Origin of the sequence: Deinococcus yavapaiensis KR-236 (assembly GCF_003217515.1) — a bacterium.
Taxonomy (GTDB): Bacteria; Deinococcota; Deinococci; order Deinococcales; family Deinococcaceae; genus Deinococcus_A; species Deinococcus_A yavapaiensis.
Window position 1 is genome coordinate 56,250 of the sequence record NZ_QJSX01000012.1, and the last position, 56,811, is coordinate 113,060.

General features: G+C 67.0%; 53 protein-coding genes (2 of these 53 running past the window's edge). 28 read left to right on the forward strand and 25 right to left on the reverse strand.

All coding sequences use genetic code 11. From position 1 onward, the window contains the following. Positions 1–482 carry the 5' portion of a vWA domain-containing protein gene (locus DES52_RS14930; RefSeq protein ID WP_110887624.1) on the reverse strand. Its footprint begins 187 nt before the window's first position, so 482 of the gene's 669 nt are visible here — the first part of the coding sequence; the start codon lies at positions 480–482; the stop codon falls past the left edge of the window. Between the two features lie 167 nt (positions 483–649). Here DES52_RS14930 and DES52_RS14935 point away from each other — a divergent pair, with 167 nt between their 5' ends. The 3 genes from DES52_RS14935 to DES52_RS14945 are packed head-to-tail and all read left to right on the forward strand — an operon-like array spanning position 650 to position 2,049. Beyond that, complete coding sequence (locus tag DES52_RS14935) at positions 650–1,453, forward strand: SHOCT-like domain-containing protein (RefSeq protein WP_110887625.1); 804 nt, start codon at positions 650–652, stop codon at positions 1,451–1,453. Then, positions 1,450–1,851, forward strand: a complete 402-nt coding sequence (locus DES52_RS14940; RefSeq protein WP_110887626.1) for a DUF2089 domain-containing protein — start codon at positions 1,450–1,452, stop codon at positions 1,849–1,851. The genes DES52_RS14935 and DES52_RS14940 overlap by 4 nt, the downstream gene beginning before the upstream one ends. An 18-nt stretch (positions 1,852–1,869) precedes the next feature. Further along, a complete protein-coding gene (locus DES52_RS14945) occupies positions 1,870–2,049 on the forward strand; it encodes a hypothetical protein (protein ID WP_110887627.1) in 180 nt (59 codons plus the stop codon). A gap of 50 nt (positions 2,050–2,099) precedes the next feature. Here DES52_RS14945 and DES52_RS14950 read toward each other — a convergent pair whose 3' ends face one another. Together DES52_RS14950 and DES52_RS14955 are read right to left on the reverse strand one after the other, a co-directional pair. Then, the gene (locus DES52_RS14950) at positions 2,100–2,594 is read right to left on the reverse strand and encodes a hypothetical protein (protein WP_146237308.1); all 495 of its coding nucleotides are present in this window, start codon (positions 2,592–2,594) and stop codon (positions 2,100–2,102) included. A gap of 316 nt (positions 2,595–2,910) precedes the next feature. Further along, positions 2,911–3,366, reverse strand: a complete 456-nt coding sequence (locus DES52_RS14955) for a hypothetical protein (protein ID WP_110887629.1) — start codon at positions 3,364–3,366, stop codon at positions 2,911–2,913. A gap of 154 nt (positions 3,367–3,520) precedes the next feature. On the opposite strand from DES52_RS14955, the gene DES52_RS14960 reads away from it, so the two are divergent. From DES52_RS14960 to DES52_RS14975, 4 genes are all read left to right on the forward strand, one after another. Further along, on the forward strand, positions 3,521–4,063 hold the full coding sequence (locus DES52_RS14960; protein WP_110887630.1) for an MOSC domain-containing protein: 543 nt from the start codon (positions 3,521–3,523) through the stop codon (positions 4,061–4,063). A gap of 119 nt (positions 4,064–4,182) precedes the next feature. Continuing rightward, positions 4,183–5,364, forward strand: a complete 1,182-nt coding sequence (locus DES52_RS14965) for an aminotransferase class I/II-fold pyridoxal phosphate-dependent enzyme (protein WP_110887631.1) — start codon at positions 4,183–4,185, stop codon at positions 5,362–5,364. After that, positions 5,361–6,302 carry a glutathione S-transferase family protein gene (locus DES52_RS14970; RefSeq protein ID WP_110887632.1) on the forward strand — a complete coding sequence of 314 codons (942 nt, stop codon included), beginning with the start codon at positions 5,361–5,363 and terminating at the stop codon, positions 6,300–6,302. Before DES52_RS14965 ends, DES52_RS14970 begins: the two co-directional genes overlap by 4 nt. After that, positions 6,299–7,039 carry a GNAT family N-acetyltransferase gene (locus DES52_RS14975; protein WP_110887633.1) on the forward strand — a complete coding sequence of 247 codons (741 nt, stop codon included), beginning with the start codon at positions 6,299–6,301 and terminating at the stop codon, positions 7,037–7,039. Before DES52_RS14970 ends, DES52_RS14975 begins: the two co-directional genes overlap by 4 nt. A 7-nt stretch (positions 7,040–7,046) precedes the next feature. Here DES52_RS14975 and DES52_RS14980 read toward each other — a convergent pair whose 3' ends face one another. Next, positions 7,047–7,637, reverse strand: coding sequence for a GNAT family N-acetyltransferase (locus DES52_RS14980; protein ID WP_245901039.1), 591 nt, complete (start codon positions 7,635–7,637; stop codon positions 7,047–7,049). Between the two features lie 157 nt (positions 7,638–7,794). Between DES52_RS14980 and DES52_RS14985 the strand changes: the two genes are divergently transcribed. After that, positions 7,795–9,000, forward strand: coding sequence for an aminotransferase-like domain-containing protein (locus tag DES52_RS14985; RefSeq protein ID WP_110887724.1), 1,206 nt, complete (start codon positions 7,795–7,797; stop codon positions 8,998–9,000). A gap of 137 nt (positions 9,001–9,137) precedes the next feature. Beyond that, positions 9,138–9,845 carry a class I SAM-dependent methyltransferase gene (locus DES52_RS14990; protein ID WP_110887634.1) on the forward strand — a complete coding sequence of 236 codons (708 nt, stop codon included), beginning with the start codon at positions 9,138–9,140 and terminating at the stop codon, positions 9,843–9,845. A gap of 5 nt (positions 9,846–9,850) precedes the next feature. On the opposite strand, the gene DES52_RS14995 is transcribed toward DES52_RS14990, so the two are convergent. The 6 genes from DES52_RS14995 to DES52_RS15020 all read right to left on the reverse strand — a co-directional run bounded on the left by DES52_RS14995 (position 9,851) and on the right by DES52_RS15020 (position 16,611). After that, on the reverse strand, positions 9,851–10,378 hold the full coding sequence (locus DES52_RS14995) for a GNAT family N-acetyltransferase (RefSeq protein ID WP_170131074.1): 528 nt from the start codon (positions 10,376–10,378) through the stop codon (positions 9,851–9,853). A gap of 14 nt (positions 10,379–10,392) precedes the next feature. Then, positions 10,393–11,409, reverse strand: coding sequence for a Gfo/Idh/MocA family protein (locus DES52_RS15000; protein WP_110887725.1), 1,017 nt, complete (start codon positions 11,407–11,409; stop codon positions 10,393–10,395). 214 nt (positions 11,410–11,623) lie between these two features. Beyond that, on the reverse strand, positions 11,624–12,556 hold the full coding sequence (locus DES52_RS15005) for a phosphodiester glycosidase family protein (RefSeq protein ID WP_110887636.1): 933 nt from the start codon (positions 12,554–12,556) through the stop codon (positions 11,624–11,626). A 182-nt stretch (positions 12,557–12,738) separates the two neighbouring features. Then, positions 12,739–13,839: a BON domain-containing protein gene (locus DES52_RS15010; RefSeq protein WP_110887637.1), complete on the reverse strand. Its 1,101-nt coding sequence runs from the start codon at positions 13,837–13,839 to the stop codon at positions 12,739–12,741. A gap of 175 nt (positions 13,840–14,014) precedes the next feature. Beyond that, complete coding sequence (locus tag DES52_RS15015; RefSeq protein WP_110887638.1) at positions 14,015–14,977, reverse strand: TIGR03885 family FMN-dependent LLM class oxidoreductase; 963 nt, start codon at positions 14,975–14,977, stop codon at positions 14,015–14,017. Beyond that, positions 14,974–16,611: an alpha-amylase family protein gene (locus DES52_RS15020; RefSeq protein ID WP_110887639.1), complete on the reverse strand. Its 1,638-nt coding sequence runs from the start codon at positions 16,609–16,611 to the stop codon at positions 14,974–14,976. Before DES52_RS15020 ends, DES52_RS15015 begins: the two co-directional genes overlap by 4 nt. A 125-nt stretch (positions 16,612–16,736) precedes the next feature. On the opposite strand from DES52_RS15020, the gene DES52_RS15025 reads away from it, so the two are divergent. Further along, on the forward strand, positions 16,737–16,985 hold the full coding sequence (locus DES52_RS15025) for a hypothetical protein (protein WP_146237309.1): 249 nt from the start codon (positions 16,737–16,739) through the stop codon (positions 16,983–16,985). A 67-nt stretch (positions 16,986–17,052) separates the two neighbouring features. Here the strand turns inward: DES52_RS15025 and DES52_RS15030 are convergent, their stop codons facing one another. Next, positions 17,053–17,844, reverse strand: a complete 792-nt coding sequence (locus tag DES52_RS15030) for a hypothetical protein (protein ID WP_110887641.1) — start codon at positions 17,842–17,844, stop codon at positions 17,053–17,055. A 427-nt stretch (positions 17,845–18,271) separates the two neighbouring features. On the opposite strand from DES52_RS15030, the gene DES52_RS23505 reads away from it, so the two are divergent. Then, positions 18,272–18,532, forward strand: coding sequence for a hypothetical protein (locus DES52_RS23505; protein ID WP_245901040.1), 261 nt, complete (start codon positions 18,272–18,274; stop codon positions 18,530–18,532). A 256-nt stretch (positions 18,533–18,788) separates the two neighbouring features. Here the strand turns inward: DES52_RS23505 and DES52_RS23010 are convergent, their stop codons facing one another. From DES52_RS23010 to DES52_RS22600, 3 genes are read right to left on the reverse strand one after another with little or no spacing between them, the layout of a single operon-like run. Further along, positions 18,789–19,511 (reverse strand): carboxypeptidase-like regulatory domain-containing protein, encoded by a 723-nt coding sequence (locus tag DES52_RS23010; RefSeq protein ID WP_170131075.1) that lies wholly within the window; start codon positions 19,509–19,511, stop codon positions 18,789–18,791. A 17-nt stretch (positions 19,512–19,528) separates the two neighbouring features. Next, positions 19,529–20,287: a carboxypeptidase-like regulatory domain-containing protein gene (locus DES52_RS15045; protein ID WP_110887642.1), complete on the reverse strand. Its 759-nt coding sequence runs from the start codon at positions 20,285–20,287 to the stop codon at positions 19,529–19,531. Between the two features lie 39 nt (positions 20,288–20,326). Further along, on the reverse strand, positions 20,327–20,518 hold the full coding sequence (locus tag DES52_RS22600) for a hypothetical protein (protein ID WP_146237310.1): 192 nt from the start codon (positions 20,516–20,518) through the stop codon (positions 20,327–20,329). A gap of 214 nt (positions 20,519–20,732) precedes the next feature. Between DES52_RS22600 and DES52_RS15055 the strand changes: the two genes are divergently transcribed. Together DES52_RS15055 and DES52_RS15060 are read left to right on the forward strand one after the other, a co-directional pair. Next, positions 20,733–21,968 (forward strand): hypothetical protein, encoded by a 1,236-nt coding sequence (locus DES52_RS15055; RefSeq protein ID WP_110887644.1) that lies wholly within the window; start codon positions 20,733–20,735, stop codon positions 21,966–21,968. A 47-nt stretch (positions 21,969–22,015) separates the two neighbouring features. After that, positions 22,016–22,873: a hypothetical protein gene (locus tag DES52_RS15060; protein ID WP_146237311.1), complete on the forward strand. Its 858-nt coding sequence runs from the start codon at positions 22,016–22,018 to the stop codon at positions 22,871–22,873. A 276-nt stretch (positions 22,874–23,149) separates the two neighbouring features. Here DES52_RS15060 and DES52_RS15065 read toward each other — a convergent pair whose 3' ends face one another. Next, positions 23,150–23,929, reverse strand: coding sequence for a carboxypeptidase-like regulatory domain-containing protein (locus DES52_RS15065; protein ID WP_170131076.1), 780 nt, complete (start codon positions 23,927–23,929; stop codon positions 23,150–23,152). Positions 23,930–24,065: 136 nt separating this feature from the next. Here DES52_RS15065 and DES52_RS15070 point away from each other — a divergent pair, with 136 nt between their 5' ends. From DES52_RS15070 to DES52_RS15100, 7 genes are all read left to right on the forward strand, one after another. Next, positions 24,066–26,174, forward strand: coding sequence for an ATP-binding protein (locus DES52_RS15070; RefSeq protein ID WP_110887647.1), 2,109 nt, complete (start codon positions 24,066–24,068; stop codon positions 26,172–26,174). Next, positions 26,171–29,530, forward strand: a complete 3,360-nt coding sequence (locus DES52_RS15075; protein WP_110887648.1) for an ATP-binding protein — start codon at positions 26,171–26,173, stop codon at positions 29,528–29,530. Before DES52_RS15070 ends, DES52_RS15075 begins: the two co-directional genes overlap by 4 nt. A 102-nt stretch (positions 29,531–29,632) precedes the next feature. Next, positions 29,633–30,931, forward strand: coding sequence for a family 4 glycosyl hydrolase (locus DES52_RS15080; protein ID WP_110887649.1), 1,299 nt, complete (start codon positions 29,633–29,635; stop codon positions 30,929–30,931). Then, on the forward strand, positions 30,928–31,623 hold the full coding sequence (locus DES52_RS15085) for a glucosamine-6-phosphate deaminase (protein ID WP_170131077.1): 696 nt from the start codon (positions 30,928–30,930) through the stop codon (positions 31,621–31,623). Before DES52_RS15080 ends, DES52_RS15085 begins: the two co-directional genes overlap by 4 nt. Beyond that, positions 31,616–32,596, forward strand: a complete 981-nt coding sequence (locus tag DES52_RS15090) for an N-acetylglucosamine kinase (RefSeq protein WP_170131078.1) — start codon at positions 31,616–31,618, stop codon at positions 32,594–32,596. The genes DES52_RS15085 and DES52_RS15090 overlap by 8 nt, the downstream gene beginning before the upstream one ends. Before the next feature lie 121 nt (positions 32,597–32,717). Further along, the gene (locus DES52_RS15095) at positions 32,718–33,506 is read left to right on the forward strand and encodes a carboxypeptidase-like regulatory domain-containing protein (protein WP_146237312.1); all 789 of its coding nucleotides are present in this window, start codon (positions 32,718–32,720) and stop codon (positions 33,504–33,506) included. A gap of 109 nt (positions 33,507–33,615) precedes the next feature. Beyond that, a complete protein-coding gene (locus DES52_RS15100; RefSeq protein ID WP_110887653.1) occupies positions 33,616–35,967 on the forward strand; it encodes an ATP-binding protein in 2,352 nt (783 codons plus the stop codon). A 23-nt stretch (positions 35,968–35,990) separates the two neighbouring features. On the opposite strand, the gene DES52_RS15105 is transcribed toward DES52_RS15100, so the two are convergent. Beyond that, positions 35,991–38,363 carry a LuxR C-terminal-related transcriptional regulator gene (locus tag DES52_RS15105; RefSeq protein WP_110887654.1) on the reverse strand — a complete coding sequence of 791 codons (2,373 nt, stop codon included), beginning with the start codon at positions 38,361–38,363 and terminating at the stop codon, positions 35,991–35,993. A 79-nt stretch (positions 38,364–38,442) separates the two neighbouring features. Continuing rightward, positions 38,443–41,100 (reverse strand): hypothetical protein, encoded by a 2,658-nt coding sequence (locus DES52_RS15110; RefSeq protein WP_170131079.1) that lies wholly within the window; start codon positions 41,098–41,100, stop codon positions 38,443–38,445. A 248-nt stretch (positions 41,101–41,348) separates the two neighbouring features. On the opposite strand from DES52_RS15110, the gene DES52_RS15120 reads away from it, so the two are divergent. The 4 genes from DES52_RS15120 (at position 41,349) to DES52_RS15135 (ending at position 43,099) form a co-directional block, all read left to right on the forward strand. Beyond that, positions 41,349–41,846 (forward strand): hypothetical protein, encoded by a 498-nt coding sequence (locus DES52_RS15120; RefSeq protein ID WP_110887656.1) that lies wholly within the window; start codon positions 41,349–41,351, stop codon positions 41,844–41,846. Between the two features lie 391 nt (positions 41,847–42,237). Beyond that, positions 42,238–42,435: a hypothetical protein gene (locus DES52_RS15125; RefSeq protein ID WP_110887657.1), complete on the forward strand. Its 198-nt coding sequence runs from the start codon at positions 42,238–42,240 to the stop codon at positions 42,433–42,435. Beyond that, on the forward strand, positions 42,432–42,644 hold the full coding sequence (locus DES52_RS15130; protein WP_110887658.1) for a hypothetical protein: 213 nt from the start codon (positions 42,432–42,434) through the stop codon (positions 42,642–42,644). Before DES52_RS15125 ends, DES52_RS15130 begins: the two co-directional genes overlap by 4 nt. After that, positions 42,641–43,099, forward strand: a complete 459-nt coding sequence (locus DES52_RS15135; RefSeq protein ID WP_110887659.1) for a hypothetical protein — start codon at positions 42,641–42,643, stop codon at positions 43,097–43,099. Before DES52_RS15130 ends, DES52_RS15135 begins: the two co-directional genes overlap by 4 nt. 84 nt (positions 43,100–43,183) lie before the next feature. On the opposite strand, the gene DES52_RS15140 is transcribed toward DES52_RS15135, so the two are convergent. Then, positions 43,184–44,872, reverse strand: coding sequence for a M14 family metallopeptidase (locus tag DES52_RS15140; protein WP_110887660.1), 1,689 nt, complete (start codon positions 44,870–44,872; stop codon positions 43,184–43,186). Between the two features lie 373 nt (positions 44,873–45,245). Here DES52_RS15140 and DES52_RS15145 point away from each other — a divergent pair, with 373 nt between their 5' ends. The 4 genes from DES52_RS15145 (at position 45,246) to nagZ (ending at position 50,721) form a co-directional block, all read left to right on the forward strand. Further along, the gene (locus DES52_RS15145) at positions 45,246–47,120 is read left to right on the forward strand and encodes a cupin domain-containing protein (protein ID WP_110887661.1); all 1,875 of its coding nucleotides are present in this window, start codon (positions 45,246–45,248) and stop codon (positions 47,118–47,120) included. Between the two features lie 125 nt (positions 47,121–47,245). Further along, on the forward strand, positions 47,246–48,106 hold the full coding sequence (locus DES52_RS15150) for a MurR/RpiR family transcriptional regulator (protein WP_245901042.1): 861 nt from the start codon (positions 47,246–47,248) through the stop codon (positions 48,104–48,106). 36 nt (positions 48,107–48,142) lie between these two features. Beyond that, positions 48,143–49,186, forward strand: coding sequence for an SIS domain-containing protein (locus tag DES52_RS15155; RefSeq protein ID WP_110887663.1), 1,044 nt, complete (start codon positions 48,143–48,145; stop codon positions 49,184–49,186). Continuing rightward, positions 49,183–50,721, forward strand: a complete 1,539-nt coding sequence (gene nagZ / locus DES52_RS15160) for a beta-N-acetylhexosaminidase (protein WP_110887664.1) — start codon at positions 49,183–49,185, stop codon at positions 50,719–50,721. The genes DES52_RS15155 and nagZ overlap by 4 nt, the downstream gene beginning before the upstream one ends. A 96-nt stretch (positions 50,722–50,817) precedes the next feature. Here the strand turns inward: nagZ and DES52_RS15165 are convergent, their stop codons facing one another. The 7 genes from DES52_RS15165 to DES52_RS15200 all read right to left on the reverse strand — a co-directional run. Continuing rightward, entirely contained in the window at positions 50,818–51,306 is a 489-nt protein-coding gene (locus DES52_RS15165) for an aminoacyl-tRNA deacylase (protein WP_211317935.1), read from the reverse strand. Then, the gene (locus DES52_RS15170) at positions 51,303–53,564 is read right to left on the reverse strand and encodes a xanthine dehydrogenase family protein molybdopterin-binding subunit (protein ID WP_110887665.1); all 2,262 of its coding nucleotides are present in this window, start codon (positions 53,562–53,564) and stop codon (positions 51,303–51,305) included. The genes DES52_RS15165 and DES52_RS15170 overlap by 4 nt, the downstream gene beginning before the upstream one ends. Positions 53,565–54,042: 478 nt before the next feature. After that, positions 54,043–54,372 (reverse strand): membrane protein insertion efficiency factor YidD, encoded by a 330-nt coding sequence (gene yidD, locus DES52_RS15180; protein ID WP_110887667.1) that lies wholly within the window; start codon positions 54,370–54,372, stop codon positions 54,043–54,045. Positions 54,373–54,376: 4 nt separating this feature from the next. Continuing rightward, positions 54,377–55,216, reverse strand: coding sequence for an SDR family NAD(P)-dependent oxidoreductase (locus DES52_RS15185; RefSeq protein WP_110887729.1), 840 nt, complete (start codon positions 55,214–55,216; stop codon positions 54,377–54,379). 102 nt (positions 55,217–55,318) lie between these two features. Further along, the gene (queC, locus tag DES52_RS15190) at positions 55,319–56,011 is read right to left on the reverse strand and encodes a 7-cyano-7-deazaguanine synthase QueC (protein ID WP_110887668.1); all 693 of its coding nucleotides are present in this window, start codon (positions 56,009–56,011) and stop codon (positions 55,319–55,321) included. A gap of 2 nt (positions 56,012–56,013) precedes the next feature. Next, the gene (locus DES52_RS15195) at positions 56,014–56,706 is read right to left on the reverse strand and encodes a 7-carboxy-7-deazaguanine synthase QueE (protein WP_110887669.1); all 693 of its coding nucleotides are present in this window, start codon (positions 56,704–56,706) and stop codon (positions 56,014–56,016) included. Beyond that, on the reverse strand, positions 56,703–56,811 hold the final stretch of the coding sequence (locus tag DES52_RS15200) for a 6-pyruvoyl trahydropterin synthase family protein (protein ID WP_110887670.1). 302 nt of this gene lie beyond the right edge of the window; only the last 109 of its 411 coding nucleotides appear in the window; its start codon lies off the right edge, out of view; the stop codon is at positions 56,703–56,705. Before DES52_RS15200 ends, DES52_RS15195 begins: the two co-directional genes overlap by 4 nt.

Consider the following 56,811-nt stretch of genomic DNA (forward strand, 5'->3'; position numbering starts at 1 on the left):
GCGAAGAACGCGAAGGCCCGCGCTTGCTCGCCGTCGTGCACGGCGCGCGCCGCGTCCTGCCACTTGTCGGTCGGCGCTCCGTCGGTCACGAGGAACACCCAAGGCCGGTAGTAGGCGATGCCGTTGCGGCGGTACATGTCCTTGCGAACGCGCAGCATGTCGAGTCCGCGCTCGATGGCGCTGCCCATCGGCGTGTCCCCCTCGGGCAGCAGCGTGAGCGACTCGAAGTCGGCGGCGCTCACGAAGTCGCTCACCGTTCGCACGGGGCCGAACGAGATCACGGCGAGCTCGCAGCGCTTCGCGGCGAGCGGGTCCGCGAGGAGGTCGTCTCGAAAGGCGCGCAGACCGAGGTTGAGCTCGCGCATCGGCTCGCCGCGCATCGAGCCGCTGTTGTCGAGCAGCAGCACGACGGGGCAGCGCGGCTCGGGGTTGTCGGCGAACTCCACTTCCGTGAAGTCGAAATGAGGTGCGTTCGAAGCCATAAAGATCCTCCCCTGCGTTCGTGTTGCATTCATGGTAGCAAAATATTGCAGGCAAGTTGATAAATATCACCAAAAGGGGATTGACTTGGCGATGCAGAATATTTACAGTGTCACCAAAAGAAGCGCCAAGCCTACTGGCACTTCTGCAAAGAATCAGGAGGAGCACGATGATGGACGAACGGAAACAGATCCTGGAACTCGTCGCGGAAGGCACGATCACGGTCGAGCAGGCCGACGAATTGCTCGCCGCGCTGCTCGAACCTCCCCGCCCTGTCGTCGCGCCGCCCGCTCCACCGGTCGCGCCCGTTCCGACGGTTCGCGTCCGACTTCGCGAAAGTCGTCCGGCCCGATCGGCCTTGCCCTCCGACTGGAGCACCCCGACGTTCGAGCAACTGCTCTTGATGGGCAAGTACGGCATCCGGCCGCAATTCCTCGTGGAAGCGCGCGAAGCCGGGCTGGGCAACCTCAGCTTCGAGCAGCTCGTCACGCTCGGGAAGTACGGCGTCAATGCTGCCTACGCCAAAGAGTTGCGAGAAGCGATGGGACAGGCGCTCACCTTCGAGCAATTCGTCACCCTGGCGAAGTACGGCGTGCGCCCCGAGATCCTACGCGCCTTGCGTGACGCCGGCCTCGAAGACTTGGACTTCGACACGGTCGTCGCGCTCGGCAAGTACGGCGTCAGTCCCCAGTTCATCCTGGAACTCGGCGACCTCGGCATGAACGACCTCACGCCCACTCAGCTCATCCAACTCGCCAAGTACGGCATCAGCCCGAAGTTCATTCGGGAAGCGCGCGAAGCCGGCTTCGACTTTCAACAAGGAATGTCTAGCGGAGCCGTCAATGCGGTAGAGCCGGAAGAACCCGAGGAACCCGAGGAACCCGAGGAACCCGAAGAGCCGGAAGAACCCGAGCAGCCCGAAGAGCCCGAAGAACCCGAGGAGCCCGAAGTGCGCGCCGGAGGCGAAGCATGACTCGCCGCCGCTACCCCGTCCTGACCCGCGACCCCATCACGGGCGGCGAGTTGATCGTCACGCGTCTCGAAGGTCCCGAAAGCGGCGTCGTCATCGAAGGCGAGTTCACCCTCGGCTGGATCGCGCGCCTCACGCCCGACCAGCTCGACTTCGTGGGCGTCCTCGTTCGCAACCGTGGCAACGTCCAGAAAGTCGCCGTGGAGCTCGGCGTGGCATATAACACTGCCCGAGCCCGTCTCGACGACATCGTCACCTCACTGGGAGGCGCGCCAGACGCCGAGCCGCCCGCACCTCCGCCGGCCCCGGGACCGTCGCGCATCGACGTCCTGCAACGCCTGCGCGACGGAGAAATCGACTTTCAAACGGCGATGCGCCTCATCGAGGAAGGTCGTCGTTGAGCGACGCGGGAGGCCCTTATGATTCCGGACGTTCAAGCACAACTCACGCACGCGCACCTCGAACGTCTGCGGGAGGAAGCCCGCGTTCACCACCTCCTGGGACGCCGCCGCTCGTGGCGACGCGTGATCGGTGTCGTTTTGATGCGCCTCGCCGTGAAAGTCGAACCTGACTTGGCGCCCGACGCTCGGCTCGTCTGAGCCAAAACGTGAAAGGCGTCCCCGCCGTGGGGACGCCTTTCACGTTCGCGTCACCTCTTCTTCAACACCGTGATGAGCGCTTGCAGTTGTTCGTTCGGGCGTCCCTCCTTGAAAGGATTGAACGGCGTGCCGTTTTGAATCGCCGCGAACAAGCCGTCGGGACGCTGGCCGTTCGCGCCGTTTTGACCGTTCGCCCCGGCCGGACGCTGACCTTGCGGATTTTGGCCGCACCCGTTCGCGGGACGCTGGCCCGTAGCGCCTTGCATGCGCTTGCGACGTTCCTCTTCGTATGCGAGGTCGGCGACTTTCGAGAGTTGCTTTTCAATGAGCATCTTCGTGGCGTCGGCGGGCTTGAGGTCCGTTCTCTTGGCGAAATCCTGCAACACCCGCAGCAACTTCGCCGCTTGCACTTTCGAGAAGGCGAGGCTCTTCGTCTTGTCGACGTCCGCGAGAAGGCGGCGCGTCGGGTCGTCCGAGGGTCGCGAGCAGGGTGCGCCGTGCCGCGTCGAAGGTGCCCGCCTCGACGGTGGGGATGGTGGTAGCATTCGCCGCGTTCACCTGCGCGCCGCGGGCGACCTGAAACGCGAGGTCCGCCGCGCCAACTCGGCGCGTCGGGAAGCGCCACGAGCGCCTCCGCCAGACCGAAGGTCGTTTGAGCGCTCACCGCGCCCGAAGCGAGCGCCAACAGGATCAAGAGGCGTCTCATGTCGGTCCGGGCGGCGTGAGATGACTTGGTCGGCACATGCAGAGGACCCCTTTCGAAGACGTCCCGAGCGCAAGAGCAGCAAGTGAAGAAATCGTGAACCTCAGGCGCACGAAAAAGCGCGACCACTGGGCGTGGTCGCGCCCCCTCGGAGAAGATCAGGAATCGCTTTCCGTCACGACGACGCTCGCGGCGAACTGCGTCGTCTCGCCCGTCGCCTTGTTCCGCAGCGTCACGACCACCGGATACACGCCGTTGGAAAGCGTGCCGTCCGTCGTGGCGAGCAGCGAAAGCGCCACGAGGTCGCCGTTCCAGCTCGCCATGTTCGTCGCCGTCGCGCTGTCGAGGCTCACGTCGAGTCCACTCGGCGCCGTGACGCTCACGAGTTCGAGTTGCGACGTGACGTCTTGTCCCGACGCGGCGTCCACGCCGACGTCTCCGCCACGCACGAACACGCCTGTGTACTCTCCGGAGGCGTCCGCGTTCACCTGCAAGTCGGTGTAGTAGAAGCCGTTGGCGTCGTACGTCTGCAGAAACGACGACTGAGCGAACGCGGCGGGAACGAGCGAGGTCGTGAGGGCGAGGGCCAGCAGGGTGCGATGCAACTTGTTCATGAAGTTCTCCTTGCGTCACGCCTTTTCGCGTGGACGAGCACAAGGTAAGCGGCGGCCGTAAAAAACCCGCCCAAAACGCGTAAGGATTCGGCAAATCCAAGTAAAAGATCGGTAAAAACAGGTAAAGAGCCTCGACGAATGGCACACTGGGAACATGAAGTCCACTGTCGAGGCCGTCCATGTCGGCGCGGCGCACACCTTCTCGAAAGAGCCTCGGGCGCTCGTCCGTCTCGTCGCGGGACTCGGCGTGGAGGGAGACGTGCACGCGGGCGAGACGGTGAAGCATCGCTCTCGAGTGCGGCAAGATCCCAGCCAACCGAACTTGCGGCAAGTGCACCTTCTGCACGCCGAGTTGCACGACGAACTGCGCGCACGCGGCTTCGACGTCCGCTCGGGCGATCTCGGCGAGAACGTCACGACGCGCGGCCTCGACGTGTTGAGCGTGCCGCGCGGCACACGCCTGCACCTCGGGCCGAACGCCGTCGTGGAGATCACGGGCTTGCGCAATCCCTGCCAGCAGATCGAGGACTTCCGAGCGGGTCTGCTCGCCGCCGTGCTGGACCGCGACGAGCACGGCGCCCTCGTGCGCAAGGCGGGCGTGATGGGCATCGTCGTGACGAGCGGCGACGTACGTCCCGGCGACGAAATCGAGGTGCGATTCCCACCTCGACCGTGGTCGGCTTTGGAACGCGTTTGACGCTCCGCCGACGCGACGAGAGGAAGCCCGACCGCCTCCGAGTGGCCCCTGGACGCGTATACTGCGAGCTCGCACCTCGGGCGCGTCGACGCCCGAGGGCACGCTTTCAGGAGGACCCGTTGCCCCGACTTCCAGCACCCCCCACGAGCGGCGAGTCGATTTTCGCCGAGACGACGAGGCGCGCGACCCAGCTCGGCGCCGTGAACCTCGGGCAGGGCTTCCCGGATTGGGAACCGCCCGAGGTCTTGCGAAGTGCTTTGCGAGACGTCCTCACGAGCGACGTGCACCAGTACGGTCCGCCGCCCGGCTTTCCCCGGTTGCGCGCGGTCATCGCGGCGTCCGTGAAGGACGCGCTCGGATTTTGTCCCGACCCCGACACGGAAGTCACGGTGACGGTCGGCGCGTCGGAAGCGCTGTACGAAGCGGCCGCCGCGCTCGTCGAACGCGGCGATGAAGCGATCGTGCTGGAGCCCGCGTACGACCTGTACGCCGAGGTGCTGAAACGCGCGGGCGCCCACGTGATCGGCGTGCCGCTGGAGGCGTCGCCGACCGGTTGGCGTCTCGACTCGGATCGCTTGCGGGCCGCCTGCACGCCGAGAACGAAGCTGATCGTCGTGAACACTCCGCACAACCCGACCGGAGCCGTCCTCACGCGCGAGGAGTTGAAGGGCCTCGCGCAAGTCGCGCTGGACTTCGACCTCTTCGTCGTGTCGGACGAGGTGTACGACCGACTCACCTTCGACCGTCCGCACGTGCCCGTCGCGTCCCTGCCCGGCATGCGCGAGCGGACGGTGACGGTCGGAGCGGCGAGCAAGACTTTTTCCGTGACGGGCTGGCGCGTCGGGTGGGCCATCGCGAGCCCCGAGGTCACGCGCCGTCTGCGCGCCGTCCACCAATTCGTGACCTTCGTGGCGCCGACGCCTTTTCAAGCGGCGATCGCCGTCGCGATGGAGGCGGCGCAAGAAAGCGGCTTCTACCGAGAGCTCGCGTCCTCCCTGCGAGCGAAGCGCGACGTCCTCTCGAACGCCTTGAAAGCGGCGGGCCTCTCGCCGACCTCCGCGCACGGCGGGTACTTCGTTCTCGCCGACACGACGACCGTCGCGCCGACCGCGACCGAAGCGGCCGAACGTCTCTTGAGCGAGGTCGGCGTGGCGGGCATTGCGCTGAGCGCGTTCTACCTGCCGACGTCAGGCGCGAGCGCGCCGAACGCGGTGCGCTTCGCGTTTTGCAAGCGCGACGAGGTGCTGGACGAAGCGGCGCGGCGCTTGGACGCGTGGCGCGAACACGGAGGTGCGAGATGACGGGTCCCACGGCAGCGGAAACGAGCGCGGACGGCGCATTCGTGCGACAACCATACCGATTTCGAGGGCGCTTCAGCCGCGACGGATCCACGGCGTTTCCCGCCGAGGCCGGACGGTACCGGCTCTACGTGTCGCTCGCCTGCCCGTGGGCGCACCGCGCGATCATCGTGCGAAACCTCCTCGGGCTGCAGAACGTGATCTCCATGGCGGTCGTGGACCCCGTGCGCGACGAGCGAGGTTGGGCTCTGCGCGACGGAAGCGGACACGAGCGTGACGGCGTGTGCGGCTTCGACTTCCTGTCCGAGGCGTACTTGCGCAGCGACGCCTCGTACGAGGGGCGCTACACCGTGCCGTGCATTTGGGACACGCGCACCGAGCGGCTCGTGACGAACAACTTTCCGGACATCACCATCGATTTCGAGACGGAGTTCGTGGACTTTCACGCGCCGCAAGCGCCCGAGTTATACCCGGCGCACCTCAAGTCCGAGATCGACGCTTTGAACGACGTGCTGTACCGCGACGTGAACGACGGCGTGTACAAGGCGGGCTTCGCGACGAGCCAAGCGAAGTACGAGGAGGCCGTGCACGCCCTGTTCGCGCGACTTGACGACCTCGACGCGCGACTCGCCTCGTCGCGTTACCTCGTCGGAGGACAACTCACGGAGTCCGACATTCGGCTGTTCACGACGCTCGTCCGCTTCGACGCGGTGTACGCCATCCACTTCAAGTGCAGTGTGCGGCGCCTCGTGGACTACGAGCACCTCTGGGCGTACGCCCGCGACTTGTACCAGCGGCCCGGCTTCCAAGAGACGGTCAACTTCGACCACATCAAGCGCCACTACTACCTCACGCACGAGAAGCTCAACCCCAGCCGCCTCGTTCCCGTCGGGCCCGCGGTAAATTGGAACGCGCCTCATCGCCGCGAGGCGTTGCCGTGACAAGGTGGGACGAGACGCTGGACGCCCTCGAAAATCCCTTCTGGCACGCCCTGAGCGGTCCGCAAGCGGCGTTCGGACACCTGAGGAAAGACGCCGCGCGTTACGAACGCAGCGTGGCCGTCTTCGCGGCGCTTCGCGACGACACCCCGGACGCCTGGAACGACCTGAGCGCCCTGTACGCGCCCGGCGAGGTCAGCGTGCTCTTCCGACCGACGACGCCCACCGTGCCGAGCAGTTGGTCCTTGATGCGCGAAGGAGAGCCGCTGCAACTCGTTCAACTCGAGCGGCGCGCGGCGCCGAGCCTTCCCGGCGGATGGACCGCGCGTCTCCTCACCGCCGACGACGCGCCCGCCATGCAAGACCTCGTGCGCGCCACGAAGCCCGGTCCGTTCGCCGAGAGAACGGTGGAACTCGGCGGGTACACGGGGGTGTGGAACGAGCGCGACGGTGAGCCGCACCTCGTCGCGATGGCGGGTCTGCGCGCCGCACTGCCGAGCGCGCGCGAAATCAGCGCGGTGTGCACGCATCCCGAGTACCGCCGACTGGGCCTCGCGCGCGCCCTCGTGGCACACCTCGCGAGCGAGTTGCACGCGCGAGACATCCTGCCCTTCTTGCACGTGGACCCGGACAACGAAGTCGCCTTGCGAACCTACGCGACCCTCGGATTCGTGGAGCGACGAAAGATTCGCGCGATCGTGCTGCGCCGCGCTCCCGACGAGGCGGCGCGCGAAGACTGACGTTCGCTCAGCGAAGGGCCGCGTCCACGCGTTCACGCAGCCCTTCGCGTACCGCCGGCCACTCCTCGGCGAGGATGCTGAACATCACCGAGTCTCGGGCGAACCCGTCGGGACGCACTTGGTAGCGGCGCAAAGTGCCTTCGCGCACCGCGCCGAGCTTCGCCATGGCGCGAAGGCTACGCTCGTTTCGGCTGTCGACCTTGAAGTGCACGCGGTTCGCGCCCAGCACCTCGAAGGCACGTTCGAGCAGCAGCAGCTTCGCCTCCGGATTGACGGTCGTGCCTCGAAAGGGCGTGGTCAGCATCGTCCCGATCTCCACCCAGCGGTCGGCGGGGCGAACTTCGCTGTACGAGATGCGGCCCGCGACGTCGCCGTCGTTCGTGACGACCGCCCAGTTCACGCGGTTCGGCACGGCGTTGAGGGCCCGCAAGTACCCGGCGACGCTTTCCACGGAGAGGTCGGCGGGCGCGCCACGCGAGAGGTAACGCGTCGTCTCCTCGTCGAGGTGGCGCAACAAGCGCGCGGCGTGCACTTCCGAAAGCGATTCGAGGCGCAGAGTACGGCCCTGCAAAGTCGGCGCGAGCAACCAATCGTTCACACGCCCACTTTAAAACGCGGGCAGAAGGCTCCTTGCTCCTTCCTGAAGGAGGCCGGGAAGGAAAGTCGAACAGACGTCCGTTCGCCACGAAGGTGGCGAGGCTGATAGGCTGGCAGCAGGCGTGTCGTCCGCCGAGGCGGCACGCGTGGAGACTTTCATGCATGACCTCATCGCCACGCGTATGCGTTCCGTCAAGCCGTCCTTCGTTCGAGAGATCCTCAAGGTCGCCAACCGTTCGGACATCATCTCCTTCGCCGGGGGCCTGCCCGCCCCGGAACTCTTCGACGTGGCGGGAATCGACGACGCCGCGCGCGAAGCGCTCGCGAGCGATCCGCGTGGCGCCTTGCAGTACGGCACGACCGAGGGCTTCGAAGGGCTGCGCGCCCAACTCGCTAACCTCACCAACGCGCGAGGCGCGAACGTCGACGTGGACGACATCGTCGTGACAGGGGGCTCGCAGCAAGGCATCGACCTCATCGCGCGCACCCTCTTCGATCCGGGAGACATCGTCCTCGTGGAGCAACCGACGTACCTCGCCGCGCTGCAAGTCTTCGAGCTCGCGCAAGCCGACGTGCAAGGCGTCGCGTCCGACGAGCACGGGCTGGACGTCGACGACCTCGAGGCGAAGCTGGACGCCCTGACCGCGGCGGGCCGACGCGTAAAGGCGCTGTACGTCGTGGCGACCTTCGCCAATCCCAGCGGCGTCACCTTGACGCCCGAACGTCGCCGACGCGTGCTGGAACTCGCCGTGCGGTACGGCTTCCTGGTGGTCGAGGACGACCCGTACAGCGACCTGCGCTTCTCGGGCGAAGCCGTCGCGCCGATTCTCGCGCAGCGCGACGAGGTCGAGGGCGCCCGCGAGCACGCCGTGTACCTCGCGAGCCTCAGCAAGATCGTCGCGCCGGGCCTTCGCATCGGGTGGATGGTCTTGCCCGAGTGGCTCAAGGGAGCCGTCGTGATCGTGAAGCAAGCGTCGGACTTGCACGCCAGCACCTTCGCGCAGCACACGGCGGCGCGGTACCTCGCGAGCGGCCGTCTGGAGGCACACCTCGGCGCGATTCGCGCGGCGTACGGCGACCGAGCGAACGCGATGATGGACAGCTTGGAGCGGCACTTCCCGTCCGGCGTCTTGTCGTTCGAGCGGCCCGACGGCGGCATGTTCTTGTGGGCGCGCCTCGCCGAGGGCGTGGACACGACCGCGATCGTGAACCGCGCGATCGAGAACGGCGTGGTGTTCGTGCCGGGCGCGTCCTTCTTCGTGGGCGGCACGTCGCGTCCCTTCATGCGGCTCTCGTACGTGACGTCGACGCACGAACGCATCGAGGAAGGCGTTCGTCGCCTCGCACGCACCATCCTGGACTGAGCTTCCCACGCGTGAAGGCGCTTCCCGATCGGGAAGCGCCTTCATCCACACCTCGCCGAAAGCCCGGCGACGCTCGCGAGGCGCGTCGTTCAGGGAGGCCAAGGCGCGCGACCGAACGGGCCGCTTACAATCACGTCGTGAGCAATACGCGTGAAGGTGGGCAAGCGTGGAGCGACGAGGTCGCTTCGCGCCCGGACGGCTACCGTCAGACGTGGACGCAGTGGATCGAGGGGCCCAACGCCCAGGGTCTGTTCGACGCGCTCGTTCTGCAGCGCGCGACCGGACGAACCGTGCTCGACTGCGGTTGCGGCGACGGCGTGTTCACGCTCGGCGTCGCGCGCGTCACGGCGCACGTCACCGCGCTCGACTTCTCGGGCGGGATGCTCGATCAGGCCCGCCGGGTCGTGCGGAACGCCGGGATGACGAACGTCGACTTCGTGCACGGGCACGCACGACGAGACGCCCCGCCGAAAGCCGAGCACTTCGACGTGGCGTACTCGCGGCGAGGCCCCAACATCACGCTCGTCGTTCCCAGGACCGTGAAGCGAGGAGGCGTCCTGCTCGGACTGCAACCGCTTCGGGACGCGGCCGGAGAAGAGCGTTACCGACTCGGCCTCGCCGAGTCACGGCTAGACGTCGTGCGCTTCGAAGCGTACGACGACGTGCTGTGCTTCCCGACCCTCGACGACTTCACGAGGTACCTGAGCCGCGTGCCCGGCATGCCCGATTTTCGCCGCGCCGAGCACGCCGAACTTCTCGGGGCGCACGCCGAACAGGCCCGCCGCCGCGACGGCACCTTCGGCGCGCCCGTGCACTACCTCTTGTGGGAAGCGCGCCGCCCGTGAACTCCTCAGCGAGAAAGCGCGCGCTCCATGCAAATCAACTTCAAGACGGGCAAGTCTTCGCGGCCGATGTCGATACGAACGCGACCGCGCGCTTCGTACCCCGCCGCCGCGTAGAAGCGCGCGAGGAACACGTTGTCCTCGTACGCGTCCAGCCGTAGCCACGCCGCGCCCCTCGCTCTCGCCTCCTCTTGAGCCGCCTGCAACAGTGCCTGCCCCCACCCTCGACCTTGCAACGCGGGCTCCACGGCGAGGCGATGCAAGTACAAGGCGGGAGCGGACGGTTCACGCCAAGGAACTTCGCCACCGAGCGCGGTGAGCGCGAACGTCCCGACGAGTTCGCCGTCGAGCAAGGCCACGAAGGCTTCACCCCTTTCCTGATCGCGTCGCACGAAGTCCAGCGGGTAAGGCGGCAACCAGTTGCGATGGCCTCGCGTTGCCAGGTGCAGACCGCACGCGCCAATCAAAGCTTCGATTCTCGGCACGTCGCTCGGTGAGGCCACGTGAACGGTGAGGGAGGTGGGCGAGTTCGTCAAGGTCGACGCCGAGCTCAATGAATCGAGGAGGGCGCCGTGGCGTACGGCGTCTCGATTCGAGCGCCGCGCTCGGCGGACGCTTCCCAAGCGTCCTGCAGTTGCTGCAGCCTCGCCCCGACCGAAAAGTCGAGCAGGAACGCCGCTTCGCCTCGCACGGCCTTGACGAGCTCCGACACGAGGTTCACGCCGCCGTCCTCGGACACGGGAAGCGGTTGAAGGGGGCCGTCGTCCGCCGCGAACATCGGAGTGCGCCAATGGCCGAGTCTCGCGGTCCCCGCGCTTCCGTACACGGTGAGGCTCACGTCCTCGGGACGGCGCACGTCCGTCAAGACGTTCACGGCAACCCGCACGCCCGACGCGAGCTCCAGCACCCCCACCGCGCTTTGCTCGCAATGTTCGGGGTCGCTCGGGAAGGTGACGTCGGCCCGCAGGCGCGTCACGGGCCCGAGGACGTCCTCCACGACTTGAAAGAGGTGCGGCGTGCACTCGCGCACGGGGCCGCCTTGCGCGCGCGTCGCGATCCACGGATTACGCTGCCACGCGCGCGGCCACTCGGGAAACACCATCGTGACCTCGGCGTGCCGTAGGTCCCCGAGGGTGCCCGATCGCACCTGCTCGGCGAAGACACGCACGCCCGCTTGGTACGGCAGGGGCAGTTGCATCGCGTGCACGACGCCCGCCGCGCGGGCCGCCTCCAGCATCTCGGTCGCCTCGGCGAGGTTCACGGCGAGCGGCTTTTCGCACAGCACGTGCCGCCCCGCTCGCAAGGCCGAGAGGACGAGGTCGTGGTGAGCGGCGGGCGGCACGGCGACGTACACGAGGTCCACGGCGTCCAGCAACGCGCGAGGATCGTCGAACCAGCGCCCGCCCGTCTCGCGAACGGCGGCGTCGGCGCGAGAAGCGTCGCGGTCGTGCAGCGCGGTGACGACCGTCTCGGGATGCGCGGCGAACGAGCGAGCGAGCGACAAGCCGATCGCGCCGACACCGAGAATGCCGACGCGCACGGGAGACGGGGAAGGAGCATGGGACATGACGGGCTGATTCTGCCACAACGCGCCGCGTCGTTCGCGAACCTCGTGGGCGGGCCGAGGCTTACTCTTCGACGGAACGACACGACGAATCAACCGAATCGGCTCGACGTGCGGGAACGACTTCTAACGGGCGCGAAGGCGACGTGAGCGGGAACTTGCTCGAAGCGTACCGTCACGCCGGAAACGCCGAGCTTCAATCGCTTGGTGCTCGGCGTCAGCGCGCCACGCGTCGCCCTCGGTAGTTCTGGAAGACGGCGATGCCGTAGGAGATCTTGCGGCCCGGGCCGAGCAGGGCGCGTCCCTTCCACGCGAGGCCCGTGCTCGACCCGCCGTCGAGCAGCACGGCGTCACGCACGCCGAGCCGCCGCATGATCTTGGCGGTTTCGCTTTGCGTGAGCTTGGCGGTCGTGGACAGCAGCACGATGTTGCGGTCGTGGCGAATGCCGAGGACGCTGCGGGCCGCCCGCGCGAAGATCGCCGGATCGCGAAAGCCGTCCCGAAAAGGGCGCACCACGATCACCCCGTTTCTCACGATGTGAGGTCCGCTCGCGACGACCGTTTCGTATCCGCGCCACGAAGCGCGGGCGAACGCTTCGACGTTCTTGACGCGCACGCGGTTGTTCGGCGTCAACGCGACCGCGACGGGCGCGCGCCCCGAGAAGACGTAACGGCCTTGCACGACGAGGTCGCCGACGGGCACGTACGTGCGTGGATGAAAGTACCCGCCGTTGATGAGGGCGACGCTGCCGCTGCGAGCGGCCATGCGCTGCAAGCTTTCCCCGGTGCCGAGCCCGCCGGGCGGCAGGATCGGCGTGACGAACACGCGCGGATCGCGCAAGTCCACACTCACGTACGAAACGGGCACGCCGAGAAGCTTGCCGCGCGTGAGACGAACGCTCGGGCCGAGTGCAAGCGCGCGGCGCGCGGAAGGACGAGTTGCACGCAGGCGTAGCGTCTGCCCGACGTAGATGGTGGTGCGCTTCAATCCATTGAGTCGCTGAAGGGCGGACACGGTGGTACCGTTCCTCACGGCGAGCTTGAACAGCGTGTCACCTCGCCGCACGACGACCGACGTGGGTGCGGCGAGCGCGCCGAGAAAGGCCGAGGCGAGCAGGCACACGCCGAGTACGAGGGAACGTGAAAACATGCTCTATGCCAGCATGAGTTCCTGACGGCACCGGACGTTCCCCATGAAGATCGTTCGGTCGTTCTCGTAATCGCGCATCATGCGCGCGGACGGCGTGTGGCCCTCACAGGTCGAGAGCCGTCACGAAGAGCGGGAGGAAGGGGTGACCTTCCTCCCGCTCGGCAGGCCCGGTTGATGTTCGATCAGCGCTGCGTATTTCCCGTGGTCGTGTCACTCGATCCACCGCTGGTGGACGTCGTGCCGGTCGAGGACATGCCGGAAGTGGACGTGCTGCCCGACGGCGAGCCCGACATTCGCGAGCTCGAGCCCATCGTCGATTCGTTCGCGCCCATCGTTCCAGAGGTACCCGTCGTGCCGGAGGTTCCCGACATGCCGGTCGTCCCCGTCATTCCTGTCATGCCCGACGATTGCACGCGCAGTTGGTTGTGCACGTCGCGCACGCCGCGCACGCGCTCGACGATGTCCTCGGCGAGACGCTTTTGGCGACGGTCGGACACGTTGCCCGTCAAGGTGACTTCGCCGCCTTGCACGTGTACGTCGATATCGGACGCGTCGAGCTCGTGGTGGTACGTCAACTCTTCGCTGACATCTTCGCGGATGCGTTCGTCACCGCGTTGGTAGTTCTTCGGTCCTTTGCCGTAGTGCGGGCCTTGACGCATGCTCGCGCCGCTCATGCCCATACTTTCCTCGGTCGGGCGGAACACGTACGTCGCGTCACCTTGGTAGCCCATCGCGCTCGAGTTGCGCATACCGCCGCTCATGCCCATACCGCTCATATTGCTGCCGCTCATGCCACGATCGCTTCCGTAGCGGTCGGAGTCGTAGCCGCGATCGTACGATGAGCCGTACGAAGACATGCCGCGGTCGTAGGACGAGCCGCCGGACATTCCGCTCATGCCGCTCGAGGACATGCCGCGGCCGTAGGACGAGCTGGACATTCCACGGTCGTCTCGCATGCCGCCGCTCATTCCCGAGCCGCTTCCCATGCCGCTCATGTTGCCCGTGCCGTACGAGGACATGCCTCGCCCAGAGCGGTCGTCGTAACGGTCGTCGTACCGTCCACTCATGCCCGAGCGATCCATACCACCCATGCTGCTCATGCCGGAGTTGCCCCCGGTTCCGGAGCCGTAGCGGTCGTCGTAGCGGTCGTCCATACGGCGCCCTTCGTCGCGTCCGCTCATGCCACGATCCATGTCCGAGTAGCGGCGACGATCTTGGGAGTCGCGGTCCATTTCTCGGTCTTCACGGTCGTACATTCGGTCGCGGTCGTTACGATACGTCATACGTCCTCCTCGAAAGCTTGTGAACCTAACGAGCGTGCGTTATAGGCCTGCTTTCTCAGTGAACGCCTCTCATACGAGAGCGGCATGCACCTTCAGTAAAGGCCCTCGTACCGCAGCCTTCATCTTCGGCGGGCAGCACCGGACGCCACTTCACTTCTTTGTATGCCCTGCCCGCTCAAGGCGCGTTCGCCGTGACCTGGGGCAGCACGTGGGCCGCGAACGTCTCGATGAAGCGCTCCTGATCTCGCCCCACCCCGTGCAAATAGATGCGGTCGAATCCCAGTTCGAGATCCTCTTGCAACCACGCGGCGTGCTGTTCGGCGTCCGCCGAGATTCGAACGGCTTGCGAGAGGTCATCGGGGCGAACGAAACGCGCGAGCGCGTCGAACTGGTCGGGCCGCTTGAGATCCGACAAGACGCGGCTCTCGAAGACGTTCGCGCTCCACTGATCGAGCGCCTCCTCGAGGTTCGAGGCGACGTGAACTTGCACGCTCATGGGCTTGCCTTCCCCGCCGCCGGCTCGAAAGGCGTCCACGATCCCCCGAAGCTTCTCGGCGGACGTGTTGACGGTGATGAGCCCGTCCGCCCAGCCACCCACGAAGCGCGCCGTTTCCTCGCTGAGGGCCGCGCCGTACACACGAGGCGGTTCCTCGGGCCTCGTGTACAAGTACGCTTCCTCGACCGTGAAGAACTCACCGCGGTGCGTCACCGTTTCGCCTCGCCACAACGCCCTCATCACCTCGACCGCCTCGCGCAGGCGACGGTTACGCTCGGACTTCGTCGGCCAGCGAGCGCCCGTGACGTGCTCGTTGAGGAACTGACCGCTGCCGAACGCGCACCACAAGCGCGAGGGAAACATCTGCGCGAGGGTCGCGGCGGCTTGCGCGACCAGCGCCGGGTGGTAGCGCTGCCCGGGCGCGTTCACCATGCCGAACGACAAGTTCGTGCTCGCCAAGGCCGCGCCGAGCCACGACCACGCGAAGCCACTTTCTCCTTGACGCTCGCTCCAAGGATTGAAGTGATCCGAGCACATCGCCGCGCCGAATCCTGCCTGCTCGGCGAGACCGACGAGCCTCAGCAGTTCGCGAGGCGAAAACTGCTCGTGCGAAGCGTGATACCCGATCAGGACGTTCTTCATGATGCCTCCTCGGTCGAGTGGGACGGCGCGGCCCACCACACGAAGCCACGCGGCGCCAACGCGACGCGGCCCGGCGCGACGACACGTGTGTCCGCGTCGGCCAAGACCACGCGGGCGTCCGAGCTTTGCTCGAACGTCACTTCACGCGAGGTTCCCGCCAAGTTATGCAGAGCGTACACGACGTCCTCGCCGTCGCGCACCTCGTGCGCGAGCACGTGTGGATCGCCAACGTCATGAGGCTCGAACTTTCCGCGTCCGCACGCGGAATGCGAGCGGTAAACGCGGATGACGTCGCGCACGAAGTTCAGAAGGGACGCAGGGTCGCGTCGCTGCGCGTCCACGTTGACGTACACGCTCGAATAAGCTCCGCTCGGGAAGGGGCGAACGGGCGCGGCGTCGGTGAATCCCGCGCCGCGCTCCGCCGTCCACTGCATGGGTGTACGCACCGCGTCGCGTTCGGGCAGGTCGAGGCGGTCCCCGAGGCCGATCTCGTCGCCGTAGAACACGACGGGCGTTCCCGGAAGCGAGAACAGCAAGCTGAAGGCTTGTCGCACGCGGCGCTCGTCTCCTCGCAGCATCGGCGCCAGGCGTCGCCGAATTCCACGTTCGTACGCCCGCATGGACGCGTCGGGCGCGAAGGCCGCGAAGACCCGCGTGCGCTCTTCGGACGTGAGTTGCGCGAGCGACAACTCGTCATGGTTGCGCAAGAAGTTCGCCCAGTTCGTTCCCCGGGGAATCGGCGGCAGTTCGCTCCACGCCCGCGCGATCGGCTCGGCGCGTTCGTCGGCGAGCCCGAGGAACAGGTGGTTGTCGAGGTAGAAGTTGAGCAGCAGGTGCATCTCGTCACCGTCACCGAAAAATGGTCGCATCTCGTCGGGCGCCTTGTCGACTTCGGCGAGCAGGGCGGCGTCGGGCCGTAGTTCGGTCACGGCCGCTCGGAACTCCTTGAGAAAGGCGTGCGGATGCGCGAGCCGCTCCTTCCGCGAGCGGTCGACGACCAAGTACGGCAAGGCGTCGAGGCGAAACCCGTCGATTCCTCGGCGCGTCCAGAACCGCGCGACGTCCAGGATTTCCGCGCGCACCGCGCCGTTCGAAATATCGAGGTCGGGCATGAAGTCGTAGAAGGTGTGGAAGTAGTACCGACCGGACGCGTCGTCGTACGACCAATTCGACGTTTGAAAGCCCGGAAAGACCAGGTAGGGAGACCGCGGTTCGGGCGGCGTGTCCGCCCACACGTAATACGCGTGGTACGGACTCGACGGGTCGCGCCGCGCCGCTTGGAACCAGGGATGCCGATCCGAGGTGTGATTGAACGGAACGTCGAGCAGCACGCGAATTCCGGCGTCATGCGCGGCCGCCACGAACGCGTCGAAGTCCTCCAGCGTTCCGAAGCGAGGATCGACCCTTTTGTAGTCGGTGACGTCGTACCCGTGGTCGCGGCGCGGCGACGGATAGAACGGCTGGAGCCAAACGGCGTTCACGCCGAGATCCACGAGGTACGGAACGCGAGCCGTTAGACCCGGAAAGTCGCCGATTCCGTCCCCGTTGCCGTCCTGGAACGTCTCGACGTTGAGCTCGTACAGCACGGCGGTCTCGTACCAAGTCGGGGCAGTCGAACGCGAATCGGCCTTCACGCCTTTTCATGCTAGGCGGCCGACGCGAGGCGGCGCACGAATACACTGAAGGCGACTTGAGGTTCGAGAGCGCACGCCGCCTCGCGTCGACTCCACCGTCGTCGCGCTCGGGTATCTTGCAGAACGTGAACGCTCGAAACGCGACGCTTTGGGCCGTGCCGCTGTGCTACGTCACGGCGGCCCTGCTGGCGTTCGCCCACCCGAGCCTGCGGCCCTTGTGGTGGTTGCAGGCCCTGCTTGTCTTCATGGTCGTCGTGTCCTGGTTCGATTTTTTACGCGATCGGCGCAGCGAACTGCTTCCCTCGCACGCTTCGACCAACCTGCTCGCCGCCCTCCTCGTCGTCGTGATGCTCGCCTTGCAGGTCGTGCCGTGAAGTCGCCGACGCGTCACGTCGAACGTCCCACCGCCCTCCGTGGCCGGTGGGACGTTCGAGCGGAAGGTCAACGACTGCCAGGCTGAGCCGCGAGGTCCACGACGAGCGTTTGGCCGCCGCGTTCGATCACGGCGAACTTCGCATTGCTCGCCGCCTGCGAAACCGCTTGCTGTTGCGCGGCGGTGAGGGCGCCGTTCAACGAGATGGACGTTTGCGCCTTGCCGCCCGCGAGGGGATCGGACGCGTAGAAGGTCACGCGACTCGCACCTTGCAGGCCGGGAAGACGCAAGCCACCGTCGTCGGGCGCGCCCATGCGGTCGCGGAGGGAGCCACGCCCGTCCTGAGCGTCGCCGGGGCGGCGCGGATCGGCGGACGGCGCGTTTCGGTCGTTCGACGCGTCACCTTGCCCATTTCGAGCATCGCGCCCGTTGGGTGCGCTTCTGTCGCCGCTGGCATTGCGGTCGTTTCCAGCGTCGCGTCCGTCGGGGCCACGACCATCGAAGGCGTTGGCCTGGGCGTCCTTGAGGGTCATGACGCGGGTCCCGGAAGGCGTCTCGATCGAGACGTACGTCGCGCCTTTCGGAGCGTTCGCGAAAAGATTGGCGGGCCGCGCGGCGTCGCGTTGGATCGTGGCCGTGGAGAGGAGCGTGCCGCCTTTGAGAGGATCGCCCGCGTAGAACTTCACGGTCAGGGACGCGCGAGCCGAACGATCGCCACGCTGCTGCCGAGGTTGTTGCGTTTGTGTGTTCGTTCGAGGAGTCGGCGTCCGGGTGCGGCTCGTCGTCTGGGCGCCCGCCAAGGTGCTTCCGGCGAGCAAGGTGGCGAGGACGGGGACGAGCAGTTTCTTGGTACGGTTCATGTCGGTTCTCCTTGAAGGTCGCGGGTGGTTGAACCACCTGGCGTGATTCTGCGAGCGTGCCGTTCAGAAGCGGCGTAGCGCTCGTTCAGAAGTTGCAAGGAAGAATTCTGGCCTTCTTTCGAGAGTCGTCTCTTGTGCGTGACGTCGTGAGGACGCTCCCACGACGAGAGCGGCGCACGCTGCCACGGGGCACGCATGACGCCCGAGAAACGCGAGGGGCTGCATCACCAGCGCATCGAGTTGCTGCGGCACTCCGACCGTCTCACGGACGGCCCGATGATCGCGTTCGGCTTCGTGTGGCTCGCCCTGCTGATCGTGGACCTCACGCGCGGGTTGACGTCAGGTTTGCGACTCGTCAGCAACGTTATCTGGAGCCTGTTCGTCCTGGACTTCCTGCTGTCGTTCGTCGTCGTGCCCAACAGGGGCGATGATGCTCGTCACAATGGGCAGCGACTACTTTCCACGAACCGCGGAGGGGCGTGCTTCGGCGTGGCTGCTCGCCTTGTACGGTTTCGCGGTGTTCGGGTGGATCACCGCGTCCGTTGCGAGCTTCTTCGTCGGGCGCGATCAACCGACGAACGAAACGGATGAAACGACGAGTGTGACGAACGAGGCCCTGTTGAACGAACTGACGCGGTTGCGCGCCGCCGTCCTTCCCACCGCGCCCGAGGACGACGAGATGCCGTGACTCGCCTCGCTCGGCCGACGTTCACGACGCGAGGAAGTCGGCCGAGCGGAGTGGTCGGTGGCTCTTCAAAGAAGGCGACGTCGACGGACATGGTCGCCTTGATCTCGCCTCGCGGGTATCCTTGGCGCTCCTCCCGTCGTCCAGCGTCATTGGAATGATCGGAGACGTCGTTCGTCCGGTACTCCACGGCGGACGCGACGGCGAACTCTTTCTTGAATTCCGGAACCTTCAAGGGAGAGGCGCCCGAGGAATTCCTTCAGCGCGGAGCGTGCGCAACGTAAAGGAAGCCGCGCGCGATGCCGCTTCCTTGTCCGCCGCATCCCCTGGTCGGCTTGAACTTGAACTTCGCGCTTTCGCCCAGCTTGCCGTACGAGGTGCCGATGAGGAGCGGCTCGCCGCTGGCGTAGTCGTGCACTTCGTGGGCCGTGACGCGGTACGTGCCGAGCGGCACGTCGTTCATGGAGACGCGCTTTTGCACGCGCGTTCCAGCGCTGCCGTCCGCGAGCGGCTGGGTGGGTTCGAACGTTACTTCCACGGTGTCGTCCTCGTCGACGAAGGCGCCGTCCGAATCGTCGCCGTTCGTGAGTTGGACGCGGTCGCCGAAGAAGTCGGTGAGGGCTGTCATGTCCGGGAGGCGCCCGCTGAGCTTCCACTTGAAGTCGCGCAACACCCCGCTTTTCGGTGTGAACGAGGCGTCCTGCGAATCGTCGTCGGCAGCGAGGCGCAAGCAGAATTCCTGGCCGTCGTACTCGACTTGCGTCCAAGCGAAGGCGTTGTAGGGGATGTCGGGCAAGTTCGTCGCCTCGTACTTCCCGTGGGCGTCCGTGCGCACTTGCACGACGCCCGTCGTGACGGAAGGCTGAATCCACACGAGCGCGTTGGCGTCGGGCTTGCCGCGAGCGTCGGTGACGTCCCCGCGCACCGAGTTGGGTGGCAGGGTCGATCCTGCGAGAGAGCTCGCGCCAAGGGCGACGGTCAAGAGGACGGGCGCGGCTTTCAGGGAAGGCGGACGTCGAGGCGCAACTGGTACGCGCCGCGCACGTACTTGTGCTCGGTGAAATCGCCCGTGACGCGTTCGCCGTACTCGCCGACACCTTCGAGGCGCACGAGCAGGGCGCGCGACGTCTCGCCGGGCGGCGCGTATCGAGCGGTCACGGTGTAGCGCCCGATGGGGACGTCCGCGAGGCCCAGTCCGTCGCCGGTCGCCGCGACCTTCGCCTTGATCGTCGTGCCGGGGTTGCCGTCGACGAGCGGGCCGTTCGGCGTGAGCGTCAACTCCACGGCCTGTCCTTCGATGGAGAAATCTCCGGCTTCGGCGGAAGCCAGGACCGTGCCGCCGTACGTGCCGTGCGACCCGCCAGTCTTCTCGCCCGTCAATTGCCAGCGGAAGTCCGAGACGCCGCCTTGAACGCTCGAGAACGTCTTGTCGGTGGTGGGGTGCAAGTCGAAGGCGTACGTGCGGCCGTGATACTCGCGCTCGATCGACGCGTACACGCGCCACGAGTTGAGCGGCGGCAAGGGCACTCGGTAGCGTCCTCGGGCGTCCGTCTTCGTGATCAAGTTGACGTCGCGCAGCACGGTGCTGTCCACGATGATCTTCGCGCCGGGTACCGGGGCGCCGCGCGTGTCCAGCACTTGCCCTTGGGCGAAGCCGGGCTCGGGTTTGAGGGGTGGGGGCGCGCTCGTGAAGGCCGAGGCGGTCGCGGCGAGCGCAAGGGTAGCGGCGAAGGTGGCGTGTCTTCGAGGGTCGTTCATGCTTGTCCTAAGGGCGTAGACGCGGGGGCGGAAGGTCGGTCAGTCGGGAGCGGACAAGTGACGCGTCATGACTTCTTCCTCCAAAAAGACCATCAGGTCCAGCGGAGACAGGAAGTAGCGGCGGCGCTCGCCGAGCAGCACGGACGCGCGCCAAATACGCGCCGAACCGTTCGGTTCGTACCAAACGCGCAGCACGAACAAGCGGGCCGTCTCGTCTTGAGAAAGATTCATGCGGTCACTGTGACGGACACCGAGTGAAAGCGGCGTGATTCGACGGCGAGTCGGGAACGAGGTCAGCGGCGCCCCCCCGGCGCGGTGAATGCGAACGTGCGCTTTCACGGCCCGCCGCCGAGGTGCGCGCGATTCATCCAAAAATAATCGTGTCTTTCGTACCTTCTCATCGACTTCGCCGCACGTCGTGTGCGGCGCGATGGAAAGGAACGTCATGCGACACACAGCGCTCTCCACCCTCACCTTGGCCCTTCTTACGTCCGCGTTCGCCACGTCCACGCCCGTCTCGTACAACGGGGTACGAGCGACGCTCGACACGCAGCAACGCGGCGGCGTGACGCTCGTGGACGCCGAGGCGTTCGTGAAGACGTTCAAGCTGAGCTTGAACGTCAAGACGCTTCCCAAGCCGCAAACCATCAACGGCCGCACCTACGTCGACGTGAACGTGCTCGCGTCCGCGTTGAAGACGAACGTGGCGGTCAGTCAAGGCGTGCTCGTCTACTCACAGAATCAGACGCCTGTCGTCAAGGGAACGGCGCAACTCGACGGAAACGCGGCCAAGATCGGCCAGACATTCACCGTCGGAAAGGCGAATCCCATGAACTTCACGCTTCGCTCGGCCGAATTCAGCTTGAGCCGGATGACGTTCGGCGACTTCACGCTGATTCCGACGCGCGATCAAAAGCTTCTGGTGTTGCGTTATACGATTCAAAATCCGCAAAACCGTGACTTGTTTTTTCGCGGCGACCAGTTACGGATGCTGGCCGTCGACGCCTCGGACGTCAATCACGAGCTGGAGGGTTTGGCCGTTCGTGAAGGCCAGACGGCCTCGCTCGAGCTCAGCCTCAAGCCCGCGCAGAAGATCGACGTGGTCTCGGCGATTCTCGTGCCCGCACGGGGTCCGATTCCGAAGCTCATCATCGAGCCCCGCGGAGACGACACTCCGGCCGTGTTGCGTTACGACCTGCGCGGCGCCGTCAAGCCTCTGCCCGCCGCCTTCACGCCGTCCAACGACGGCGCCACGGCCCCTGCCGTGATTCCGGCCGCTTTGAACGCAGTGCTGCCTCTCGGCTACTTCGACGTCGCGCTCAAGAGCGTCGCGTACACGAAGGACAACTTGACGTCCAGCGTGACGTTGGAAGACGGTCAGCAATTCGCCGTCGTGACGGCCGTTCTCAAGAACGCGAGCACGAGCGAGCGCGGCTACCGAGGCGACACGCTCATCGTGGAAGCGACCTTGGCAAGCGGCGAGCGCGTGAAGTTCGACGGCTACATGATTTCCGGAAGCCGCAACGTGGACGCCGAGGGCGACCTGCGGCCCGGAGAGCAGACGACCGTTCGTCTCGTCGGCGTCATTCCGGAGGATGTCAAGCTTTCGAGCGTCACCGTGAGCGAGAACGTCAGCGCGATCGATGCGCCGACGCACGCCTTCAACGTGGCCGTCAAGTGACGCGAAGTCACGCCTCGAACCTCCCTTGCCAGAAAGAGAGCGAACGCATGAAACGTCTGACCTTCTCCTTGTCCACCGCCGCGCTCCTCGTCGGCATCACGCTCGCCTCGGGCGCGACCGCCGCCAACCCGCCCTTGCCGCCGATCACACGCGTCGGCGTCGTCAGCATCGGGCGCTCCTCCATGCAGATGCCCGGCGTGGGCAGCATGGACGTCGTCACGTCGAACGCCTCGTTTTACCGAGGCGGAGGCGAATCGCTCGGAAGCGCCGCACGCGACGTGTGCACGGTCCTCGCGAGCGTACCCGACGCTCAGGAACCGTCGACGCCCGGTCTCGACACGCCCGAGAAGGCGCCGAACGTCGTGAGCCTCGACGCGGGCAACCCGCTCGTGCTGCGCGGCGCGGCGCAGTCGTACGCGAACTTGCCGCGCTTCAAGCAAGGCGCGACGATCTCGTACGCCGCGAACCCACCGCTGCGGCAAGCGCCTCCCGCCAACCTCGTGATCGACATTCCCGGAGCGCAAGGCGGCTTCCCGGCCATGAAGAACATGGCGTTTCCCACCACGGCGCCCGTGACCCTGAGCGCGCCGAAAAACGGCGTCGGCGTCAAGCCGAGCACGACCTTCACGTGGTCGAACCCCACGAAGGACGCGAACACGCTGGTGCTGCTGAGCGGCACGCAGGAGGAAGGCGGCGTCACCTTCACGTGCACGGCGATCGACGACGGTACCTTCACGTTCCCGGCAGCGACGGCCGCCGCCCTGAAGAAGGCGGGCTTCGAGGTGGGGCAGCTCACCATGTTGGGCCGTATGAGCAGCCGCTCGTACCGTCAAGGCGACGCTCAACTCGTGCTGCAAGTCACGAGCATGCAAACGTTCATGCCGCAAGACGAGGGAGACGAGTGATCGCCTGCACGGCACTTCGCGCCGTGGCCCTCGTGGCGCCCGCTTCGACTCTCTTCTAGGCCGCAGCGACGGGAAAACGCAGCAAGCAAGGCGCGTGACCGAAGACGACACGTCTTCGGTCACCTTCCACCGGGAGTCTGGTTCGCCGCGACTTCACGGCGGCACGCGGCACGGGCCCGGCGCTCGCAGTCAAGCGCCGGGCCCGTCGGGTGTTGAAGTGATGGGCAGTGGAGCCTTCCACCGCCGAGGAGCTCCCGCTTCACGCTCCGCGCACGTTCACGGTCTTCCGAGCCAGACGTGCGTCGTGCTGAAGGTGCCGCTGTGGCCGCACGTGTCGAAGCCGTCGAACAAGATCATGGTGGTGTCGCCGAGCTTCTCGTCGCGGTTCGTGGTGCCGACGCGAAGCTTCGTCTTCGCGCCGCCTTGCACGAGGAAGGCGCTGAGTTGGTAGTACCCGACGGGAATGTCCGCAATGCCCGCCGAGAGGCGGACCGTCTTCACGATGGGCTTGCCCACGCTTCCGTCGATGAGCGGTCCGTCGGGGGTGAGGCGCAGTTCCACGATCGAGTCGAAGGGGATGAACTTGCCGTCCTCGGTGGAGACGTTCTCGAAGGCGAGCGAGCCGCCCCACCACTGCCCACCGTTGCTCGACGACGCCATGTCGGACTCGCCGGAGATCTTGAAGCGCCAATTGCGCACGACGCCCTGCTTGGCGTTGAAGGCCTCCTGGTACTCGCCGGGATCGCCCGCCATGCGAACGCAGTAGTGGCGCCCGTGGTAGTTGATTTCTTTGTAGGCGTACACGTAGTACGGATTGGTCGTCGGGTTGAGTTCGATGGATTGGTAGCGGCCTTGCGCGTCGGTCTTGGTGAAGAGCGTTCCTCGGAACATGGCGGGTTCGACGATGATCTGCGCGCCGACGACGGGTTTTCCTCGCTCGTCGAGGACGCGTCCGCTCACGGTGTTGGGCGTGGCGGCTTCGACGGTGAGCGCGGCGCACAGGGCGAGGGACGCGAAGGTCGCGGGCAAGAGGCGAATGAGGCGATTTCGAGACACGTTGGTTCCTCCTGCCGTCACGGTATGAAACGCCGAGTGAAATCAGCGTGATTCGGCGGCGTCGCGCGCAGGACGCATGAGCGAACACGACGTAAAGTTCATGTTTCCTTGAGTAAGCCAGGACTATATTGGAAAGGTGCACGCAACGACGCCCTGGCACCTGAGGTTGCTCGGTGCTCCTCATTTCATCTCACCGCTCGGCGTGCCCATTTTCTTGGAGCGCAAGGGCGCGGCGGTCGTGGCGTACCTCGCCCTTACGGGAAGTGCGAGTCGTTCGAAGCTCGCGGGGATGTTGTGGCCCGACGCGCGCGAAGCGACGGCGCGCAACAACCTCGCGCAGCAACTGCGCAAACTGCGCCTCGCCCTGGAAGATTCTCTCGTACAGGGCAGCGGCGTGCTGAGCCTCGACGCCACCGTGACGGTGGACGTGCTCGAAGCGCGCGTCGCGTGCGAGCAAGGTCGGCACGAAGCGTTCGTGGACTTTCAGGGAACGCTGCTGGGAGATTTGGCGTTCGACGACTGTCCCGACTTCGATGCTTGGCTGACCGCCGAGCGAACGCGCTTGGCGCAAGATCGCGGCGTGAGCTTGCGCGCGCTCGCGTCCGCCGCCGAGGCGAGCGGCGACACGGACGCGACCTTCTCGTGGGCATCGCGCTTGCTGGAAGCGGAACCTTTAGCCGAGGACGCCTACGTGCGCGTCATGACGTTGCAGTACCTGCGTGGAGACGTGGCGGCGGCCCGCGCGACGTACGAGCGATGCGAAGCGATGCTGGCACGTGAATTCGGCGCCGCTCCCCTGGCGGAAACGGTGGCGTTCGCGGCGAAGCTCAAGCAGCCCAAGCAAACGACGGCGAGACGTTCCGCGTCCGCCGCGACCTTGAGCATTCGTGCGCCCGCGCTCGTCGGACGTGAACGAGAGTGGGCGCGAATGCAAGAAGCGTGGGACAAGGGGCAGTTCATCTTCCTGAGTGGCGAAAGCGGCGTGGGCAAGTCGCGGCTCGCTCGGGAGTTCGCGGCCAACCAAGGAGCGTTCGACGTGTTCGCCGGACGTCCCGGCGACGTGTACGTTCCTTTTGCCGCCAACACCCGCCGGTACCGCGAGTTGCTCGCGCGCAATCCCGATCTTCGTCTCGAGCCGTGGATGCGCGCCGAACTCGGGCGCGTCCTGCCCGAGCTGTCCGACGATGCGCCGCCGCCCGTGCGAACCGACGAGGACCGCGAGCGGTTCTTCTTCGCGCAGGGCGAGCTGATTCGCTTCGGCAGCGAAGGGTTGAAGGCGACGGTGATCGACGACTTGCAGTACTTCGATCAAGCGAGCATCGACGTCGGCGATTACGCGATGATCAAGTACGCGCCGCTCGGCAAGCCGGGCGGCTTGCCGCGCTTCATCGATTGCTTTCGTCGTGGAGAGTTGCCGCCCAGCACGGCCGCCGCCATTCAGTACGGCGTGGAACTCGGGCTCGCGTGCGTCATCGAGTTGGAGCCTCTCGCGGAAGACGCGGCGATCGAGTTGGTGCTACACCTCGGCGTGGACGCCGCGAGGAATCGCGCGCGGGAAGTGGCGCGCGCGACGGGCGGCAATCCGCAGTTCATCTTGGAGACGGTGCGGCAACTCGCGCATCGTCCGAGCGGCGCGCCGCTCACGCTTCCGGAAACGGTCGGTCAAGCCATCGAGCGTCGCTTGCGTGAGTTGACGCCGGGCGCCCTGCTCACGCTGCGCGCGGCGAGCGTCCTGCAACGCGACTTCGACGTGGATCTCGTGGCGGACGTCTTGCACTCTCCCCTGTTGGACGTCGTGGGCCACTGGGAAGAGTTGGAGGCGGGGCAGTTCGTGCGCGGCGAACGGTTCACGCACGACCTCATCTTGGAGACGACGCGCGCGAACTTGCCGCTGAGCGTCGCGCACGCGTTGCACCGAAGCGCGGCGGCCGCGTTGACGGCGCGCGGAGCGGAAAGCGCGCGCGTCGCTCGGCATTGGCTCGAAGGCGGCGTGCCGAGCGAGGCGGCCGAGGCGTTCGTGCGGGCGGCGGCGCGCGCCGAGCAAGGGGGTCGCTGGCGTGAAGCGGCCGAATTGCTCGTGCAAGCCGCGCTCTCGTTCGAAGCCGACGGTCATTCCGAGCGCGCCGCCGAGCAGTGGGCGGACGCCGCGCGCTTCGCGCACCATCATCACCTCGAACTCGTCGGGAGCCTCGAGCCGCTCGGCTCTCGGACCTCGGCGGTCGATCGGGAAGCGCCGACGCCATGACGGACACGCGTTGGACGCTGCGGGTGTTCGGGCAAGCGGAACTCGTCTCGCCGAGCGGCACTGTTTGGCCCTTGGAGCGCAAATTGGCGGGCGTGCTCGCGTACCTCGCCGTGGAGGGAGCGGCGACGCGCGCGCGCCTCACGGAGTTGTTGTGGCCCGACGCTCGCCCGAACGTGGCGCGCAACAGCTTGGTGCAGCACTTGCGTAAACTTCGTCTCGCCGTCGGCGAGGACCTCGTCGAGGGAGACGCGACGTTGACGCTGCGCGCGGATGTGACGTCGGACGCGGCGCTCACGCGGGCGGCCTTCGAGGGCGACCGCTTCGACGAGGTGCACGCGCTTACCGAACGTGGCGCGGTGCTGGCGCACGCGGACTTCGACGACTGCCCGGACTTCGCCGAGTGGCTGCTGGTGACGCGCGAACGTCAGCAGGAGTGGCAGTCGAGGGCGTGGAGGGCGCTCGGGGCGCGAGCCGAGCGGCAAGGCGAGTTCGGCGACGCGCTCGCGTGGGAGGAGCGCGTTCTCGCGCTCGATCCGCTCGCCGAGGAGACGTACGGGCGCGTGATGCGGCTGCACGTGGCGATGAACAATCGTCATCTCGCTCTGGGCGTGTACGAGCGGTACCGCGAGTGGCTGCGCGACGAGATGAACGCGGAGCCGCTGCGCGAACTGCAAGCCCTCGCGCGTGAAATTCGCGGGGGCATCGGCGGCGCGATCACCGCGCCGACGTTCGCGAACACGCCGATCTCGGTGTTGCGTCCCCCGGCGCTCGTCGGACGGGAACGCGAGTGGACGCTCATGGAGGACGCGTGGGAGCGCGGCCAGCTCATCTTGCTCGGGGGCGGCGCGGGCGTGGGCAAGACGCGCTTGGCGATGGAGTTCGCGGCGAGCAAAGGCGCGGTTTTGAAAGCCGAAGCGCGTCAAGGTGACGCGCACGTGCCGTTCGCGACGCTCACCCGTTTCTTGCGCGCGGGCTTGACCGCCACGCCGGACCTCGCGTTGCCCGCGTGGATGAAGCGTGAACTGTCGCGCTTGCTGCCGGAACTGGGCGGCGAGACGACCGCGCCTTTGAAGGGCGACGAGGACAAGTTGCGGTTTTTCAGTGCCGCTTACGACTTGCACGTCAAAACGGCCGCGGGCCGTCAAGTGCTGGTGTACGACGACGTGCACTTCTTCGACGAGGCGACCGCCGAATTCGGGGCGTACATGCTCTCGCGCGCCTTTCCGATGGGCGCGGAAGGTCAGCCGCCGCACATCATCGACGTGTTTCGTAGCGACGAAGTGTCGCCGACCCTGCGCGCTCAACTGCAACGCCTCGTCGACAGCGGCATCGGCGTGCACATCGAGTTGGAGCCGCTCGACGACGAGGCGGTCGAGCACTTGATCACCTCGTTGGACGTCGCGCACATCAAGCCGTTCGCGCCGACGTTGGCGCGTTTCACGGGGGGAAATCCGCTGTTCTTGCTCGAAACCGTTCGTCACCTTCTCAGCGGCGGCGACTTGCCCGAGGAAGGAGGCGTGTTGCCGCCCGGCGCGAGCGACATCATCGCCCGGCGTTTCTCGCGCTTGTCGGCGACGGCGCAGCAAGTCGCGCGCGCGGCGAGCGTTCTGCAAAGCGACTTCACGCCGGAACTCGTTTCGGACGTGCTGGGCGCTCCGCTCGTCGACGTTCTCACGGCGTGGGAGGAATTGGAGGCGGCGGACGTGCTGAGCGATCGTCGTTTCAGCCACGACCTCGTGTACGAGACCATCACGCGCGACATCCCGCGAATCGTCCACGGCGCTTTGCATCGCCGCGCGGCCCGCACACGCGAACGTCTCGGAGCGCCGCCCGCGCAAATCGCTCATCACTTCCTCCAAGCCGGCTTGGAGGAAGTGGCGGCGCCGCACTTCCTGCGCGCCGCCGAGGCGGCGCGCGTCACGTGGCGCATGCCGGAAGCCGCCGACTTCTACGAGCGGGCGGCGGATCTCTTCGAGCGGGCGGGCCGACGCCCGGAAGCGTTCGCGGCGCGCTTCACGCTCGCGCACGACGTCCTCAAGGAGTTCGATCTCGGCGCGCGCTTCGAAGTCGTGGCGCAGCGCTTGCTGGACGAGGCACGCACGCCGGGCGAGCGCGGACGGGCGTGGGCGGTTCAAGGCATTTTGCGGCACCGTCGAGGCGACGCGGCGGGAACCGAGCAGGCTGCACGCGAAGGGCTCGCCGAGCTCGACGTCGCGACGGAACCGGAAGTGGTCGCCGACTTGACGAACTTGCTTGGTGTCGCGCTCGTGCGGCAAGGTCGGTGGAACGAGGCGGTGCCCGTTCTCGAAGGCGCCGTCGAGCAGTACCGCGCGCTCGGCGTACGAGACTCGGAGTTGGCGACGCAGCAGAACATCGCGGCGGCCTTGTTTCAGCTCGGGCAGTACACCCGAACGGTGGACTTGTGCCTCGACGTCGCGAGCGCCGCAGAGGCGCGTGGACTGAAGTTGCTGCAAGCGGCGGCGCTCGGCAGCGCTGCCGCCGCGCTGGGGCATCAAGGGCGCAAGCGAGCCGGCTTGGAGCTCGCCGAGCAAGCTCTGGCGTTGCTGCGAGGCGTGCAGGGCGCGATGCAGCACGAAGTGTCGCTCTTGTTGACGCTCGGGGCGTGCGCGCGTGACTGCGGCGAGTACAGCCGCGCCCTCGACGCGCTCGAACGGGCGCGCACGTTGAGCGCGGGCTACTCGAACGTGCTGTCGGGAATGACGTTGCGGCACCTCGCGAGCGTGCATGACCTGCTCGGGGACGGCAGGGAAGCGCGAACGCTACTCGAAGAAGCGCTCGCCTTGCAAGGTCTTCCCGGCGAGACGCGCGCCTCCATCCTGACGCTTCTGGCGGAAGTCCTGCACTCGCAAGGCGAGGCGGTGGACGCCGTCTTGGCCGCCGCCCTTCCCTTGCTCGCGGCTCAACGGTCCAAGAGCGCGTTGCGGGGACGCTTGGCGCTCGCCGTGACCCTGCCGCCCGAAGAAGCCTTGCAGATCACGGAGGAGGTCGTGGAGGAGCTTCGCGGCCGCGAGGACCGCGATTTGCTGCTGGTCGCCTTGGTGCGGCACGCCCGCGCGCTCTTACGGGCGAAACGACCCGCCATCGAAGCGGCCGTCGAAGCGGCGCGTCTGCTGAAGACGTTCGAGCCGTTGGAATGCTCCGTGGCGGACGTCCTGTTCACGGTCGCGAGCGTGCGCGAGGCGGTCGGGGACGCGGACGCACAGCACGCTCGCCTCGAAGCGGAGCGTTGGCTCGAGGAGACGGCGAGTCGTCACGTTCCGGCGGCGCGGCGCGCCACGTTCGTGGTGGCAACTCGCCGCCGAGGCGATCGAAGCACGCGCGTCTCGGCGAGGTGAGGAGCCGCCGCGTGCGGGCGTCACGCACGGTAAGGTGAAGGATGGCACAAGCAAGCCGAGAAGGCCGTGCAAGCGCGCTCCGCGTTTTCCGGAGGGCTTGAAATGGCGCGTCTGCGCATCGTTTACGTCGGGGGAGGCTCCACGCGCGCGCCTGGCACGGTCGCGTCCTTCATTCGTCAATGGGAGAACTTCGCGGGGTCCGAGATCGTCCTCGTGGACGTCCACGAGGAACACCTCGACCTCGTGCGTCGTCTCGCCGCGAAGATGGCGGACGTCGCGGGCGCAGACCTTACCGTCACGGCGACGTCTCGTCGGGAAGAAGCCCTCGTCGGGGCGGACGTCGTGCTGTCGAGCTACCGTCCCGGCGGCTTCGAGGCGCGCGTCCTCGACGAACGAATTCCGCTGCGTCACGGCGTGATCGGTCAGGAAACGCAAGGACCGGGCGGCTTCTTCATGGCGTTGCGCGCGATTCACGTCGCGCGGCAACTCGTCGAGGACATGAGCCGACTGTGTCCGAACGCCGTCTTGTTCAACTACACGAATCCCGTGAACGTCGTCGCGCAGGCCGTGCGTGACTTCAGCGACGTTCGCGTGATTTCGCTGTGCGAAGGCCCGATCATCTTTCCGCGTCAACTCGCGGGCATGGCAGGCCTCGACCCGAACCGCGTGCGCGCGTCCATGATCGGCCTCAATCACGCGTGTTGGAGCGACGCGTCCACCGGAGGCGCGATGTACGGCGACGAGGACTTGTGGCCGCACGTCGAGGCCGCCTTGGCGTCCGGACGAGTCACGGACGCCTGGGCGACGCGCCTGCTCGACCTCGCCCTCGTGATGCGCAGCGTGCCCGCCGCGTACATGCGCTACTACTACTTTCGGCGCGAAGTGCTGGCCGAACTTCGCACGGCGCCGACGACGCGCGCCGAGGACATCCTCGCCGCCACGTCCGACTACTGGACGCACTACCGTGAGCTTCTCGACGCGCCTCACCCGGTTCTCGACCCGAAGCGATCCCGGGGAGGCATTTACGAGTTGGAGATCGCCGTGGACGTGATGGACGCCATGTACAACGACCGTGCGGAAGTGTGGCCGTGCAACGTCGTGAACGGCGGCGCCCTTCGCGACTTGCCCGCCGACCTCGTCGTGGAGGGACCGTGCGTCGTGGACCGCGACGGGCCGCGCCTTCTGTCGGGCTTTCGTCTCCCCGAGGGCGCGCGGGGACTCGTGGGCGCCCTCGGGGAGTATCAGCGACTCGCCGCGCACGCGGCATGGAACGGTTCGCGCACGGACGCCATTCGCGCGCTCTCGGCGAATCCAATCGTGCCGGGCCTGAGCGTGGCCCGCGCGTTGTACGACGATCTCGCGGCGGCTCAACGCGCCTGGCTTCCCGAGCGCTTGTGGTGAGCAGGCCGAACGTCGTGGTGGTGAAGGACGCGCTCGAAGCGGCGCGGGTCGCCGCCGACATCATCGCGCGGATCGTTCGAGACAAGCCGACGGCGGCCTTGCTGGTCGCCACGGGCAACACGCCCCTTCCGGCGTACGCGGAACTCGCGCGGCGGGCGGAGAACGGCGAGGTGGACTTCTCGCGGGTCCTCGCCGTGCAACTCGACGAGTACGTCGGCTTGGAGGAGGACGATCCGCGATCTTTGTGGAGGTGGACACGGCGTTCGTTCGTCGACCCGCTCGGTGTGACGCGCACCTTGCGCCTCGTCGACGTGACGACCTTCGACGACGACATCGCCAAGGTCGGGGGGCTGGACCTCGCCGTTCTCGGGCTCGGCCCGAACGGCCACCTGGGCTTCAACGAGCCGCCGTGCGACGAGCACGCCAAGACGCGTGAAGTGGACCTCACGCCCGAAAGCCTCGTCAGCAACGCTCGGTACTTCGATCTGCCCGTGCCGACCCGCGCGCGAACGGCGGGCATGACGACGATCCTCTCGGCGCGCGAGAAGTTGCTGATCGTGACGGGCGCGCACAAACGCCGCATCCTGGCTCGCACGCTCGACGAGGTGTCGTCGCGTGACGTTCCGGCGTCGTGGCTGCGAGGAGAGGACACCACCGTCGTGGCGGACGAGGAGGCGAGGCCACGTGACTGAAGCCAGAGACGTCGTGGTAGGCGTCGACGCGGGCAGCACGAAGACGATCGCGCTCGTCGTGTCGCGCGAGGGACGAGTCGTCGGGGCGGCTCGGGGGGGTCGATCGAACCTCTACCTTTCACGTGAGGAAGCCTCGGCAGCTGTCGAGGCGGCGGTGACGAACGCGCTTGGCGAAGCGCGCCGGACGGACCGCGACCTCGCGGCGATCGCCCTGAGCGCGACCGGAGCCGACTGGCCAGAGGACTTCACCGTTCTACGCGCCCACCTCGCCGCCCGCTGGCCGGACGCTCGGCACGTCGTCGTGAACGACGCGGTCGGCGCCCTCGAAGCGACCGGGGCGCGCGGTCCGGCCGTGATGGTCGCGTGCGGAACCGGCGCGGGCACCGCCGCTCGCGGCCTCGACGGCACGGTGTGGCACTCGAGCTTTTGGCAGGAGCCGCAAGGAGCCGAGGAACTCGGGCGCCTCGCCTTGAAGGCGGTGTACCGTGCCGCGTTGGGCGTCGACGCGCCGACCCGTCTCACGAACCGCGTGCTGAGCACGTTCGACTTGCCGTCCGTAGAGGCGCTGTTGCACGCGTTCACGCGCCGAGAGCAGTCGTTGTCGCCTCGCGTCGGCCACCTCGCCCGAATCCTGCTCGACGTCGCCGCCGAAGGAGACGAGACCGCTTGGCGCCTCGTGGACCGTCACGGCGAGGCCCTCGCTCGGTACGCGGCGGCGAGCGCTCGGCAAGTCGGCCTCGCGGACGGCTTCGCGTTGTTCATGGCGGGCGGCGTGATGCGTCATCCCTCGCGGCTGCTGTCCGATCGACTCGAAGAGCACGCTCGCCGACTCGCGCCGAACATCACCGCGCACCTCTCGCCGCACGAACCCGTCATGGGGGCCGTACGCCTCGCACTTCGCGCGGTCGGGGCGGACGAGGACGCTTGCGAACGGCGAACGCCGTCGTTGCCCGAGCATCTCTACCTCACGTGACTGGACTCGCCAAGTTCATGAAAGCGCCCGCATCGTGGGCGCTTTCTCTTGCCCCGCGAAGCCTCGAAGGCGATCATGCGAAATTCACTGTCTTCACGGCATGCTCGCGTTCGGAGGCAGCATGCAAAGCAAAGTTCGGACAACGGTGATTTCTACGATGGTGGTTCTCGGCAGCGTGTGGAGCGCGGCGAACGCGGCGACGACCGCGCCTTTGAAGGGTCGGGCGCTCGACGAGCGTGGTCGTCCCGTCGCAGGCGCGGTCGTCATGATCGAGCCCGTGAGCTTCTCGGGCCTCGTCGAGGCGAAAACGGACGCGTCGGGCGCCTTCGTCTCCGTGCCGCTCAACGGAGCCGTCGCGCCGTTCCGCGCCCGGGCGTACAAGGTCGTGAATTACAACGGCCAGCGTTACTGCGTCCGGCTCGCGCCGGAGACCGCGGCGGACGCCGAGCTGTTCAATCCGTCGAGTCGGCCCGTGCGTAACTTTCGCTGGCGCATGACCGGAGCGACCGGCGACGCGCCCGACGCGATCGGCAGCGACGCGTGGGGCGGCTCCATCTCGTTCTCGAACCGCATCAACATCGATTCGAACGAGCCGGAGTACGTGAAGCCCGACGACAAGATCGAACTCACGATGGTGCCGCGAGGCCCGCTCATCGACGGCAGCACGGGCCGAACCTTGACGAAGGTCGTGCGCGCCAAGGACATCGTCGCGAACCTTCCGGTGGGGTGGTACGGCGTCACGGCGAAGCTCGTGCGGTCCGACGGCACGAAAGAATCCTTGAAGGTCAGCATGAGCTATTACGACGAAGAGCCCGCGTCCTCGGTGGACTTCATGTTCAAAGGCTTCGAAAACTGCGGGCACACCGGCACCTTCGTTCGCACGCCTTTATACGTGTCCCGCACGCCTTGAAAAGCGAGCCGTCTCGGTCGTTCCCGCCGCGTTCCGCTGGAATTCGGGAGATGCCGGGCACCTTCGCGGAGAGAAGGGCGAATCGGACGCGCTACACTGCGTTCACTTCATGAGCATGTCGCCTCGCGTGCGCTTGAGCGAACCCCTGATCGGACGAGCGGACGAACAGGCCGAACTTCGCGCCCTCCTCGCGAACCGCTCGGTTCGGCTCGTCACCCTCACCGGACCGGGAGGCGTCGGCAAGACTTGCTTGGCCAACGCCGTCCTCGGGGACGTCCGAGACCTTTTCGCAGACGGCGCGTACCACGTACCGCTCGAAGACGTGCGGGAAGCGGCCGACGTTCAAGTCGCCGTCGCGAGCGCCCTGGGTTTGGAAGGCCCCGGCAGCTGGGCGGCGATCGGCGACGCCTTGGAAGCTCGGCAAGTTCTGCTCGTGCTCGACAACTTCGAGCACTTGACGAGCGCGGCCGACTTGCTGCCGAGCTTGCTGGCGCGAGCGCCGAGCGTCAAGTTGCTCGTCACGAGCCGCGCGCCGCTGCGCCTCTCCGCCGAACGCCAGTACCTCGTGCGGCCTCTCCTGGTGCCCGCGCCGACCCTCGCGCCCAGCGCCGTGTTGGCGTTCGACGCGGTGCGGTTGTTCGTGGAGCGCGCCCGTTCCGTTCGCGCCGACCTCGACTTGGGTGAGGCGAACGCCTCGGTACTCGGCGAGATCGCGCGCCAACTCGACGGATTGCCGCTCGCGCTGGAATTGGCGGCCGCTCGGTTACGGCTGTTTTCGCCCGCTGAGTTGCTCGAGCGGCTCGAACGTCCCTTGGCGCTTCTCACGACCGGTCATCGTGACGCGCCCGCGCGTCACCGCACGCTGCACTCCACGATTCAGTGGAGCGTGCAGTTGCTTTCTCCCGTCGCGCGCCGGGTGTTCGCACGACTCGCCGTCTTCGCGGGAAGCTTCACGCTCGAAGCGGCGGAAGAAGTGGGCGGCGCCGGGGAAGACGCGCTCGACGCGCTCACCTCGCTCGTAGAGGGAAGCCTCGTGCAAGTCGTGGCGCAAGGCGCCTCCACGCGCTTGCGGCTGCTCGAACCTCTGCGCGCCTTCGCTGGCGCCCTCCTCGACGAGGTGAACGAACGCGGGGCCACGGCCGAGCGGCACGCCGCCTACTACCTGCGGTCGTGCGAGACGTTGGAGCCGGACTTGCATGGGCCCGGCCAAGCGCGGGCGCTCGCGGTTCTCGAGTCGGAGGAAGGAAACGTTCGCGCGGCGCTCGCCTTCGCGGGGTCGCGCGGCCTCGGCGACGTGACGGCACGCTTTTGCGCCGCCCTTTGGTTTTACTGGTGGCTTCGGGCGCGACATCAAGAAAGCCGAAGGTACTTCGACGCGGCGCTGCAGGAATTGGACGAGTTGCCGTCGCTCGTGCGCGCCAGGTTGCTGCTCGCGGCGGGCAGCAACGACTATCTGCAAGGACAACTTCGCCAAGCCATGACTCGCTGCGAGGCTTGCCTGCACCTGCTCGACCACTTCGCGGCCGTCACCCCGGAGGAAGCGCGAACGGTGGAGCGCACGCGGACGGTGGCCTTGCTCGGCGTGGGCTTGTGCGCCCTCGACTTGGGTGAGGCGGCGCGCGCGCAACGCGACCTCGGCGAAGCGCGCACGCGCGCCCTCGCCTGGCGAGGATCGTCCGACGCGGTGGCGGCGGCGCAGGCGCTCGGTCGTCTCGCGCTCGCGCGCGGGGAGCGCGAGGCGGCCCGCGCCTGGTTCGAGGCGACCGTGCGCGAAGCGCGAGCCTTGGCGGTCGCCAACAGCGAAGCCTCCGGGTTGCAAGGGCTGGGGTTGTGCCACCTTCCCGACGCGCCCGCCTCGGCGTACGACGCCTTGACCCGCGCCTTGACGCTGGCGGAAAGCGTCGGGGACGCCCGGGTGGTCGCGTCGGCCTTCGAAGGGCTGGCGCTCGTGGGCCTCGTCGAGAAGCGCGGCGAGGAGGCGCTCGCGCTGTTCGGATCGGTGGAAGGTTGGCGAGACGCCCTCTCGCTTCGCCGAACGTCCGTCGAACACACCGCGTACGCGGCCTTTCTCGACGCGGCGCGCGCAACTTCGGCGGGCGCGTTCGACGCCGCTTGGCAAGCGGGCGCCCGCCTGTCTCCCGAAGACGCCTGGACGCGCTTGCGGGCCGCCTTGCGCCCGGATTCGAGCGACGGTGACCGGGCGCCGCCCTCGAACGCCGCCGAGAACGAGCGTCTCGAAGGCGAGCGCGATCTCCTCCTCGACCTCACGCCGCGAGAGCGCGAAGTGCTGGAGCTCGTGGCGCGCGGTCTCACGAACCGGCAAGTCGCGGCCGCGCTGCAGTTGAGCGTGCACACCGTGGCCGCGCATGTCCGCTCGGTCTTTTCGAAGCTCGACGTGCAAACGCGAACGGGCGCGGTTCGCGCCGCCATCGCGCGAGGTTGGCTCGGCGCCCCCCGGTGACGGGCTTGCAAAGTTCGCGTCGCCTACGCCAAGCCGAGGTCGAGCGCGACGCGCGTCGCGCTCGACCTCGTGGTCACGTTCAACTTCGAGAAGATGCCGCGGACGTGCGCGCTGATGGTGTGAGGACTCGTGCCGAGCTCCGACGCGATCTGCTTGTTCGTGAGGCCTCGCGCGATGGCGCGCAACACTTCCAGTTCGCGTGGCGTGAGCGAGAACACCCCTCCCTCCTCGCTTCCCGAAGAAGGCTTGGAGGCGTCGGTCGTTGCACCTTGCACCGAAACGACCGACGTCTCGGCCTCGACTTCGCGGGCGTACTCGAACATCTCGCGCGGCGAGAGTCGAGCGCCCTCCTCGAACGCCCCCGCGAACGCGCCGGCGAGCAGGGTGCGGGCCGTCTCTTGGTGGGGCGCGTACAAGAAGCGCTCCGTCGGCGCCACGGGAACGCCGAAGCGTGAACGAAGCCGATCCGCCGCGCCCCACAAGTGCGCGGCGCGCGTCATGTCACCGTCGATCGTGGCGGTGACCGCCAGCCCTTCGAGGAAATACGCGGCGAGCATCGGGTTGCCGATGGACCACACGACGTCCAGCCCGCTCAGCAGCGACGCGCGCGCGCCCGCGAGGTCGCCCGTCATGAGGATCGCCAAGCCGAGGGCGTGCTGCGCGAAGACCGCGTACGCCACGTCGCCGACATCGTGGAATTGACGCGCCGCTTCCCGCAAGGGTTCGAGGGCTTCTCGCGGTCGTTGCTGCTCGACGAGCAACCGACCGCGGCTGGACTGCGCGAGTCCTTGCAAAAAGCGGTCTTCAAGCGAGCGGGCGAGGTGCGACGCGCGGCGAAACTGCTCGTCCGCCTCGTCGTAGCGGCGCTCGTCCATCGCGGCGAGTCCCGCGCCAATGGTGCTCCACGTTTCGCCGCGCGCGTCTCCCACCTCGCGAAAGAGCGGCAAGGTGGCGCGACTGACTTCGGCGGCGTACGCGAAGTCACCTTGCATGTAAGCCAAGCGACCCGCCGCCCACGAAGCCCACGCGTAGTCGGCCGTCGACAAGTCGTCTTCTCGGCCGAGCACTTCGCTCATGAAGCGTCGTCCCTCGTCGTGAAAGCCGCGTTTCGTCCACGCGTACCACAAGCCGTGCCCGATGCGCGCGGCCGTCGTCGTGTCGCCGACGTCGAGCGCGAAGCGCAGGGCCGCGTGGAAGTTGGGCTGATCCTCGTCGAACAGAAGCGGCCAACGCTTCTGTCCCTCCTCGAACAAGTCGGTGTTCACGGCCCGCGCCAAGTCCTGGAAATACGACGCGTGCCGCCGCCGCACGTCGCGCTCCTCGCCGCTTTCGCGCAACTTTTCCGCCGCGTACTCACGAATGGTCTCCAGCAGCACGAAGCGCTCCTCGCGGTTCGCGCGTGTCACGAGGCTGTGCTCGACGAGCGCTTCGAGCAACGGCAGCGGCTCGTCGTCGGCTCGCACGACCGCTTCCATCGCCGAGACGTCGAAGGTGCCGACGAAGACGGACAAGTGCCGCAAGGCGCGCTGCTCGGCGGGCCGAAGAAGGTCGTAGCTCCAATCGAGAGTCGCGCGCAGCGTTCGCTGACGGTCCGGAAGGTCGCGCGGCCCTTGCGTGAGAAGCGACAAGCGGGTCGCGCCGCCGTCGAGGCGTTCGAGCAGACCGCGCGGTGAGAACAGGCGAACGCGGGCCGCCGCGAGTTCGAGCGCCAGCGGCAAGCCGTCGAGGCGGTGGCAAAGCGTGGCGATCACCTGCGCGTTCGCGTCCACGTCCAAAAGCTGCCCGTTGGCCGCCGCACGCTGCACGAACAGGCGCGTCGCGGGCGCCTCGAAAATCGCTTGCTTGGTGACCGACGGGTTCGGCAGCGTGAGAGAGGGCAGCCTCAGGGGCGCGAGCGGATACTCGTGCTCGGCCGCGATCCTCAACGGCGCTCGGCTCGTCACGAGCACTTTCGACGAGCCGCCGGCTTCCAGCAACGAGGTGATCGTCGTGGACGCGGCGAGCAGGTGCTCGAAGTTGTCGAGCACCAAGAGCAAGTCACGACTTTCCAGCGCGTCCACGAGCGCTTCGCGCGGTGACTTGGCCGGGTCGTGGGCGCCGAGCGCCCGGACGATCGAGGCTTCCAAGAGGCGTTCGTCGCGCACGGGCGCGAGTGCGACGAAGGTGATGCCGTCCCGAAACGCTCCGGTGACCTCCGCGTCTTGCGCGACGGCGAGCGCCAAGCGGGTCTTGCCGACGCCGCCCGGCCCGGTGATCGTGACGAGCGAAACGCCCGGGTCCGCCAAGAGCTTCGAAACCGCCTGCACGTCCGAAGCCCGTCCCAGCAAGGGCGTCATGCTCTTGAAGGACGGGCCGGTCGCCCGTTCGGCACGTTCCGACGGGATGATCTCGCTCATACGATGACTGTTTGTACCACATCGTTTCGCCGGTTTCACCGAGCGAAACCCGGCGGCCGAGCGTGAAGCGATCCAGGTGTTACGGGCGTGGCGCCCGCTGAAACGACCACGTGACGGTTCCTTGCACGGCGAGTCCGTTCGTGTCGGTCGTCGAGAAGGGAGCGCTTCCGGCGATGACGTCGTCCTTCCAAGCAAACGAGCCTTTCGTCGCCGGAACGAAGGCGGGCCAACCGCCCGACAGTTCGCTGGAAGCCGTCTCGTCGTAATTTTCCGCCGGATTGCAAGTCTCGGTGTAGGTGCCGTGCAAAGTCGAGGTGCCCGAACCCACGCCCATCGGTAAGTTCAGGGCGACTTCGTAGTGCCCGTCGGGATGACGAAACAAGTGGGCGGAGAGGCGAGCGTCCGTCATGGAGCCTCCGAGGCTTTTCTCCAACGAGGTGATCCACGTTCGCTTCGCGTCCGGGACGTCACAAAACGGATCGGCTTCCTCGCGGAAGCTGCTTTGGCTGCTGCTGTACGAGAACGTGCTCGTTCCGCTTCCCGTGAACGAGGTGACGCCCTGAGGCGTGGAATCCGGCAGGATGCGAAGCTCGGACGTGGAGTCGAGAAAGCCCGTGAGCGACGAAAGCTGCTGCGAGACCGTCGTGTCTCCGACTTTGCCGCCGCTGCTCGCGGTGTACGAAACCGTGCCCGTCCAGACGCATGGCCGGGCCGTCTCGGAATCGATGGAATCTGCCGCGCCGCTTCCGACAAGCAGTTCCAACAAGCGCTTGATCGCCACGACGGCCTTGACCTGCTCCCAATTTCCGGCGTCGAAGCACGGCCCGATAACTTCCTCGAAGCACGTTTGCGCGACGCCGCGCGCGTACGTCGTCAATGGAAGAGGCAGTTCGTTGTCCAAGCCGAGCAGCGCAAGTTGGCGAGCGAAGCTCAACCCCTCCATGAGAGTCGCGTTGCCGTCCTCGCAACTCGCGGGCGGCGTGGTCAGCTTGCTCAGCATCGCCGGATAGCGAGCTTTCAAAGCTTCCACGATCTGCTGGAGAGCTTGTTGACGCTGCTCGGAGGGCGTCTCGGCGTTACGCAGCACGCTCGTCGGGGGTTGCAACGCCTGCTCCCACGCGTCCTCCGCGCCGCCCGCTTGCCGCTGCGCCTGCGCGCTCACTTCCTGTGGCGTGCCCGACGACACCGCGTACCCGCTGAAGTGCATCAAGTCGAACACCAAGCCTGCCCCTTCGAGCGACAACGGGTACAAGTGAGCGTCACGTCCCGCTCCGTGGTACGCCACGCTCACCGGCGTCGAAGGTGCCGAGCCCACCGGCGTGATCGTCAAGGACGCCGATCGCAAGAAGCGCAATCCGTCCGGCTCCAACTGCACGCCCGCGAAAAACCCCCCCGAGAAGGGGAGGTTCTCCAAGCCCGTCAGCGGCGTCATCGTGACCTGCACGTCCTGTGCGAGCGCGCCGGGTGGCACCAGCAGGTCGAACCGTGTGCCGTCCGCGCCCGTCACGTGCACGCTTCCTCCGCCCGCCGACGTCACGAGCGCGCTCACCGCGCTCGCCGCGTCGGGCCGCGGCGTCACACTCAACGCGCCCGCCGTTCCACTGCCTTCTCCGCCCGTGGACGTCGCGGCGACGTGCACGACTTGCCGCGCTTCGTTGCCGCTCGCGTCGCTCGCCACGACCGTCAGGGTGTGCGCCCTCGTGTCCGGCAAGTTCCACGTGAAGTGCCAGGCGTTCGTGACGTGCCCCGCTCCGTCCACGTCGAAGGTCACGCGCGGCGTGCCCGACGCGGTGGTGCTGCCGATCAGCACGGGTCCGTCGTACACGTCGAGGCCTTGCAAGCCCACGTTGTCGCTTGCCGCGCCGCTCAGGGTGAGCAGACCGGCGGTCGAATCGGGAGCGTCGGCGGTCAGGCTGGGCGGCGTGAAGTCGACGCGCACGCCGCTCGTCGCGGCGAACGGCAGCGACAACGACGCGGGCACGGTCGTAATCGTGGCAGTCTCGTCACCGTCGGCGCGCCACGCGGTGACGACGGCGTTCAATGTGAACGTGGGGGCGGCGGGATGGGCGGCGGCTTGAACGCGCGCGCCGAGATTGCTTTTGCCGAGAATGCTCCCCAAGGCGGCGTCGAGGGTGAAGTCGGCGGTGAAGTCCGAGAGGGGCACGGCGTAGCGGCGACCGTTGTCGTCGGGCGTGCGGACGGTGAGGAGGGCGTCGAAAGTCTGGCCGGGTTGCACGGCGTTCATGGGCAGGGCAGGCGTGAGGGTGACGGCGTCGAGATCGGTGAGGGTCTTGACGGTGAGCGTGAGGTTGGCGCCGGGCGTGACTTGCTGATCGGGCTGCCGTCCGAAGGCGAGGAAGGGGCGGGTGGGATCTTGGCCGAGTCCGGCGCTTTGGAAGGTGTAGGTGCCGGGTAGAAGGGCGAGTTGCATGCTGGGCTGGGTATCGGTGAGGGTGAGGACGTCGTGGGTGCCCGCCGGGTCTTGATGGTGGGCGTCGTCGAAGTGGACGAGGACGCCGTCGGGGGTATAGACGCGGACGTGCAGGGTGTGGACGGCGTTGGTGCCGGTGGACGTGGTGGGAAGGGCTTGAGGGCGAATGGCGTGGGACGTAGGGGCGTGCAAGGTGAAGGGGACGAGCGAACTGGTGGGCGTCGAGGCAGGCGTGGTGGTGCAGGCGCCGAGCGTGAGCGCTCCGAGAGAGGCCAGGGAGAGAAACCGAAGCGAAACTTGTGTCATACCTTCACTTCCTTTGATGTCGAGGAGCCGTGACGAAAGCCTTCCGAGCACCTCGGCGTCACTGCCCGAGGTGCTCGAAAGGTACGTCGTGCCCCACCTGCGGGGCATCGTTCGTTTCGGGGAGGCGGGGGCTCCGCTTCGACTACTTAAAATCTGCGATGCCGCTTTTTCGCGCGGCGCGTACCGTGGACTCGCCGAGGAGAGGCCGTGACGAAGCGGCTCCTTGGACGGAGGTCGGTATGTCCCGTATGAATTCAAGCTCGGGCCGCAAGCTCTTGTTTTCGTTGGCGTTGTTGTTCGGCGTGTCCACGGCCGCTCAGGCCGCCGCGCCGTCGTGGGGAGCGGGCGTGAAAGTCAGCGCGTGGTTCGCGGGATCGGGCGGCTTGAGCGCGCCCTACGATTCCGTGACCGGACGCGTCGGCATCCCGAACGGAGCCGGTTTGCTGTACCAGTTCGCGTCGAACGGCACGTACGTCAAGATGTTCCAGAGCTATCACAGCAATTACGGATGTACGAACGGCTTCACGGCGACGGAGTGGGGAACGTTCGAATCGGACGAGTCGACGCTCGTGACGTACCCGTCGGGCGGAGAGATGAAGGTCGTGGACACGTGCGCGCCGAGCTTGAATTCGTTCAAGCCCCTCACGGACTTGCAAGTCGAGCAGTTCTCGTACGCCTTTTCCGACTCGGCGTTGACGATGAAGAGATCGGACGGCATGACGGTCACGCTGCGTCCCGTGTCTTGAAGCTTCTTCGGAGCGCGGTCGTCAAAAGGCGACCGCGCGACATTACGGCGCCTCACGACGAGTTAAACTAGTTGATAGCCCGCTTCAGGACCGCGTGACGTTCGCCGCTTCCCGTCGCAGTCGACGCCAAGGAGGCGCGCTTGACTCAAGCCACGTTCTTCCCCCATCGCTCCTCGTCGAGTTCGCCGAGGAGCCCTTGAACTTTGCCTCCGAGGAGCCCGAGCCGGACCTTCGCGCGTGGCCGACGTCGTCGAGACGTAATGTGCCCAGGGCCCAGTCGAGCGGCGAGCGAGGATCCTCCGGCCTGTTCTTTGCGGCATCGTCGAACCACCGATTTCCACTGCTTTCATTTTCCATTCCGCGGCGTCGTGATCGACCCGCACGAGGTGACATGATCATCGAAGCTCATCAAGTTCAGCGACACTCGGTCGAAACCGGGAAAGACGTGTTCACGATCGCGCCGGGCGTGAGCGCCCGATTCGACGACATCGTGCAGTACGGTGGCCGCAGCTACCGTGTGGTGCGCCTGCAACGCGTGACCGAGGGTGGCGCTTCCGTGGTGTTCGCCACGTACAAGGGCAAATTGTGAGCGCGCTTCGCGTCTTGGAGCGCGCGGTGCAGTGCACGTGGCGTCCGGGAAGCATGACGCACGTGCGCTTGGCGTACGGCGGCGAAACGGCCGAGGTGCCGTTCGAGCGCGTCGTTCGCTTGTTCGGGCGCGTGGCGCTCGACGCGATGTACTTGCGGGGCCGCTTCTCGTGGCACGCCACCTCGGGCTTCGCGCTTGGAGACGTGTGAGCGCCTGGCCGAGCGTGCGGCACGACGACGTGGAAGCCGCGCGTCGTCTCGTGCTGGACACCCTGGGCATGCGCGACTCGTGGCCCGAAGAGCAACTCGTGGACGTGACGGGATTGTCGCCGAAGCGATTTCAAACGGTGATCACGCTGCTGCTGTCCGAGGGATTGGTGCACCGTCAGCCTCCCCTGTCTCCGGAGCGGCCGTACACGGCGTACCACGTGTCTTCTTCGCACGTCGCGAGCGTCTTGTCCGACGACGAGATCGCCGACTTGCCGAGCGAGGCGCTCGCGGTTCTCGCGCACCTCGCTCAGCGTGCCGACACGGCGCGGCGCATCTCTTCGAAGTTGTCGTTGTCGCTGGACGAGACGGGCCGCGTCTTGGCGTTGCTGCAACGGCATCACCTCGTGACGTGTCGGTACGTGGGCTTGCTGTCGATCTACCACCGCGCTTCCTGAGCGCGTGACGGCCAAGAGCGAGCGGGAACCTTGTGGTTCCCGCTCGCTCTCGTCAGAACGTGGTCGCGGCGTCGCGTCGGGCGATCAAGCCAAGCGAATCGTTGCTCGCGCGACGCCCGCTCGCGTCGAGACAGCCTTGACGCTGACGTCCTTGCCAAGGGGCGCGCGCACCACCCATTGCACCAGAGTCTCTTGATTGGTCGAGCCGCCCGCGCCCGCGAAGAGCAGCGCGCCACCGCTGCGTCCCTCCAAGTGCCCGACGTCGCGCGCGAGTTCGCCGCTTTCGAGCGTCGCGCCGTCGGGCAGTTCGAGCGTCACGCGGATCGGTGGAACGACGCCGCGCTCGCGCGCCTTGGCAGACGTGTACGTCGGGAGGTAGCCGAGGTTCTCGACGACGGCGGAAATTCGGAAGAGTCCGTCCTCGTCCGCGCCGCTCGCGAGACGCGCGGCCTCGAGCGTGCGAACGTGGAGCCTCGGCGATGTCTCGGCGTGATCGAGGGTGAAGAGGGTGTGCTTGCGGGCGATGTCGGGCAAGAAGGCGGCGGGCGCGTTTTGCCAAAAGCGCTTCGTGTCCCATCCGCCGATCTCGACGCGTCCGAGTTCCGGGTGATCGAAGGGCGTCCAGTCGTGAAAGCCGCCGAGGCCGTGCGCGTCGTTGAACGCGAGGATCTTGAGGTCGTCCTCCTCGGGGTGCTCGCGAAACCACCCGATGAAGTCGCGGCTTTTCACGCCCGCTTCGGACACGACGTCCCACAACTCGTTGGCGAACGCGAAGATGCCCAGCCCGTCGTACAACCAGTCGAAGAAGCCGCCCGAAAGCACCGTCTTGGGGTCGTACCGAAAGCCGTGGAAGACGCTCGTGTGCGGATAACCCGTGACGTCCGTGCCGCGCTGCCCGATGCGCTTGAAGACGTTCAAGTCGTGCGTCGGCAACGCGTCGTCGGGCTGCGACGAGGACGGGCGCAGGATCACGCCGCTGAAGGTGTGGTAGGACTGCACGCCGTTCACGTTCGGATGGGCTTTGAGGAAATCCGCGACGGCGCGCGTCTCGGGTTCGCTCAAGGGAAAGGTGCCCGCGCCGCGCTGCTGGCTTTCGGGCGCCCAACCTTGCGGAAAGTTACGGTTGAGGTCGAGGCCGTAGCGTGGCGGCGCGTCCGTCACGGTGTAGCCGTTGTAGCCGCGCAGGCGACCTTCGATGTAGCGGTGGTAGAAGGTCCCTTCGAGATCAAAGGGCTCGCGGGGACGCATCAGCCGCGGGTCGCGGTCGCTGATCTTCCAAGCACCCTTGGGGTCGGGCACGCGCATCTCCAAGATGAGGCCGTTGCCGTCGATGTCTTCGGGTGTCAAGCCGTCGCGTTCTTCGGCGTGCGGATACGGCGTCGTGTTGGAGCGCAACAGGCGCGGCGTCGTGAGGTACGCCTCGCTCCCGTCCGGACTGAGGCGCGGCGCGACGTACACGGCGAGACGATCGAGGACGCGCGTCGCTTGGGGATCTTGACCGTAACCGCGCGTCAGGTGGTCGATGGTGTAAAGGGCGGTCGCGCCGCCCGTGACTTCGCCCGCGTGGATGTTCGCGTCGATCCAGTAGCCGGGCTTTTCGAGGTCGGGTCCCGTGTCGAGGTTCGTGAGGGTCATGACCCACAACTCGCGTCCCTCTCGCGTCCGGCCCATACTCTCGAGTCGGGCGAGGCGCGGGTACTGAGCGACGACCTCGTGCAGGTACGTCGTGAGTTCGTCGTAGGTGTGGAAGTGGTCGAGGTCCAAGTGCGGCACGTGCCCTCCAGGATGAATTGAAGTCGGGGCAGTATACCGTGCGCGGCGAACTTGACCGAGGCGCTTGGAGGCGAAGTGGAGGGAAGGGTCCGCCTCGACGCGCTCGTGGTTGTCGGCGCGAGCGGTGCGGAGGCGAACGGCGTTCGCGAGTCTCTTCTCCGCCTTCCTTCGAGCCCGGCCTCCTGTTGGTGTGGGTGTTTCGCGCCTCGTCGGTGAGCGCGTCGAGCGGCGGAAAATGCGAAGTCGATTCTTCAAAACTTTTGAGGAATCCCGTAAGGTGAAGTGATTCCTTCAGGAGGCCTCATGCCCGATCGGTTCACCGCCCCCTTCTTCGTTCGCCACCTCGATCGCCGCGCGCCCGGGAACCGTTGACATGGCTTGGTACTCGTCGACCGACAACCCCGTGAATCGACCGCCTCTGCCGCCTTCTTGGCCCGAATCCGTGGCCCGCGGCGTCGAGGCGCTCGATGTGATCGCGCGCACGCTCCTCGACGACGTCGAACGGCTCGGGCGACCGTGCGTCGTCGCTCTCGACGGGTACAAAGGCACCGACTTCGACTTTCCGGTGCGTGAACTCACCCGGGTCATCGAAGCGACCGGCGTGTCCGTCGTCGCCTTGGACGTCACGGGCGTCTACCGTTCCCCGGAGGCGCTCGACGCCTTGATCGCGCCGTTCCTGACCGACGACCCCAGCTTCGGCCGCGTCTTCCCCGGCGACTTGGCCGACTTGACTGACGCCCACGCGGTCGAACGCACGACCGCGTACTTGCGTGGAGTGCGCGCCGACGTCGGGCGCCGCAGAATCGTCGTGTGCTTCGGAATCGGCGCGGCCCTGCCCGCGTGGCGAGATGAGCTCGACCGCGTGGCGTACCTCGACCTCACCCGCGAAGAGCTCATCGTTCGAGACGAGCGCGGCGAGACCCGGCCGATCGGACGCAACACGCCCGGCTCGACGTTTTGGAAGCGAAGCTACTACGTCGAGTATCCGGCGCTGAATCGCCACAAGAAGCGGGTGCTGAGCGCCTTCGACTGGTATCTCGACGCTTGCCGCGCCCACGACCCCCTCCTGGTGCCCGCCGAAGCGTATCGCTCGCTCATGACGGCGTTGACGGGCATGCCCTTCGTCTGCAAGGTGTTCTACATGCCGGGCACCTTCGGCGGCACGGAGTTCGGGCCGCGCTTCGGTGTGAACGGCTTGCCGAACACCAGCTGGGATTACGAGATCAGCGTCGGCGACTCGCACCTGCTCGTGGCGGCGGGCGACGAGGTGCTGCAGCTTCCCTTCCACAACGTGCTGTACGCCGAGCCGCTTCGCCTCGTGGGAGCGTACTCGCACGAGACGTACCCCGACCACTTTCCGCTGGCCGTCTACATGCAAGACGGGTACTTTCCCCCGGAAAGCGACGCGGACTTCAAGCGGACGCACATGCCGCACCATCTGCATCCTGACACCGCGTATTGCCGAGAGCACTTCCACGAGCCGCTCGGACGCTACGAGACGTACTACATCGTGCGCGCCGATCCGGGCGCGGTCACCATGCACGGCTTTCGTGACGAAGCCGACATCGAGCAGTACGTGCGCGAAGTCGTGCGGTCCGCCGAGACGGGAGAGGAGTTCGATTGGCGCCGCTTCGTGTACGAACACCCGAGTTCGACCGGAGAGTTGCATCAATTGCCGCCCGGCACGGTGCACGGCACGGGCGGGCGGCAAATCATCTTGGAGATCGACACGAATCCCAGCCGCGAAAGCACCGAGTACTCGTTCTACCTCTACGATTACGTGCGCCCGAACTTCAACTACCGCGCCAACGACATGACGGGCCCGCCCGCGAAGTTGCAGCTTCGCCACGGCTTGGCGACGCTGCGGCGCAACCGAAAGCAGGACGTCATGAGGGCGTTGCGCGCTCCACCGAGCGTCGTGCGCGAAGGAGAAGGGTGGCGCGAGGTGTCCTTTCCGATGTACTCGAGCATGCCGTACCAAGTGAACCGCTTCGAGTTCACGCGGCAAATCGAGGATCGCACGAACGACTTCTTCCATTGCCTGGCCCTCACGAAAGGAACGCGCGTGCGAATACGCTCGAAGCCCGACGCCACGCGAAGCTTCACGCTGGAGTTTTGCGACAACGTCGTGGTTCCGGCTGCGTTCGGCGAGTACGTGTGCGAGAACCTCGCGGACGGCGAGTGCGAGGTCGTCAAAGCCTTTCTGCGAACGGACTTTCACGAGCCGCCGCCCGAGGAGGACTGGTAAGCAGCGAGCATCTTCCCGCTTTGGTAATCGTTTTCAGGCTTTTACACTTTGACAAAAGTAATTTTCAGGCTTAAGCTTCGATCACGACCGAAGCCGCACGTTCCCACGGCGTCCACGAGGTTCCCTTGACGACCGAACCGACTTTGCCAAGCCTGCCCAACGGCGCCATGGGACGCCTCAAAGCCCAGCGCGACTTTTTGTCGCCGAGCCTTCGGCGCGTCGCCGACCACATCCTCGTCGACGCCGACAAGGTCATTTACCAGACCATCACCGAACTCGCCGCCAACGCGGGCGTCGGTGAGGCGACCATCACCCGCTTGTGCCGAAAAATCGGCTTCGCGGGCTTCCACGCCTTCAAAATCGCCCTCACGACCGACGTCGCGCACGCCACGCCGCGAGACGCGCCGAGCGGTGACGGCATTCTCGACCTCGCCACGAGCGCCGTGCGGCACGCGACGCTCGCGCTGGAGGAAACGCGGCGTATCCTCAACTTCGAAGTGCTCGAACGCGTCGTCGACGCCATCGTGCGGGCGCCACGCGTCGACGTCACCGGGCAAGGCAACAGCGCCTTCGCCGCGCAGTTCTTCGCGCACAAACTCATGCGTCTCGGCATCGCGGCGGTCGCCCACCCCGATCCGCACATCGCCGTCGTCAGCGCCGCCACCTTGCCGCCGAGCGGCGTCCTGATCGGCATGACTCGCTCGGGCAGCACGATCGACACCATCCAAACCCTCAAGGTCGCCGCTCGAAGCGGCGTCTACACCGTCGCCATCACGAACCGCGCCAGCTCACCCGTCACGCAGCACGCCGCCGACATCCTCTACACCGTCAGCCCCGAGGGACCGCTCGCCGGAGGCGCCTTGTCGAGCATCGGCAGCCAACTGCTCGTCGTGGAAGTGCTGTACCTCTCCGTCGCCGCCCGCACGACGGGCGCCCACGACGCCATTCGCAAGACGGCCGAGTCCATCGCCGAAAAGAAGTACTGAGCCTCCCGACCTCGACCAAGCTCGAAAGGAGCCCGCATGTCAAACCCCGATCCTTGGATGCTGCGAGAAGCCCGCGAGATTCCCGACGTGACCGCTCGACAGCTCGAACGGCAAGAAGCGGTGATTCAGCGCCTCGCCGACATCGTGCGCGAGCGGTCGCCGCGGTTCGTCGTGACGATCGCGCGAGGCGCGAGCGACCACGCGGCGACCTTTCTCAAGTACTCCATCGAGACGCACCTCGGACTTCCCGTGTCGGCCGCCGCGCCGTCCGTGACGACCGTGTACCGCCGCGCCTTGAAGCTCGACGGCGCCCTCGTGATCGCCGTGTCTCAATCGGGCGCTTCGCCGGACGTCGTGGAACCCTTACAAGCCGCGCGTCACGCGGGCGCGACGACCCTCGCGATCGTCAACGTCGAGGACTCGCCGCTCGCGCGGGCCGCCGAGTTCGTCTTGCCGATGTACGCCGCCGAGGAGCGCGCGGTGACGGCGACGAAAAGTTACGTCGCGAGCCTCACGGCGGGCTTGAACTTGCTGTCGCACCTTCAACCCGACGCGTCGCTGCGCGGCGCCTTGACGCGCCTGCCGGACGTGTTGCGCGACGCCCTCGCCCTCGAAGAGCACGCCCGCGACCGCGCCGAACGCTACCGATTCGCGACCTCCATGATGATCCTCGCGCGCGGCCTGCACTTCGGCGTGGCCCTCGAAAGCGCGCTGAAGCTCAAGGAGACGAGCGGCGTGCTCGCCGAAGCCTACTCCAGCGCGGAGTTCGCCCACGGCCCCACGCGGGTCATCGAGGCGGGCTTTCCCGTCGTCGCCTTTCAATCGCGCGACGCCGCCGCGCCCCTCACGCTCGCCGCGTACGAGCAATTGATCGAGAAGGGCGCCGAACTCCTGCTGATCGGCGACGACGTGCCCTTGCCGAGCCCCGTGCGCCTCGTCACCCCGCCGAGCGGTCATCCGCTCACCGATCCGTTGGCGTCGGTGCTGGCCTTGTACTTCTTCGCGGCGCACCTCGCGCTCGCCCGAGGCCTCGACCCCGACTCGCCGCCCTCGCTGCAGAAAGTCACGCTGACGAGATGACCGACGTCGCCCAGCTCACCCGCTTGCTCGTCGCCGACTTGCCCGGCCCGACGCTCGACGACACTTGGCGACGCCACTTCGAAACGCACCGCTTCGGCGGCGTGTGCCTGTTCCGGCGCAACATCGCGTCGCCCGCACAACTTCACCGCCTCGTGACCGACATCCGCGAAGTGCTCGGCGAGGACGCCTTGATCGCGGTCGATCAGGAAGGCGGCGCGGTCCTGCGTCTCCTCGAAGGGCCTCTCGTGCCCGCCGCGATGGCGATCGGCGCGGTCGGCGACGACGCCCTCAGCTTCGAGCTCGGCGCGGTCGCCGCGCGCGGCTTGCTCGCGTACGGCATCAATTGGAACTACGCGCCCGTCCTCGACGTGAACAACAACCCGCTCAACCCCGTCATCGGCGAGCGGTCCTTCGGCGAGGACCCGGCGGCCGTCGCGCGCCTCGGCGTGGCGTGGGCGCTCGGATCGGAGTCGGCGGGCGTGCTGAGCGCCGTGAAGCACTTCCCGGGGCACGGTGACACGAGCGTCGACAGCCACCTCGATCTGCCCGTCGTGCGCAAGAGCGCCGCCGAACTCGAAGCGTGCGAGTGGCGACCGTTTCGCGAGGCGGTTCGCTCGAACGTCGGCTCGTTCATGACGGCGCACATCCTCTACCCGGACCTCGATCCCGAACACCCCGCGACGCTGTCACCGACGATCCTCACGCGCTTGCTGCGCGACGAGTGGAAATACGACGGCCTCGTCGTGACGGACGCGACGGACATGCGCGCCATCGCCGAGCGTCACCCGAACGGCGAAGGCGCCGCCCTCGCCCTCGTCGCCGGGGCGGACATGGTCCTCGCGTGCACGCACGGCGACCTCGACGCGCAAGTGCGGCAAGTGGACGCCGTGCACCGCGCCGCGCGAGACGGCCGCTTGACGCCCGAGCGTACGGCGAGCGCCTTGCGCCGCGTGCGAGCAGCGACGGCGCGCTTTCCGGGCACGCCCAAACCGTACGACGCCGAACGGCGAATTCGCGACGAGGCCCTCGCGAGCGAGGCGGCACGGCGCGCGATCACGGCGGTAGGTTCCGTGAAGGGCCCTCGACCGGACGACCGCGTCCTGCTGGTCGTTCCCGGCGAATCGGGCGTCGGGGGACCGTACGGCGACAGCCTGCGCGGCACCGACCTCGCCGATACGTTGCGCGTCGCCTTTCCGCGCCTCCAAACCGTCCTGTACGACGCCGAGCGGCCCGAGGCGGCGCACGAGGACATAAGGCGGGCCGAGTGCGACTTCACGCTGTTCGCGACGACGTCACGCTGGAAATTGAGCGACGCCGAGCTCACCCTCGCCAAGCTCACGGCTTCGCTCGGCGTGCCCACCTTGCACCTCGCGCTGTGGAATCCGTACCACGTCGCGGTCCTGCCCCTTCCGGCGCTCGTCACGTACGGCTTTCGCGACAACGCCCTCGTCGCCTTGCGAAACGTGCTGCTCGGTACGCCCGCCTCGGGCCGCCTGCCCGTCACCCTCCCGGCGACGCCCAGCCCCGCGCGATGAACGAAACGGCCGCGGGCGCAGGAGAAGCGCGCCGCTTCCGAACTTCCCGACCTCGATCGACGTGCTCGCCTGGCACGAAGCCAATCACGAAGCCGATCACTCGGCCGGGCGGCACACGTCGCTCACGGCGGCGCCCGTGACGCGCACGACTTCTCGAGGCGTCAAGCGCAGCAACCACTCGGCGCTTCCTCCTCCTCCGACGAGTTCGTCTCGGTCGAGCAGCGAGGCGTCCAGCACCACCCGCAAGCCCGCCGGATGTCCGACGGGCGGCACGCCCCCGGCAGGGTAGCCCGTCGCTTCGAGCACCTGCGAAGCCGAACCCAACTTCAACTTCGAGGCGCCCACGAAGCGCGCGACCTTCTCGACGTCCACGCGGCGGTCGCCGGGCGCGATCACGAGGACGCTCGCGCCGTCGTTCGTCACGAGCAGCACCGACTTCACGATGCGGTCGACCGACACGCCGAGCGCCCGCGCCGCCTCCGAGACGGTCGGCGTCGGTACGCCCGGCTTGACGAGGGTGCCCGCCACGCCGTGATCGAGCAGGAAGGCGGCGAGGCGATCCACGGCGGTGTCGCTCGGTGTCACTCGCCTTGCACCTCGCGCATGAGACGCCACAACGCCTCGGAGGTGATCGGCAACTCCGTGACGCGAACGCCGACCGCGTCACGCACGGCGTTCGCGACGGCCGCCGCTCCACCCGTGATGGGCGGCTCGCCGACGATGCGCGCCCCGAACGGTCCGTGCTCCGACGGACGCTCCACCATCACCGCTTCCAGCGGCGGCAAGTCCGCCGCTCTCGGAAAGACGTAGCCCAAGAAGTTCGGGTTGGCGGGCGCGCCACTTTCGAAGTGCAACCCCTCGTACAACCCGATGCCGAGCGCCTGCGCGGTCCCGCCGTGCACTTGCCCTTCCACGAGCAGCGGATTGAGCGCGAAGCCGACGTCTTGAATCGTCACGGCATCGAGCGGCGTGACGACGCCGGTATCCGGATCGACGCGAACACGCACGAGGTGCGCCGTGAATCCCGGCGCGCCGCCCTTGAGAGACGCGCGTCCCTCGGCCACGACGGGTCCCGGACCGCCCGGCATGCGCTCGCCGAGCCGCGCGAGCTGCCCGAAGGTCACCTCACGCGACGGCACGCCCTTCACGCGCGCGCGCCCTTCGACGAGTTCGACGTCGTCACGGTGTGCCTCGAGGTGAGCGGCGGCGAGATCGCGCAGTTGCTCGCGCACCTGCCGACTCGCGTCGAGCACGGCGCCGCCGAGGCTGATCGTGACTTGCGAGCCGCCCGAGTTCGGCGCGTACGGACCGCTATCGGTCGTGCCCTGCACGATCTCGATGTTGTCGGGGTCGAGGCCGAGCGTCTCTGCGACGATCAACACCATAGAGCTGTGCACCCCGCTGATATCGACGCTGCCGACGTGCAAACGCACCGTGCCGTCCGAATCGACGCGGCACACCGCTCCCGCGGGCGAGAAGCCGCCCGGCCACCCGCCCACGGCGAGCCCCACGCCTTCGTTCGGCACGTCGCCGCGCGCTTGCCACAAGGGATGCTCACGCGCCCGCTCCAAGCAAGCCTTGAGGCCGATGTCGGGCCAAGGCCGTCCCGTCCCCGTGAGGTCGCCGCCCTCGACGGCGTTCATCAAGCGAAACTCCAACGGATCGATTTCCAGGGCGCGCGCGAGCTCGTCCACGCTCGACTCGAGCGCGAACAGGGCTTGCGGCACGCCCGGCGCGCGGTATGCTCCGACGGGCGCACGGTTCGTGAGAAGCTCCACCGTCTCGACACGCACGTGCTCGCAGCGGTACATTCCGCCCGCGATCGTCGCGATGATGCCCGCGTGCCCCATGCGGAACACGCCGTTCTCGATGGTGGCCCGCACGTCGAGTCCCACGATGCGCCCACGCTCGTCCGCGCCGATGCGCACGCGAATGCTCGTCTCGGGCGTCGGCGTGGTCGTCAGCATGTCCTCGCTGCGCGTCAACACCAAACGCACGGGCCGCGCGAGGTGCAGCGCGACCGCCGTGACGAGCGAGTCGAGAATGCCGTACTTCGCGCCGAATCCGCCGCCGACCGTCATCGGAACGACGTGCACGTCACGCTCGCGAAGTCCCAGGGCGTTCGCCACCTCGGACCGCACCGCGTACTGTCCTTGCGTGCTCGTGTAGACCGTCACTTCGCCCGCCCGCACGCCGGGTTGCGCGACGACCGCGTGCGGCTCCAAGTACGCCTGGTGCACGCGCGCGTTGAGGTACGTGCGGTCGATCACGACGCGCGCTCCTTGCAGGGCGGCGTCCACGTCGCCTCTTTGGAACACGCGGCGCTCGTCGACGTTCGAGGGCGCCGCCGCCTGCGCGGTCGACGCCTCGGCGCCGTGCAGACTCGCTTGGCTCGTGCTCGCGCTCGGCGTGCCGTGCGGCCAGACGTGCGTCTCGTCCGCTTCGGCCTGCGCCGCGTCATCGACGCTGTCGAGCGCCTCGTAGTCCACGTCGAGCAGACTCGCGCCGTCCGATGCCGCCGCCTCCGTGTTTGCCACGACGACCGCCACGGGTTGTCCCGCGAAGACGACTTCACCTTCGGCGAGCAGCAAGCTCGGCCGAGAATAGGCGACGTGCCCGCCGTTCAACTCACGTCCCGTCAAAACGGCGACGACGCCGGACACCCCCAGGGCTGCTTCCACGTCGATGCCTCGAATGCGCGCGTGCGGGTAAGGAGACAGGACGACACGGGCGTGCAGCAAGCCCGGCAACGTCAAGTCGGCGGTGTAGCGAGCTTGGCCCGTTATCTTCTCGGGCCCTTCGATCAATTTGCGGCGTTTGCCGAGATGGGTCGTGCCGGTCACGTGAACCTCCTCAAGTTGGGTGCTTCCGAATCTTACAGGTTAGTCCGCCACAAGAAGCAAAGTCGGTCGTTCGAACGACCGCGCGACCCGAGCGCGCAGCTGGGAAAGCGCCGCGCTGAGCGGTCCGCCGAGTTCCACGGACGCAAGCGGCTCGAAGTGGTACCGGAATCGACGGCCTCGGTCCTTGCCCTTCCCGGTGACAAAGTGCTCGAAGGCGCCGCGAACCTCGTTCGGCACCACGCCCAGGTACACATGCCACCGCCGAGGTTTCGCCCGCTCGGAACGCCTGACTTGGACTTGACAGTCGTTTCGGTCATGGCCAGTCGAAGTGGAGCGCGGCGCTTCGACCCGTCCTCGGCGCGTTTTCGCCGCCTCCACGACCCGTTCGCGGCAAGGAAAATAAAAAAGCGGCTTTTCGCCGCTGATAAAAATAGGATACCGCCAGACTCTCTATTCGTCAAGGTATGCAGGCGGCTCTTCAAATCACGCCGCAGCGGAAGGGAATCGGGATGGGACCGCAGCAGCACACGCCGCGAGCGCGAAAGCCGTCTTGCGTGACGCCTCGACTGCCCAGAAGGTCGTAAGCGTCACGGCAGGCGGCGAAACGCTCGAGGACGCTCGGCCATCCTTCGACGAGACCGTGCGTCTCCACGAGGCGCAGCACCGCCGCCGAGCAAGACTCGCCGCCGAAGTACGCGGCGTGCGCGCACCGAAATCCCTTCCAAGGAGACAAGCGCCGCCGATAGACTCGGATGCCCGACACGACGAGTCGCGTCGCCACGTTCGCTGTTCGTTCGATTGACGTCATGACTTCAAGCTCCCTGACCGATCATCTGCTCTTGACCTCCGTCGATGGTAAAGGTCGCGCCGTGAACGAAGTCCGCGTCCGGCGAGGCGAGGTACACGGCGAGCCGACCGATCTCCCACGGCAAGCCCGCCCGCTTCAGCGGGATGTTCTGCACTTGCCGCGCGTACTTTTGCGGATCGTCCTTCGCTTCCTGATTCATCGGCGTGAGAATCATTCCGGGAGCGATGTTGTTCACGTTGATGCGGTCGGGCGCGAGTTCCAACGCGAGCGTACGCGTGAGGTTACGCACCCCACCTTTCGCCGCGTCGTAGGCCGCCACGCCCTTCGAGGGAATCTCCTCGTGCACGGACGTCACGTTCACGATCTTGCCGCGCCCTCCCGACGCGCGCCGAAGGCGAATGAATTCCCGGCAGCAGTAGAACGGGCCGAACAAGTCGGCGCGGAGCGCGTCCTCCCACTCCTCGGGCGTCGTCTCGGCCACTTCCTTTCGAGGGCCGCTCGACGCGGCGTTGTTCACGAGCACGAACGGCGTGCCGAGCGATCCTTGCACTTCCTCGAACAGCTTCGTGACGCTCGCCGGGTCGCGCTGATCGAGATGAATCACGGCGGCGCGCCGTCCGAGCTTCTCGACTTCGCGGCGCGTGTGCTCGGCACCTTCCCGGTCCTTCAGGAACGTGATCGCCACGTCCGCTCCTTCGCGAGCGAACTCGATGGCAGTTCCCTGGCCGATGCCCGAGTCGGCCCCGGTCACGACGGCGACCACTCCTTCCAAGCGTCCCTTCGATCCGAAGTCTCGAGGTTCGGGCAATGGTGTCAAGTCCTGCTGCTGTCCCTCGGCCGTCATGGGGACATTGCACGCTCGGCGAGTGAAGGTCGACTCCGACTTCGGATGATCGTTCTTCATCTTCGAGGAGGACGCGGCGAACGACTCAGGCGTCCTCCCGAGTCAGCGAGCCGAACGTCCGATTGGTGTGGCGAGCTCAGGATGTCCCGCCTCGACGAGGGCCTTGTCGCGAATACGGCACGAATCGCACACCCCGCACGGTTCCTCGCCGCCCTGATAGCACGACCACGTCTCCACAATCGGCACGCCAAGTTCCAAGGCCGTCTTGACGATGTCCGTCTTCGTCATCAAGACGAGGGGCGCCACCAGCTTCGCGCCTCGACCTTCCAAGCCCGCCTTCGTCGCGAGGTCCGCGAGCTTCTGGAACGCCTCGAGGTACTCGGGGCGGCAGTCCGGGTAGCCGCTGTAATCCACCGCGTTGATGCCCAGGTAGATCGCGTCCGCGTCGATCGCCTCGGCGAGGCTCAATCCCACGGCGATGAAGACGGTGTTGCGTCCCGGCACGTACGTCTGTGGAATCACGCCTTCCTCCGTCCCTCCGGTGGGCACGTCAATGCGCTCGTCGGTGAGGGCGCTGCCACCCCACGAGCTGATGTTCACGTCCACGACCCGGTGCCGAGCGCCGAACAACCGGGCGATGCTCGCGGCGCGCTCGAGTTCGATCGTGTGACGTTGTCCGTAGCGAAAGGACAGGGCGGTGACGTCGTACCCGTCGCGCTTCGTGGCGATGGCGAGGGTGGTGCTGGAGTCCAGCCCACCGGACAGCAGGACGACGGCGCGTTTCGGTGCGGTCATGTTCAGTACCCCAATTCCACGTTCCCGCCGAGCGGGATGAGGCGCTTGTCGCTGTGCGCGTCGAGGTCGTCGGCGCGGTAGAGCTTGTGCATCTGGTACCCGGCTCGAAGGCGAGGATTCGCTTTCACGGCTTCGGTGATGGCGTTGAGCACCGCCGCGTCACGTTCGCGGGCTTTGCTCCACTCGGGGTGCAGCCAGATCACCGCGTCATCCCGCAACCCTTCGAGGGTGTCGAGGCCCGCCTTGATGTCGGAAACGTCGTGCACGATGATCTTCACCTCGTCCGCACGAGCGACCACCGAGCGCACGGGAAGCTGCCCGAAGGGTTTGGGCGAGAGCGTCACCCAATCGAGATCACCGCGAAGCTCGGCGATGCCGCTCGTCTCCAAGTGCACTCGGCGGCCGAGCGCGTGCAGTTCGCGCACGAGCTCGGTCAGGTCGAAGAGAATCGGCTCTCCACCGGTAACCACGACGACCGCCCCGGGAGGGCTGTCCTGCTCGACGCACCCCGCGATCTCCCGAGGCGCCATGAGCACCACGCCTTGCGGCCGGTAGTCTTTGTGCCACGTGCCCGCACTGTCACACCACGGGCAGGCTTGCGGGCAGCCGTAGAGGCGCACGAAGTACGCCGCGCGACCTAAATGCACGCCTTCGCCTTGCCAGGTGTAGAAGCGTTCGTAGACGGGTAACTTCATTCCCAGTACTCGCACGCGGAATCCGGCGTTTCCCACACCGTGACCTTGAGGCGAAGGTCGGCGCCGTCGTCTCCTTCGGGCAAGTCGAAGCGCACGCGGCGCATC

What these genes read in the sequence shown, in the direction of transcription:
- DES52_RS14935 (WP_110887625.1), top strand. Translation starts at nt 650, where the DNA reads ATGATGGACGAACGGAAACAGATCCTGGAACTCGTCGCGGAAGGCACG.
- DES52_RS14940 (WP_110887626.1), top strand. Translation starts at nt 1,450, where the DNA reads ATGACTCGCCGCCGCTACCCCGTCCTGACCCGCGACCCCATCACGGGC.
- DES52_RS14945 (WP_110887627.1), top strand. Translation starts at nt 1,870, where the DNA reads ATGATTCCGGACGTTCAAGCACAACTCACGCACGCGCACCTCGAACGT.
- DES52_RS14950 (WP_146237308.1), bottom strand. Translation starts at nt 2,594, where the DNA reads ATGCTACCACCATCCCCACCGTCGAGGCGGGCACCTTCGACGCGGCAC.
- DES52_RS14955 (WP_110887629.1), bottom strand. Translation starts at nt 3,366, where the DNA reads ATGAACAAGTTGCATCGCACCCTGCTGGCCCTCGCCCTCACGACCTCG.
- DES52_RS14960 (WP_110887630.1), top strand. Translation starts at nt 3,521, where the DNA reads ATGAAGTCCACTGTCGAGGCCGTCCATGTCGGCGCGGCGCACACCTTC.
- DES52_RS14970 (WP_110887632.1), top strand. Translation starts at nt 5,361, where the DNA reads ATGACGGGTCCCACGGCAGCGGAAACGAGCGCGGACGGCGCATTCGTG.
- DES52_RS14985 (WP_110887724.1), top strand. Translation starts at nt 7,795, where the DNA reads ATGCATGACCTCATCGCCACGCGTATGCGTTCCGTCAAGCCGTCCTTC.
- DES52_RS15000 (WP_110887725.1), bottom strand. Translation starts at nt 11,409, where the DNA reads ATGTCCCATGCTCCTTCCCCGTCTCCCGTGCGCGTCGGCATTCTCGGT.
- DES52_RS15005 (WP_110887636.1), bottom strand. Translation starts at nt 12,556, where the DNA reads ATGTTTTCACGTTCCCTCGTACTCGGCGTGTGCCTGCTCGCCTCGGCC.
- DES52_RS15010 (WP_110887637.1), bottom strand. Translation starts at nt 13,839, where the DNA reads ATGACGTATCGTAACGACCGCGACCGAATGTACGACCGTGAAGACCGA.
- DES52_RS15015 (WP_110887638.1), bottom strand. Translation starts at nt 14,977, where the DNA reads ATGAAGAACGTCCTGATCGGGTATCACGCTTCGCACGAGCAGTTTTCG.
- DES52_RS15030 (WP_110887641.1), bottom strand. Translation starts at nt 17,844, where the DNA reads ATGAACCGTACCAAGAAACTGCTCGTCCCCGTCCTCGCCACCTTGCTC.
- DES52_RS23505 (WP_245901040.1), top strand. Translation starts at nt 18,272, where the DNA reads ATGATGCTCGTCACAATGGGCAGCGACTACTTTCCACGAACCGCGGAG.
- DES52_RS15045 (WP_110887642.1), bottom strand. Translation starts at nt 20,287, where the DNA reads ATGAACGACCCTCGAAGACACGCCACCTTCGCCGCTACCCTTGCGCTC.
- DES52_RS22600 (WP_146237310.1), bottom strand. Translation starts at nt 20,518, where the DNA reads ATGAATCTTTCTCAAGACGAGACGGCCCGCTTGTTCGTGCTGCGCGTT.
- DES52_RS15055 (WP_110887644.1), top strand. Translation starts at nt 20,733, where the DNA reads ATGCGACACACAGCGCTCTCCACCCTCACCTTGGCCCTTCTTACGTCC.
- DES52_RS15060 (WP_146237311.1), top strand. Translation starts at nt 22,016, where the DNA reads ATGAAACGTCTGACCTTCTCCTTGTCCACCGCCGCGCTCCTCGTCGGC.
- DES52_RS15075 (WP_110887648.1), top strand. Translation starts at nt 26,171, where the DNA reads ATGACGGACACGCGTTGGACGCTGCGGGTGTTCGGGCAAGCGGAACTC.
- DES52_RS15080 (WP_110887649.1), top strand. Translation starts at nt 29,633, where the DNA reads ATGGCGCGTCTGCGCATCGTTTACGTCGGGGGAGGCTCCACGCGCGCG.
- DES52_RS15095 (WP_146237312.1), top strand. Translation starts at nt 32,718, where the DNA reads ATGCAAAGCAAAGTTCGGACAACGGTGATTTCTACGATGGTGGTTCTC.
- DES52_RS15100 (WP_110887653.1), top strand. Translation starts at nt 33,616, where the DNA reads ATGAGCATGTCGCCTCGCGTGCGCTTGAGCGAACCCCTGATCGGACGA.
- DES52_RS15105 (WP_110887654.1), bottom strand. Translation starts at nt 38,363, where the DNA reads ATGAGCGAGATCATCCCGTCGGAACGTGCCGAACGGGCGACCGGCCCG.
- DES52_RS15110 (WP_170131079.1), bottom strand. Translation starts at nt 41,100, where the DNA reads ATGACACAAGTTTCGCTTCGGTTTCTCTCCCTGGCCTCTCTCGGAGCG.
- DES52_RS15120 (WP_110887656.1), top strand. Translation starts at nt 41,349, where the DNA reads ATGAATTCAAGCTCGGGCCGCAAGCTCTTGTTTTCGTTGGCGTTGTTG.
- DES52_RS15125 (WP_110887657.1), top strand. Translation starts at nt 42,238, where the DNA reads ATGATCATCGAAGCTCATCAAGTTCAGCGACACTCGGTCGAAACCGGG.
- DES52_RS15145 (WP_110887661.1), top strand. Translation starts at nt 45,246, where the DNA reads ATGGCTTGGTACTCGTCGACCGACAACCCCGTGAATCGACCGCCTCTG.
- DES52_RS15155 (WP_110887663.1), top strand. Translation starts at nt 48,143, where the DNA reads ATGTCAAACCCCGATCCTTGGATGCTGCGAGAAGCCCGCGAGATTCCC.
- nagZ (WP_110887664.1), top strand. Translation starts at nt 49,183, where the DNA reads ATGACCGACGTCGCCCAGCTCACCCGCTTGCTCGTCGCCGACTTGCCC.
- yidD (WP_110887667.1), bottom strand. Translation starts at nt 54,372, where the DNA reads ATGACGTCAATCGAACGAACAGCGAACGTGGCGACGCGACTCGTCGTG.
- DES52_RS15185 (WP_110887729.1), bottom strand. Translation starts at nt 55,216, where the DNA reads ATGACGGCCGAGGGACAGCAGCAGGACTTGACACCATTGCCCGAACCT.
- queC (WP_110887668.1), bottom strand. Translation starts at nt 56,011, where the DNA reads ATGACCGCACCGAAACGCGCCGTCGTCCTGCTGTCCGGTGGGCTGGAC.
- DES52_RS15195 (WP_110887669.1), bottom strand. Translation starts at nt 56,706, where the DNA reads ATGAAGTTACCCGTCTACGAACGCTTCTACACCTGGCAAGGCGAAGGC.